Origin of the sequence: Aeromicrobium sp. WCS2018Hpa-31 (assembly GCF_031843905.1) — a bacterium.
Taxonomy (GTDB): domain Bacteria; phylum Actinomycetota; class Actinomycetes; order Propionibacteriales; family Nocardioidaceae; genus Aeromicrobium.
Map to the genome: position 1 here is coordinate 56,636 of NZ_JAVTJF010000010.1, position 56,107 is coordinate 112,742.

Here is a 56,107-nt window from a genome sequence, read left to right on the forward strand (position 1 = left end):
CGTGCCAGGGCTGCACGAACGTCGTCGTCTGGGGGTGCGGCGGCACCAAGAGGCCGACCAGCCCCAGCGTGCCCACCGCCACGAACGACAGCGCGGTGCGCGGACTGGGTCGGTCCTCGGCGGTGGACGTCTGGGGTGTCGTCCGCGCCGCGATCGTCATGGCTCAGGGTAGGACCGCCCCGGGGTCATGGGGCAGGGTCGTAGACCGTCGACGCCCTCACTCATTGACCTAGGTAACTTACCCTGTGCATCATGGTCGGGTGACCTACGACCCGACGCAACCGGCCTATCGGCTGCACACTCTCGTGTCGGCCCTCGACGCCGCGGCCGATCGCATGCTCGGCGAGTCGTTCGACATCAGCTATGGCCGGTTCCTGACCTTGGTCACGATCCAGGCGCTCGGCGCGCCCACGCAGGTCGAGCTCGCCGGAGCCCGTGGCGTCTCCGCACCCGCGGCCAGTCGGATGGTGCAGTCGCTGGTCGAGGCGGGGCTCGTCACCGCGACCCGGACGGACGGGGCGGGCAATCGTCGAGTCGTGCAGCTCACCGACGCGGGATCCACGCTCGTCGCCGACGGGGGACGGCTGCTGGAGTCCTCGTTCGAGCAGCTCCTGGCCGCGACCACCGTCACCGCCGACCAGGTGCGCTCGGTCACCGACCCCCTGCTCGCCCTCCTGAAGCCGGAGCTGTCATGACCCCCCTGATCGCCACCCATGCCTTCGCCGCCGTCGTCGCGCTCCTGGTCGGGGCGTGGCAGCTCTTCTGGGGCCCGCGCGGCACCCAGGGTCATCGCGTGGCCGGGCGGGTGTGGGTCGTCGCGCTGATGTTCGTGGCCGCCTCGTCGTTCTGGATCCAGGAGATCCGGCCCGGGCACTTCAGTGCCCTGCACGCGCTCTCGGTGGTCACGCTGGTCACGGTTCCGCTCGGAATCCTCGGCGCACGGCAAGGTCGTATCCGCGACCACCGGTCGGCCATGACGGGCAACTGGATCGGGCTGGTGGGTGCCGGCATCGCCGCGGCGGCGGTGCCGGACCGCGCGATCCCGCAGCTCGTGGTGCACGACGCCGTCACCGCAGGTGTGGCGGGTCTGGCCGTCCTGGCGACCGCGGCCGCGGTCATCGGCGTCGGGCGCGTCGTCGACGCCGCCGTCGTGCCCCAGCCCTGACAACCAGCCCTGACAACCAGCCCTGAGGGCCACGCCGGAGGCGTGGGCCCGAAGGTCAGGACAGGACGGCGAGCTGGCGGCTCTGTGCCACGAGACGGCCCTGGTCGTCCCAGAGCTCGACGTCCTCGTCGTGGTAGCCGTGCACCACGTGGCGGGTCGTCACGTGCATCAGTGCCCACGCCGTCTCGGGGCGGCGGCGCAGGTGCACCGTCAGCTGGACGGTGGCGGAGGCCAGGAGTCCCAGCTCGGCCGTGACGGGCGGGTAGCCGTCGACGATGGCGGCGGCCGCGACGGCGTCGATCGGTCGACCGTCCTTCGGTCGGACCCACACGCTCGCCTCGGGATCGCCGCTCGGCTCGCCACGCAGCCAGCCGGGGACCTCGGGCAGACGGACCTCGTACCGGTCGACGATCGGGACCGCCCCGGACGGCACGTACCCGGAGACGTCGACGCCGTCGTCGGGCCCGCCGACGGGGGGTGCGCCGTGCGGCGTGTGCTCGGCCGAGCCGGCGGCGTCCCAGTCGTGCAGGGAGATGACCGCGTGCGCGACGGTGGCGCCGTTCTGCAGGAGCACTGCCTGGTGGACCGACACGCGTCGACCGACGCGCAACGTGGTCACCTCCACCGCGGCATCGCCCGGCGTCGGCGGCTTGAAGTAGCTCACCGAGACGGTGAGCAGGTCAGGGTGCGCAGGGGCGGTGGTGGCGGCCTCGTCGAGCGTGGCGCGGGCGAGCACGGCGAGCACGTAGCCGCCGTTGGCCGTCCCGTTGGGGGTGTTCCAGTCCGCGGTGAGGACGAGGTGGCGCAGGCCGTCGTCGCCGGGCGTCGAGGCGATGGCACGGTCGAGCTCGTACGTCGTCATGGGCTGACGGTAGCGACGCGCCCAGACTCGCCCGCACGCGCGGTGCCGTGCGTGGACGTCGCGCGACGAGGCACCTGGACCACCTGATCGACCCGGTCGCATCCTCCTGCGTGCTCAGCGGGCCGGACCGGACGCCGCAGCGTCGAGCGGTAACCTCGGTCCATGACCTCCCCGCTCGCCAGCGACGCCGCGCCGTTCGGGCGCGTCCTGACCGCCATGGTCACGCCGTTCACGCCCGACGGCGACCTCGACCTCGCTGCGGCGCAGAAGGTGGCGAAGCACCTGGTCGACCACGGCAACGACGGCCTCGTCGTCAGCGGCACCACCGGCGAGTCGCCCACCACCACGGTCGAGGAGGACGGACAGCTGCTGGCCGCCGTCGTCGAGGCCGTCGGTGACCGTGCCTCCGTGGTGGCCGGTGTCGGCACGAACGACACCCGTCACTCCGTGCAGCTGGCGCAGCAGGCCCGCAAGGCCGGCGCCCACGGCCTGCTGGTCGTCACGCCCTACTACTCCAAGCCGCCGCAGTCGGGCATCGTCGCGCACGTCAACACCGTGGCCGAGGCCGGCGAGGACGTCCCGGTGATGCTCTACGACATCCCCGGGCGCAGCGGAGTCATGCTGGCGACCGAGACCTACGTCGAGCTGCGCAAGAACCCGCTCGTGCTGTCGGTCAAGGACGCCGTCGGCGACTTCAACCGCGGTGCGTGGCTCATGCGCGAGACCGGCATCACGATCTACTCCGGCGACGACTCCCTGAACCTCGGCTGGCTCGCGTACGGAGCCTGCGGCATCGTCAGCGTCGTCTCGCACGCCGCGCCCCGTCGTCTCGCCGACCTCGTCGCCGCGGTCGACGCCGGCGACCTCGACGAGGCCCGCGCCATCCAGCGGCAGCTCCTCCCCATCGACCGGGCGATGATGACCGTCACCCAGGGCGTCATCACGGCCAAGGCCGTGCTGCAGATCCTGGGCGTGCTCGACAACCGCACGACCCGCGCGCCCCTGCCCCAGGCCACCGAGGACGAGGTCGCCATGCTGCGCGACGCCCTCGTCGCCTCCCACCTGATCGACCAGACCTGATCGACTGAACGGACGGACTCCTTGAGTCACATGCACACGGAGCTGGGCCCGCCCCCGGCACTGGGCTCGAACACCCTGCGCGTCACCCCGCTCGGCGGACTCGGCGAGATCGGTCGCAACATGACCGTCTTCGAGTTCGGCGGCAAGCTGCTGATCGTCGACTGCGGGGTGCTGTTCCCCGAGGAGCACCACCCGGGCGTCGACCTGATCCTGCCCGACTTCGGCCCCATCCGGGACCGGCTCGACGACGTGGTCGCCGTCGTGCTGACCCACGGCCACGAGGACCACATCGGCGGTGTGCCGTACCTGCTGCGCGAGCGCGGGAACATCCCCGTGGTCGGCTCGAAGCTGACGTTGGCCCTCGTCGAGCCGAAGCTGCGCGAGCACCGGCTGCGCGACGTGCCGCAGCACGTGGTGGCCGAGAACGAGACGCTGCACCTGGGGCCGTTCGAGCTCGAGTTCGTGGCCGTCAACCACTCGATCCCCGACGCCCTCGCCGTCGCGGTCAAGACGCCCGCGGGCGTGGCGCTGCACACGGGCGACTTCAAGATGGACCAGCTGCCGCTCGACGGCCGCATCACCGACCTGCGTGCCTTCGCGCGGCTCGGCGAGGCCGGCGTCGACCTCTTCCTCACCGACTCCACCAACGCCGACGTGCCCGGCTTCACGGTCGCGGAGCGCAACATCACCCCGGCGATCGACGCCGTGTTCGCCTCGAGCACGCAGCGGGTCATCGTGGCCTCGTTCGCCTCGCACATCCACCGCGTGCAGCAGGTGCTCGACGCCGCCGCCAAGCACGGGCGCAAGGTGGCGTACGTCGGTCGGTCGATGGTGCGCAACATGCAGATCGCCCGCGACCTCGGCTACCTGCACGTGCCCGACGGTGTCGTCGTCGACCGGATCGACGCCGCGCCGCCGGAGCAGATGGTGCTCATGTCGACCGGCTCGCAGGGCGAGCCGATGGCCGCGCTGTCGCGCATCGCCAACCGCAGCCACCCGCAGGTCAGCCTCGAGCCGGGGGACACGGTGCTGCTGGCGTCGTCGCTCATCCCGGGCAACGAGAACGCCGTGTACCGCGTCATCGACGGGCTCACCAGGCTCGGCGCGCGGGTCGTGCACAAGGGCAACGCGCTCGTGCACGTCTCGGGCCACGCGTCCGCCGGGGAGCTCCTCTACTGCTACAACATCGTCAAGCCCACGAACGTGCTGCCGGTGCACGGCGAGATCCGCCATCTGCACGCCAACGGCGCCCTGGCCACGCAGACCGGTGTGCCGAACGTGCTGCTGGCCGAGGACGGCTACGTCGTGGACCTCGTCGACGGGCACGCGTCGATCGTCGGCGCGGTCGAGTGCGGCTACGTGTACGTGGACGGCTCGTCGGTTGGCGCGATCACCGACAGCGAGCTGAAGGACCGCCGGATCCTGCGTGACGAGGGCTTCATCTCCGTCGTGGTCGTGGTCGACTCGACCAACGGCAAGATCGTGTCCGGCCCCGAGGTGCACGCCCGCGGCCTGGCGGAGGACGACACCGTCTTCGACGAGATCACGCCGAAGATCGTCGACGCCGTGGAGCAGGCGCTGCGCGAGGGCACCCACGACACGCAGCAGCTGCAGCAGGTCGTGCGCCGTGTCCTCGGCTCGTTCGCCGGCCGAAAGCTGCGGCGTCGGCCCATGATCATCCCCATCGTGCTCGAGGCCTGAGCCGTCCGACCCGGTCCGATCGAGGACCTTCGGACTGTTACGCAGGTGAAACCTGTGGGCGGTGGTGCCGAAACACGCGCTGACTAACGTCGTCATCAAGAGTTCGGCGCGGGGCCGAACCGTGGTGGGACACCGGTTGCGGCCGGCAACGTCGTTACGCACGACGGTGCCGGCCGTACGCCGATCTCCCCGCACGAGGGGGTTGGTCAGTGACGTCACGCAGGTCCGACGAGGTGTTGCTCGCCTGCTCCTCCGGACATGCCGATCCGGCCGAACGGGTGGCCCTGCAGGGCCTGGTCAACGCCGTGCGACGCGACGCTCCGTCGGTCGACGTGCGCGACACCCCGGTCGACCTGATGGCCCTCGACGACGCGTGGCCGCCCGTGCGGGTGGCGGTGCCGTTGACGCTGACCGGAGGGACCGCCGTGGCGGCCGCGCTGTCGGCCGCCTCTCGGCACGACCCGTCCCTCGTGGTCGCGCACCCGATCGGCCCGGACTGGACGTTGGCCGAGCTGTGCGTGCAGCGACTGATCGAGGCGGGTGCCCGCAAGGACGACACGATCGTCCTGGGTGTCTCGGGAGCCCATGACGACGCGGCGATCACGGGCTACTCCCGGATGGCGCGGTTGGTCAGCGCCGTGTGGGGAGGGCCGGTGCACATCGGCTCCATCGGTGGGAAGGACACGCCGCTCACCGACGCGGTCGACATCGCGCGGGCCTACGGTCAGCGAGTGGTCGTCTCGTCCTACGTGCTGACCCCGGGTTGCGACGCCGACATGCTGCGCCACTGCGGTGCCGACCTGGTGACGGCGCCCGTGCTCGACGGAGGCCTGCCCGACCGACGGGTCGTCGACCTCGTGCTCGCTCGGTTCCACCAGGCCCTCGGGCTGGGCGTCGCCGCGCTCTGAGGTCGTCCGGCGGCTGCGCTGCCTCCGGTCTTCGCGACGACCTGCGGCTGCACTGCCCGGGCCTCGAGCGGGGCCGCTCTCCGAACGGGCCTCGACCGGGCGGCCGGGAGGGGACCGGCCGGGCTCCCGGGCCGTCCTCGGGCCGTCAAAGGTAGGCGACGCACGTATCCGCGCCGTCAGAGGTAGGAGACGCACCGAAGGACGGTCTCGAAAGGTGCGACACCTACCTCCCACGTGGCGATGCGGTGCGACACCTACCTCTGACGCGCCGGGAATCCCCGCCGGGTCGACGGCGTGGGTGCACGCCGACCCTCGACTTCTGGTTTAGGCTCTCGCCATGGCGACCCGAACGTCTTCCCCGCCGCGCAAGCGGCCGTCCGGCAGCCAGGCCCGCAAGAAGCCTGCCTCCCGCAGCACCGCGAAGCGCAAGCCCGCGGCGCGCAAGCCTGCCCCGAGGCGCACCGGACCCGGTCCCGTGGCCGCGGTGTTCGGCGGGCTCGCCCGTGCCTGCGCAGCCGTCTGGCTGGGCATCGCCGGAGCCGTCGGCGCGGTCGCGCGCAGCATCGGGCACTCCGCGGCCGAGCTGGAGCCCGAGCAGCGCCGTGACGGCGTCGGGTTCGGCATCGTCGCGCTCGCCATCGTCGTGGCCGCCGCCGTCTGGTGGCAGGTCCCCGGTCCGGTGGCCGACGCGGTGCGTGCCGCCACCACGGGCACGGTGGGTCTGCTGGCCTGGGCCGTGCCGATCCTGTTCGCCGTCATCGCCTGGCGCACGCTGCGCCACCCCGACCGCAACGGCCCCGTGGGCCGTCAGGTCATCGGCTGGTCGGCCATCTGCGGTGGCGTGCTCGGCCTCGTGCACCTCGCCCACGGCGTGCCGCGCCCGGAGGACATGACCGAGGTCCGCGACGCCGGGGGAGCGGTCGGGTTCTTGTTCTCCGCCATCCCCATGGACCTGCTGCGCACCGAGTACGTCGTGGCCCCGATCCTCGTGCTCGTCGTCCTCTTCGGTCTGCTCGTCGTCACCGCCACGCCCCTGCACGCCGTGCCCACGCGACTGCAGGAGGCCCGCGATCGTGCCCTCGGACGTCACGTCGAGGACGCCGAGGCGGAGCCGGAGGCGAGCCCGCGCAAGCGTCACCCCCGCACCGTCGCCGACGAGCCGTACGAGAACCCGCTCGTCGACGGTCCCGACGAGGACCGCCAGGTCTCGGCCCGACGTCGCCGCAAGGCCGAGAAGGCCGAGGCCGACGCTGCCGCCGCGGCTGCGAACGCGGCGGAGGTCGACGACGCACCGGAGACCGAGGACACCACCGACGTCGTGCTGCCGCCGATGGAGCCGCTGCCGGCGCGTGCAGAGCAGCTCGCGCTCTCGGGCGACGTCGTCTACTCCCTGCCCGACTCCACGGTCCTGCGCGAGGGCAGCCCGCACAAGGCGCGCTCCGCGGCCTCCGACGAGGTCGTCGAGCGGCTCACCGAGGTCCTCGAGCAGTTCCAGATCGACGCCCAGGTCACCGGCTACACCCGCGGACCGACGGTCACCCGCTACGAGGTCGAGCTCGGACCGGCCGTCAAGGTCGAGAAGGTCACCGCGCTGAGCAAGAACATCTCGTACGCCGTGGCCTCGAACGAGGTCCGCATCCTCAGCCCGATCCCCGGCAAGTCCGCGATCGGCGTCGAGATCCCGAACGTCGACAAGGAGATGGTCTCCCTCGGCGACGTCCTCCGCTCGGCCAAGGCCCGCGGCGACCACCACCCGATGGTCATCGGCCTCGGTAAGGACGTCGAGGGCGGGTTCGTGGTCGCCAACCTCGCCAAGATGCCCCACCTGCTGGTGGCCGGCGCCACCGGCTCCGGCAAGTCGAGCTTCGTCAACTCCATGATCGCGTCGCTGCTGATGCGCTCGACGCCTGACGAGGTGCGGATGATCATGGTCGACCCCAAGCGGGTCGAGCTGACGGCCTACGAGGGCATCCCGCACCTCATCACGCCGATCATCACGAACCCCAAGAAGGCGGCCGAGGCGCTCCAGTGGGTCGTGCGCGAGATGGACCAGCGCTACGACGACCTCGCCAACTTCGGCTTCCGGCACGTCGACGACTTCAACAAGGCGGTGCGCGCCGGCTCCGTGAAGGTGCCCCCGGGCAGCGAGCGCGTGCTCACCCCCTACCCGTACCTCCTGGTCGTCGTCGACGAGCTCGCCGACCTCATGATGGTCGCCCCGCGCGACGTCGAGGACTCGGTCGTGCGCATCACGCAGCTCGCGCGCGCCGCCGGCATCCACCTGGTGCTCGCCACCCAGCGACCCAGCGTCGACGTGGTCACCGGCCTCATCAAGGCCAACGTGCCCAGCCGTCTGGCCTTCGCCACCAGCTCCCTCGCCGACAGCCGCGTGATCCTCGACCAGCCCGGCGCCGAGAAGCTCGTGGGGCAGGGCGACGGACTGTTCCTGCCCATGGGTGCCAACAAGTCGATGCGCATGCAGGGTGCCTGGATCACGGAGGCGGAGATCGCGGAGGTGGTCAAGCACTGCAAGGAGCAGCTGCAGCCGAACTACCGCGACGACGTCACGGCGCCCGCGCAGGCCAAGCGCGACCTCGACGACGACATCGGCGACGACATGGACCTGGTCATCCAGGCGGTCGAGCTCGTGGTCACCACGCAGTTCGGTTCCACGTCGATGCTGCAGCGAAAGCTGCGCGTCGGGTTCGCCAAGGCCGGCCGGCTCATGGACATCATGGAGAGCCGCGGCGTCGTGGGCCCGAGCGAGGGCTCCAAGGCCCGCGACGTGCTGATCAAGCCCGACGACCTCGAGGACGTCCTCGCCTCGATCAGCGTCGGCTGAGCGTGCCCATGGTCGACGAGCGTCCCGACGCGCCAGGATCCGGGGAGGCCGCCTCCGACGAGCCGTTCGAGATCCGTCGACGGATCGCCCTGTTCGCGCTCCTGGGGCTGGCCGCGCTCGGGGTCGCGGCCGGGTTCGCCTGGCTGGCCTGGGACCGGGACGACGTGCTGCTGTGGGTGCCTGCCGCGGTGCTCGCACTGCTGTCGCTCGCGGTGCTGCAAGGCGTCCGCGACGCCCGCACCCCGTTGTTCGTGGCGGACGCCCACGGCGTGAGGATGCGCGACGGTGACGGCTGGGTCGGGCTGCTGTGGAGCGAGATGGCCGACATCCGTGTCGAGCCGCGCGAGGGGCTGCTCGACGCGCGGGTCAAGGTCGTGAGCCCCGACGGCCAGAAGATCTACACCGCCCCGCTGGGCCTCGGCACGACCGTCTCGGCCGAGGAGGCCGAGGTCCAGGTGGCCAGGCGCCGGAGCCCTGCTCCATACTGAAACGTCCGCCCCGCCACCGAGAGGCATGCATGCAGCCGGCCGACGCCAGCCACGATCCGACGCCCGAGCACGCTCCCAGCAACCTGAACATCGCGAACGCCCTCACGGTCCTGCGGATCGTCGGCGTGCCGCTCTTCGGCTGGTTGCTGCTCACGCAGGACGGGTCCGACGTCTCGACGCGGGTCTGGGCGTTCGTGGCCTTCTCGCTGCTGATGATCACCGATCGCATCGACGGTGACCTCGCGCGCAGCCGCAACCTCGTCACCAACTTCGGGAAGCTCGCCGACCCCATCGCCGACAAGGCGCTCACCGGCATGGCGTTCGTCGGCCTGTCGATCATCGGCGTGCTCTGGTGGTGGGTCACGATCGTGCTGCTGGTGCGCGAGTGGGGCATCACGGTCATGCGGTTCGTGGTCAAGAAGTACGGCGTCATGCCGGCGAGCCAGGGCGGGCGCATCAAGACCACGCTCCAGGCGCTCGCGATCGGTGGCTACGTGCTCCCGTTCGAGCTGTGGGACAACACCGCCAGCGACGTGCTGCGGTGGGCGACGCACCTGATCATGGCGGCCGCCCTGGCCATCACGATCGTCACGGCGGTGCAGTACGTGCGCGACGCGATCGTGCTGCGGCGGGACGCGAAGGCGTCGGCCCCGAGCCCAGAGTCGTGAGCCCCGAGTCGTGAGTCCCGGCCCCGACGCCGTCGAGGTCGTGCGCCTGCTCCGTGAGCGCGGCGAGACGATCGCCACCGCCGAGTCGCTCACGGGAGGTCTCCTGTGCGCGGCCCTCGTGGACGTGCCGGGCGCGTCGGACGTGGTCGTCGGCGGTCTCGTCGCCTATGCCACGCAGGTCAAGACGGACGTGCTGGGGGTCGACCCCGACCTGGTGGACGCGCGTGGCACGGTCGATCCCGACGTCGCCGTCGCGATGGCCGCGTCGGTGCACCACCTGCTGGGCTCCGACTGGGGCGTCTCGACCACCGGCGTGGCCGGGCCGGGTCCGAGCGAGGGCAAGTCCGCCGGGACGGTCCACGTCGGCATCGACGGACCGGGGTCCCGGGAGGTGTCGGTGCCGCTCGCGCTGTCGGGCGACCGCGACGAGGTCCGCGCGGCGACGGTCGCTGCGGCGCTGTCGCACCTGGTCGCTAGGCTGGATCCAGAGAGTCGGGAATCACACCCGAGCCCATCGCGTTGACCCTCGCAGGAATGCGGTGATCTCTCACGGAGCACGGCGGACGGAGGTGGACCATGACGGCCATGAGGCAGCTGGTCGGTGAGGTGCTGCGCGCCCGCCGGATGGCCCAGGGGCTCACCCTTCGCGACGTCTCCGCCAAGGCACGGGTCTCCCTCGGGTACATCTCCGAGGTCGAGCGCGGCCAGAAGGAGCCCAGCTCGGAGCTGTTGGCCGCCCTCGCCGCCGCCCTGGAGGTGCCGCTGAGCAAGGTGCTCCTCGACGTCAGCACGTTGCTGGCCATCGAGGAAGCCACCGACCTCGCGAGCGTGTCGTCCATCGCCCCCGGCGAGGTCGAGGTCTCCGCGGCCTGACCCGCCAGCCCCACAGCATGGGACCGGCGAGCCCGGACGCCTGAAGGGCGCTCAGGCGTGCCGCTCGGCGTTCGTCTCGACGATCGCGCGGAGCCAGTCGGCCAGTCCCGGTGCCAGCTCCTCGAGCTGCGCGCGGAAGCGCTCGTCCCCGGTCGTGAAGCGGACGACACCGCGGTGGAGCTCGTGGTCCGCGTCGTAGAAGCGGTTCAGCTCCGAACGGTGCTGCTCCGCGAGCGCGTTCGCCCGGTCCGAACCGGGCTCCACGCCGGCGGTGAACGCCTCGGCGAGTCGGGCGTTGAGGGCGTCGCCCTCGGTCTTGACCCGCTCCCAGTCCTCCTTGGTCCACTGCGCCGTCCGCGCCTGGGACTGCGCCCAGGCCTCGGTGTCGCCCCAGCGCTGCTCTGCCTCCGCCTGGTACGCGGGGTCCCACGTCTCGCCGAAGATCTCGAGCTGCTCCTCCGGGGTCAGTCTGATGCCGGACATGTGTGCCTCCATCTCGCGTTCGATGGCCGTCACCAGCTCCTGGACCCGGGCCAGCCGCTCGGTGAGCAGCCGGTGCTGGGTCCGCAGGTGATCGACCGTGTCGGTGTCGCCGTCCAGGAGGGCGGCGACGTCGTCGAGCCCGAATCCGAGGTCGCGGTAGTACAGGATGCGGGTCAGTCGGTCGGCGTCCGCGGCGTCGTACAGGCGGTACCCTGCGGCGTTGCGGGCGCGCGGCAACAGCAGTCCGACGTCGCCGTAGTGGTGCAGCGTCCGCACCGTGACACCGGCCAGGCGCGCGAGCGTGCCGACCGTGTAGCTGGCTTCCTGCATCGTCCTCGTCCTCCTCTCGTCCGGGCTCGACCACGACTCTGGGGCCTCACGTTGCGTGAGGGTCAAGCCTGCCAGGCGATCGGCGTCACGGCCCTGGCATGCTGGCCGACGGCAGCGAAGGACCGGAGCACGGCCCGTCCGCGGTGTCACGGACGTACGACCAGCGAAGACGAGGCGGGGGTACCGGTGGATCCCAGTGACTGGGGCTTGCGGCCGCTCGTCCTCGACGACGTCGACGCGCTGCACGCCGTGTTCGCCGATGCCGGGACCTGGGAGCACCTGCCGTCGGGCGTCTTCACGCAGCGCGAGCAGACCCTCGAGGTCGTCGAGCGGGCCGTCGCCGACTGGAACGACGTGGGGCTCGGCCAGTACGCCGTGCTGCACGCGGGCGAGCTCGTCGGTGCCGGCGGCGCCATGCCCCGCGACGGGTGGTGGAACCTCGGCTTCCGACTCACTCCCAGCGTGTGGGGCCACGGGCTCGGCACCTGGGTGGCGAGCGTGGGCCTCGGCGCGGCCCACCGCACCCGTCCGACGTGGCCCGTCGTGGCGCGGTCGGTCTCGACCAACCCCGTTTCGGCGCGCGTGAGCGAGCTGGCCGGGCTGGAGCACGTCCACACCGAGCCGTGGACCCACGGCCCCGACCGGGTGATCCACGCCGACCGTGCCCTCGAGCCGGCACTCCTCGCGGCGATCGTCGCGCTCGGCTGAACCCGACCGACGGACCGAGCGGCTTCCGAGGTCCGTCCGAGGCCGTCGCCGTCGCCTGTGCGCCCCGTGGCATGCTGGCCGCGATGAGGCACAGCGAGTTCTGGGAGCGGATGCGGATCCACCTCGGCCCGGCGTACGCCCGCTCGTGGGCGGAGTCGCAGGTCATGTCCGACCTGGGTGGTCGCACGGCCAGCGAGGCCCTCGACGCCGGGGTCGACCCCAAGACCGTGTGGCGTGCCGTGCACGCCCGGCTGGAGCTTCCCGCCAGCGAGCGCTGACCGCCCAGCCCTTCCCCCCATCGGTGGATCCTCAACATCTGGGGCGTCATCGGTGGATCCTCAACCGCAGCGAGCGTCCTGCGGTTGAGGATCCACCGATGGTGGGGGAGTCGTACGCGTGCCGGCACCGGCGAGGCCGACACGGCGTGTCGCATCCGATCGAACAGGTGTTCGTACTAGCGTTGTCCACACGGTTGACGCGAAGGTGTGTCGCTGTCCACAGGCGGGGTCGACGAGGCCCCAGATGTCGGAGGCGGCCCCTAGCGTCGCAGATGACCGGCCCCCACCGAGCAGAACGGACCAGCCCATGGCTTCCAAGGCACCACTGACCCCCGTCACCGCCGTCACGAGCGACCAGCGCGAGAAGGCGATCGACAACGCGATCGCCCAGATCGACCGCAACTACGGCAAGGGCGCCGTCATGCGCCTCGGAGAGCGGGGCCGGGTCCCCATCAACGTCATCCCGACGGGTGCCACCGCGCTCGACATCGCGCTCGGCATCGGCGGTCTGCCGCGCGGGCGCATCGTCGAGATCTACGGCCCGGAGTCCTCGGGCAAGACCACGGTCGCGCTGCACGCGGTGGCCAACGCCCAGAAGGCCGGTGGGGTGGCGGCCTTCATCGATGCCGAGCACGCGCTCGACCCCGACTACGCCCGCAAGCTGGGTGTCGACACCGACGCGCTGCTCATCTCCCAGCCCGACTCCGGTGAGCAGGCCCTCGAGATCGCCGACATGCTGATCCGTTCGGGCGCCATCGACGTCATCGTCATCGACTCCGTGGCGGCCCTGGTGCCTCGCGCCGAGATCGACGGCGAGATGGGCGACAGCCACGTCGGTCTGCAGGCCCGCCTCATGAGCCAGGCCCTGCGCAAGATGACGGGCGCCATCCACGGCTCGGGCACCACGGCGATCTTCATCAACCAGCTGCGCGAGAAGATCGGCGTCATGTTCGGCTCGCCCGAGACCACCACGGGTGGCAAGGCGCTCAAGTTCTACGCCTCCGTCCGGCTCGACGTGCGCCGCATCGAGACGCTCAAGGACGGCACCGACATGGTCGGCAACCGCACGCGCGTCAAGGTCGTCAAGAACAAGCTCGCCCCGCCGTTTAAGCAGGCCGAGTTCGACATCATGTACGGCCAGGGCATCAGCCGTGAGGGCAGCCTGATCGACGTCGGCGTGGAGACGGGCATGGTCCGCAAGGCCGGCGCCTGGTACACGTACGAGGGCGACCAGCTGGGCCAGGGCAAGGAGAACGCCCGCCAGTTCCTCAAGGACAACCCCGACCTTGCCGAGGAGCTCGAGAAGCGCGTCAAGGAGCACCTGGGAGTCGGCGCCACGATCGACGACGAGGTCGCCGACGACGTCGACCTGCCCGCGACGGAGTTCTGAGCGTGCCCGGGGGACAGGCGCGAGGGCAGGAGCCGCCCGTGGTCTCGGACGAGCCGGTGCGCGACACGCCGCAGGATCCCGATGCCGACGTCGAGTCGGTGGCTCGCACCATCCTGCTCAACAAGCTCACGGACTCCCCGCGCAGCCGGGCTGAGCTCGCCGAGGCGCTGGCGCGCAAGCACGTGCCCGACGACGTCGCGACGCGGCTGCTCGACCGGTTCGAGGAGGTCGGTCTGATCGACGACGCCGCGTTCGCGCGGGCTTGGGTCGAGTCGCGCTCGCGCAGCAAGGGCCTGGCCACCAAGGTGCTGGCGCTCGAGCTGCGGCGCAAGGGCATCGCCGACGAGATCGCGCGGGAGGTCCTGGCCGACGTCGATCCCGACTCCGAGCGTGAGGCGGCCCACCGGCTGGTCCAGAAGAAGCTGCGCTCCATGCGCGGCCTCGACGACACCACCCGGATCCGTCGGCTCACCGGCATGCTGGCGCGCAAGGGCTACTCGCCCCAGGTCGCCTTCGACGTGGTCCGCGAGGAGCTCGAGGCCGACGTGGAGCCGCTCGTCTCCACCTGAGCTGGTGGCAGCAACGGGTGTGGTGTGGGGGAGTGCGGCTCAGCCGCGCTCCTCCACGTCGCGTCGGATCCGCTCGACGATGTCCTTCTCGCTGTCGTAGTACGACATGCCCCAGTCGGCCACGCGAGCCGCGTAGCGGAGCTCCTCGACGTCTCCGAGCATCTCGCGCACGGCCTCCAGCTCCTTGCGCTGCACGGCGAGCCGCTCGAGGTAGTCGTCGAGCATCTCCTGCACGTGCTCGGTCGAGGTGAGCCGACCCATCAGCAGACGCAGGGCCACCGGGTGCTTGAGCACTGGGAACGGGTCGTCCACCGGTGCGGAGAGCCACCGTTCCACCTGGGTGCGTCCCTCGTCGCTGATCTTGAAGCGGCGCGTGGTGCGTCGCCCCTCGGTGTGCTCCACGGCGTGCACCAGGTCGCCCTGGAGCAGCTTGTCGAGGTCGGTGTAGATCTGGCTCATCGCCGGCGACGTCCAGTAGAACCGCAGCGTGCGGTCGGCGCGCTGCTTCAGCTCGTAGCCCGTGAGGCCCTTGGTCTCGGACTCCCCGTCGAAGGCCAGCAGCCCCAGGATGGCGTACGAGGTCATCGACAGGTTCACGCCGCTCACCCTACTGAGCCGTTCGCCACATCGCCCGTGCCGACGCAGACAGCGTCGCTGTCAGGGTCCTAGACTCACGCGCATGCCCAGCACCCTCGATGTGTACCAGAAGATGTCGGCCCTCCCGCAGGGGAAGCGACTGTTCTCCATCTTCTACGGCCAGAAGGCGCCGTACTTCGCGTCGATCCACATGGCCGTGCGCGAGATGCGGCCGCACTTCGCCGAGATCACGATCCCGAAGCGGCGCAGCGTGCAGAACCACATCGGTACCGTGCACGCGATCGCGGCCTGCAACGGTCTGGAGGCGGCCATGGGCCTGCTCGCCGAGGCCACCTGTCCGAGCGACTCCCGCTGGCTGCCCAAGGGCATGGACGTGAAGTACCTGGCGAAGTCGGCCGGCGACCTCTACTGCACCGCTGAGTCCAGCCCCGAGGACTGGGCCAACGGCCCCGACGTCCCGATCCGTGTGAAGGCGGCGCTGAAGGACGGCACCGTCACGGTCGAGGGCACCATCCATCTCTGGGTCACCCCGAAGAAGCGCTGAGCCGGGTCAGGCCAGACCCGGCGCGCCGGTGCCACCGGCACCACCATCGGGCTGGCTCTGCACGACGCCGCCGACGAGCCCGGGCGACTTCCGCTGGCCGATGTAGCGCCGCTGCACCCACCCACCGAGCCAGGTGAGCAGCAGGTTCATCGTGATGTAGACGACCGCGAGCACGATGGCGGTGGCCAGCCTGTTGTCGAAGGTCCGGAACACCTCGCGCCCGGCCACCGTCAGGCCCGGGGCGAGGATCGCGTAGCCCAGGCTGGTGTCCTTCAGCACGACGATGCACTGGCTGATGATCGAGGGGAACATGATCTTCACGGCCTGCGGCAGCAGGATGATGCGTGTGACCGCGCTCTTGCGCAGACCGAGCGCGTAGGCCGCCTCGGCCTGTCCCTTCGGCACGGCGTTGATGCCGGCGCGGAAGACCTCGGCCAGCACCGATCCGTTGTAGAGGATCAGGCCGATCACGAGGGGGAACAGCACACCGTTCGGGTACGACGCGAGTCCCCAGATGAAGATGATGAGCAGCAGCAGCGGCACCGCGCGGAAGAACTCCACGACGGTCCACGACGGCCACCGCACGAGCCGGCTGTCGCTCAGCTTGCCGACACCGAGCAGGACGCCGAACACGACGGCGCCGACGATGGCGATCCCGGCCGCACGCAGGGTGTCGATGAGGCCCTGCACGAGGACGTCGACGATCCGCGGGGTGACGAACGGCTCCCACTGCTGGGCGGTGAGCTGGTTCTCGCTGTAGAGCTTCCAGACGACGAGGGCGACCAGGGCGACGACGCCGACGACGGTGGCGATGCCCAGCAGCCGGTAGCGGCGGGCGGCCTTCGGTCCGGGGACGTCGAAGAGGACGGATGCCTGGCTCATGCGACCCTCCAGGCCTTCTCGAAGCGGGACGCGCCGAAGGAGATCAGCTCGACGATGACGATGTAGCCGAGGGCGATCCCGAGGAAGATGACGATGCGCTCGCTGGCGTAGTCGTTGCTGAGCCCCTTCATGCGGAAGGTGGCCTCGGCGATGCCGAACACCGCGGCGAGCGAGGTGTTCTTGGTCAGGGCGATGAACACGCTCGCCAGCGGCGGGACCGTGAGCCGGAACGCCTGGGGGAGCACGACCTGCGTCATGGTCAGGGAGAAGGGCATCCCGATCGACCGCGCGGCCTCGGCCTGGCCCAGCCCGATGCCGTTGATGCCCGAGCGGATCGCCTCGGTGACGAAGGCCGCGGTGTAGAGGCCCATCGCGAGCGTGATCATGACGAAGAAGCCGAAGTCGATGCCGACCTCGGGCAGCCCGTAGTAGGTGAGCAGGATCAGCACCAGCAACGGCGTGTTGCGGAAGATCGTGACGTAGCCGATCCCGACGCCGCGCAGCACCGGCACGGGTGACACGCGTGCGACGGCCACGAGCGTGCCGACCACCAGCGCGAGCGCCCCGGAGGCGACGAGCAGCTTCAGGGTCTCACCGAAACCGGAGAGCACCAGGTCGAAGTTCTCGCTGAGGGCTTCCACGTCACCTCCGTCGTCGAGCGACAGTCGCAGGATGGTCGACCGGTCGCCGGGCGGTGAGGCCCGGCGACCGGTCGGTCGGTCGGATCAGGCGCAGGCGTCGAGCGTCGGCTTCTCGGGCACGTCGTTGCCCGACTTGCCGAGCGTCGCGTCGAAGGCCTTCTCGAAGTCGCCGTCGTCGTACGCCTTCTCGATCGTGTCGTTGAGGAACTGGCACAGCTCGGGGGCGTCCTTGCTGTAGCCGACGCCGTAGCGCTCCTCGGAGAAGGGCTCGCCGACGACCTTGAGCTCGTCGGGCGCCTGCGCGGCATAGCCGAGCAGGATCGCGCCGTCGGTGGTGACGGCGTCGACGGAGCCGTTCTTCAGCTGGTCGACGCACTCGGAGTAGGTGTCGAAGCCGGCCGGGGTCGCGCCGTACTCCTCCTCGACCGTCTTGATCGACGTGGAGCCGGTGACCGAGCAGACCTTCTTGCCCTCGAGGTCGTCCGGGCCGTTGATGGAGTCGTCGTCGGCGGCGACGAGCAGGCTCTGGCCGGTGACGTAGTACGGGCCGGCCTGGCCGACGACCTTGCGACGGTCGTCGGTGATCGAGTACGACGCGATGACGAAGTCGACCGTGCCGTTCTGCAGGAACGGTTCGCGGTTGTCGGAGATCGCCTCGACCCACTCGATCTTGTCGGGCTCGATGCCCAGCTGGCCGGCGATGATCTTGCCGAGCTCGGGGTCGATGCCGGTGGGCGTCTCGGAACCGGCGGCCTTGAAGCCGACGCCGGGCTGGTCGTACTTGACGCCGATCTTGACGCTGCCGGCCTCGGCCAGCTCGGCCATGCGCGAGCCTGCCTCGAAGTCGGGGCTGTCGACGACCTCGTACTCGTTGCCGGACGCCGCCGTGCCGTCGTCCTCGCCTGCGTTGCCGCAGGCCGAGGCGGCCAGGACGACCGCTGCGGCGACTGCCGCGAGCTTCATGCTGCGCACCTTCATGGGAGCTTCCCCTCGATCGGTTGGTTGGGTTCGAACAGGTGGATCAGTGGTTGAGGATCTTGCCCAGGAAGTCCTTCGCGCGGTCCGACGACGGAGCGCTGAAGAACTCGTGGGGGGTGTTCTGCTCGACGATGCGTCCGTCGGCCATGAACACGACGCGGTCGGCGGCGGTGCGCGCGAAGCCCATCTCGTGGGTGACGACGATCATCGTCATGCCGCCCTTGGCGAGGTCGATCATGGTGTCGAGGACCTCCTTGATCATCTCCGGGTCGAGCGCCGACGTCGGCTCGTCGAAGAGCATGACCTTGGGCTCCATCGCGAGCGAGCGGGCGATGGCCACCCGCTGCTGCTGGCCGCCGGAGAGCTGGGCGGGAAGCTTGCTGGCCTGCGACTCGACACCGACCCGCTCGAGCAGCTCCATGGCGCGCTTCTCGGCGTCGGCCTTGGCGTGGCCGCGGACCTTGATCGGGCCGAGCGTCACGTTCTCGAGCACGGTCTTGTGCGCGAAGAGGTTGAACGACTGGAAGACCATGCCGACGTCGGCGCGCAGCTGCGCGAGGGCCTTGCCCTCGGCGGGGAGCGGCTGGCCGTCCACATGGATCTGGCCCTCGTCGATCGTCTCGAGCCGGTTGATCGTGCGGCACAGCGTCGACTTGCCCGAGCCCGAGGGCCCGATCACGACGACGACCTCGCCCTGGGCGACGTCGAGCTCGATGTCCTGCAGCACATGCAAGGAGCCGAAGTGCTTCTGGACCCCCTGCATGGCCACCATGGGTGTGTCAGCCATGCGGGACAACCTATCGGCGTCCTTGGTCGTCCTTGCAAGTCCGCAACCGAATCGTCACCTGCGGCGGGGACGCGGCAACGCCGTGGACACGCGCGCCGGGACACGCACGGGGACGCACGTCGGCCGTCGACGCAGGGAGCTGCATCGACGGCCGACGTCTCGGGTCCGCGAGGGTGGGAGTGCCGGCTCGCGGTCGTGCGACCGAGCCCTACTCGCGGTAGCGCGGCTGGCTCTGCGGGTTCAGCTCGTCGAAGCGCACCCGCTCCGCACCCTTGATCCGACGGTCGTCGACCTTGAACACGTCGAAGCCGCGCTGGATCTCGTTGGAGTAGACGTAGCCGTTGTAGTAGTACGTCGACCAGGGGCCGCCGACCACGAGACGCTGTGCGTCGTTGGGGCCACGGTCGTGCCAGGCGATCTCCTTGGGGTTGGCCGAGTCGGTGAAGTCGAACATCGACCAACCGCCCTGGTACCAGGCCTGGACCATGATGTCCTTGCCCTTCACCGGGACGAGCGAGCCGTTGTGGGCCACGCAGTTCTCGGTGTTCGCCTGGGTGCGGGGGATCTTGTAGTAGCTCTTGAACTGCAGGTCGCCCTTGCGGGTGATGTCGTAGATCCCGTTCGCGCCCTTGGTGTCACCCACGGTGGGGTTGCAGGTGGGCGCGCCGCCGCCGCCGAGCTCGTCGGTGAAGACGACCTTGGTGCCGTCGTTGTTGAACGTGGCGGAGTGCCAGAACGCGAAGTTCTCGGTGTCGCGCACGTTCTCGGTGACCTTCGGCTTCTCACGGTCACGGATGTCGAGCAGGATGCCGTCGCCCATGCAGGCGCCGGCCATGATGTCCTTGCTCGGGTAGGCCGTGAGGTCGTGGCAGCCGCTGGTCTCGCGCGAGTAGCCGCCGGCCGGGTTGCCCCCGTCGGGGAACAGCACGGGCTGGGCGATCATCGTCGCTGCCGACGGCTTCTTCAGCGGCACCTTGACGATGCTGATGGAGTCCAGCGGAGGCTGGCAGTCGGGGAACGCGGCGTCGGGCGCGTACGACGAGACGTAGACGTAGAGGTCGTTCTTCGAGCCCTTGCCGGGCTTGCCGCCCTTCCCCTTGCCCGGCTTGCCGTTGCCGGGAGCCAGGGTGTGGGTGTGCGAGCCGCACGGTGTCTCGACGGCCGACACGTACTCCGGCTTGCGCGGGTTGGAGATGTCGAAGACCTTGACGCCCTCCCACGAGTCCTTGATGGTGGCCGACTGCGCCGTGCTCTGGCACGAGGCGTCGCTGCGCGAGGAGTCGGTGCTGAGGATCAGCACGTCGTCGTACACGGAGATGTCGTTCTGCGAGCCCGCGCACACGACCTGCGTGACGACCTTCGGCTTCGCGGGCTTCGAGATGTCGTAGACCATGAAGCCGTTGTAGTTGCCGGCGAAGGCGTACTTGCCCTGGAACGCGAGGTCGCTGTTGAGGGCGTCCTCGGTGGCGAACGCGCCCTGCTTGGCGATGGTGGCGATGCGCTCGACGTTCTTGCTGTTCGCCTCCTCGCCTGGTGCGAGGTCGGCGCCGCTGGCGTTCATCCGAGCGGTGTCGTTGCCCGGGAGGCAGTTGCCTGCCAGGCGGTCCGCCTCCGACAGCACGACTTCGCCGTCGCACTCGTCGGACGTGGTGTCGCGGGCCTGCACCTCGGCCGTGGCGGCCATGGGTGAGAGCAGTGCCGCGGTGAGCGCGCCGGTGGCGGCGGCTCCGAGCAGGGCCGTGGTGGCCCGTGTGCGCGAGATACGCATAGGTGTCCTTCCCCCGAAGTGTGGCTATCCTCGCTGAAAGCCGTCATGACGACAAGGGCGACGCGCGGACTCGTTCGTGACGTTCCCGTGACGGCGACACTTCGGGGGAAGGAACCACCTATGCGTCGTCCGAGTCCCACGTTCGGCCGCGGAGCCGCCGCCGCACTCGTCGCCGTGGCCGCGCTCGCCACCGGGTGCTCCGGGGACGATCCGTCGCGGAAGGTCGACGGCACGATCATCCAGCCCGGCATGCCGGGGGAGGACTCCGAGGAGCTCGACGAGGCCCCGGAGATCGAGCGTGCCCGGGCCAACGACGCCGACATCGAGTTCGTGCAGATGATGATCCCGCACCACGCCCAGGCGCTCGAGATGGCGCAGCTCGCCCCGAAGGCCGGGGGCAGCAAGGCGGTGCGCACGATGGCGGACCGCATCGACGGCGCCCAGCGTCCCGAGATCGTCTACATGGCGGGCTGGCTGACCGACCAGGGCCTCGACGCGCCGACGAAGGAGCAGATCGAGGGCGGCAACATCCCGATGGGTCGCCACGGAGGGCACGGGTCGCACGGCGGCGACGTGCACGACATGGCCGGCATGGCCAGCGAGGCGCAGATGGCCGCCCTCGCGAGGGCGAAGGGTGACGCGTTCGACCGGCAGTTCCTCGAGCTGATGGTCATGCACCACCAGGGCGCGATCGAGATGGTCGGCGACGTCGTCCGGCAGGGTGCGGACCTGCAGGTCAACGAGCTGGCCACGAGCATCGCGGCCGACCAGACGGCCGAGATCGACCGGATGCGTCAGCTGCTCGCCGACCTCTGAGCGGGTCGACTCGGCCTGCGGGGGAGCCGGGGTCGTGTGAGCGTGGAAGCACACCCCACCGCACCCGAGGAGACCCCGTGCCGATCGCCGCCACCGACTACGCCCACGTTCGCCTGACCGTCCGCGACATCGACGCCTCGCGTCGCTTCTACGATTCCGTCTTCGGCTTCGACGTGGCGTTCGAGCTCCCGGAGAACCCGGACGCGGAGACCCGTGAGCAGCTGGCGTTCCTCTTCGGCGGCGTGATCTACCAGTTCCCCGGCGGCCTCCTCGGCCTGCGTCCCGTGGCTCCGGGTCACGACTCCTTCGACGAGGACCGGACGGGGCTGGACCACCTGTGCTTCGCCGTGGCCGACCGCGCAGCCCTGGACGACGCCGTCGCGGTGCTCGACGACCTCGGCATCCGCCACGAGGACGTCAAGGACCTCGGCGGCCAGCTGATCCTGGAGTTCCGCGACCCCGACGGCATCGCCCTGGAGATCACCGCCCCTGCAGCGTGACGACCGCGGCGGCGTCCGGCCGTGGCTGGTCGTGGCAGGTTCGCCGCGTAGGATCGACCGGTCATGACTGCAGCGACGTCGCCAGGAGCGAAGACCTACGAGGTGCGCACCTACGGGTGCCAGATGAACGTGCACGACAGCGAGCGGCTGTCGGGCCTGCTGGAGACCGCGGGCTACGAGAAGCACGGTGGTGACGGCGCCGACGCGCCCATCCCCGACCTCGTCGTGTTCAACACCTGCGCGGTCCGTGAGAACGCCGACAACAAGCTCTACGGCAACCTCGGCCACGTCGCGAGCCTCAAGGCCAAGAACCCCGGCATGCAGGTCGCCGTCGGCGGGTGCCTCGCGCAGAAGGACCGTGACACCATCACCGACCGGGCGCCGTGGGTCGACGTCGTGTTCGGCACCCACAACATCGGGTCGCTGCCGGTGCTGCTCGAGCGCGCACGCGTGCAGGAGGAGTCGCAGGTCGAGATCCTCGAGTCGCTCGAGGTCTTCCCGTCCACGCTGCCGACCAAGCGCGACTCCGTGTTCGCCGCCTGGGTCTCGATCAGCGTCGGGTGCAACAACACGTGCACGTTCTGCATCGTCCCCGCGCTGCGCGGCAAGGAGAAGGACCGTCGGCCCGGCGACATCCTCGCCGAGGTGCAGGCGCTGGTCGACGACGGTGTCGTCGAGGTGACGCTGCTGGGCCAGAACGTGAATGCCTACGGCGTCGAGTTCGGCGATCGCCAGGCCTTCGCCAAGCTGCTGCGTGCGTGCGGCGAGATCGAGGGCCTCGAGCGCGTGCGGTTCACCAGCCCGCACCCGAAGGACTTCACCGACGACGTCATCGCCGCCATGGCTGAGACGCCCAACGTGATGCCGCAGCTGCACATGCCGCTGCAGTCCGGCTCGGACCGCGTCCTCAAGGCGATGCGTCGCTCCTACCGCCAGGAGAAGTACCTCGGCATCCTCGACCGGGTCCGTGAGGCGATGCCCGAGGCCGCGATCACGACCGACATCATCGTCGGCTTCCCCGGCGAGACGGAGGAGGACTTCCAGCACACGCTCGACGTCGTCCGTCAGGCCCGGTTCTCCAGCGCCTTCACGTTCCAGTACTCCCAGCGCCCCGGCACGCCCGCGGCGACGCTGCCCGACCAGCTGCCGAAGGAGGTCGTGCAGGAGCGGTACATGCGCCTGGCGGCCCTCGTCGAGGAGACGTCGTGGGCGGAGAACCAGCGGCTCGAAGGTCGCACCGTCGAGCTGCTCGTCTCCGACCACAGCGCCGCCGGCGGCCGCAAGGACCACGAGACCAAGCGCCTCACCGGCCGCGCGCGCGACAACCGCCTCGTGCACTTCGTCCCCGGCGACCACGCCGTGCGCCCCGGCGACCTGGTGGAGGTCACGGTCACGCACGCCGCACCGCACCACCTCGTCAGCGACGCCGAGCCGGTGTCGTACCGGCGTACGCGTGCGGGCGACGCGTGGGAGGCCCGCCAGGGTCGCACCGAGGTGCGCCCCGCCGTCTCCCTCGGCATGCCCGCGGTGGGCGTCCCGGCCCCGCTCCCGGTCGCTGACGCGCCCGCCTGCGCCCGCTGACCCCTCCCGGCGCTCCCGCACCGAGATTCCCAGGTCGACCTGGGAATCTTCCACGGTGCACGAAGATCTCAGCCGCGCACGGGTAGCAACCCGTGCGCGGCTGAGATCGCCGTGCCTCGCAGACCGATCAGACCTGCAGGGTCGGGTGCAGTCTCGTGATCGAGACCCGCTGCCGCCGCCTCGCCGCCAGCGCCGTGGCGCCCAGGGCCAGCAGTGCGAAGACCACGAGGACGAACGCGTCGAACGCGACGCCCTGCGTCCCACCGGCGGTGGCCGCCCGGAACCCGTGGACCGCATAGGTCATCGGGAGCAACGAGTGCAGGAACCCGAAGAACGACGGTGAGGTCTCGATCGGGTACGTGCCGCCCGCGGCCGTGAGCTGCAGGCAGACGAAGACGATCGCGAGGAATCGTCCAGCCCCGCCGAACCAGGCGATGAACGTCTGGTTGATGGCCGTGAAGACCAGGCCGGTGAGCACGGCGAGACCGAGCAGCAGCCACGGCTGCGAGGCACCGACGCCGACCACCCCGAGCAGCACGCCCACCAGCAGCACGGCCTGCACGAGGGACAGCGCGGCACCGGGGACGAACCCGGCCAGGGCCGTGCGCATGCTGCCGGCGGCCGACGCGACGGCGCGCGCCGAGAGCGGCCGTAGGAGCAGGTAGATCGACATCGCACCGACCCACAGCGCCAGGGCCATGAAGTAGGGCGCGAGTCCCTCGCCGTAGGACGAGACCTTGTTCAGCCGGTCGGCGGCGTCGGTCACCGGCGTGGCCGCGGTCTTGGCCAGCTGGTCGCGCTCGTCCTCGGTGTAGTCCGGGACCTGCTCGCTGCCGTCGCTGAGCCCCGACTGCAGCTCCAGAGCACCGTCGCGCAGCGCGCCCGCGCCGTCGGCCAGCTGGTTCGCCCCGTCGGTGAGCTGACCGGCTCCGTCGGCCAGGCGATCGGCACCGGTGGCGGCATCCTCGGCGCCGTCGGCCAGCTGGGAGGTGCCGGAGCGAAGGCGGTCGGCGCCGTCGGCGGCGTCACCGATCGCCCCGACGAGGGCGGGAACGTTGTCGGCGAGCTCGCGGTTGCCGTCGGCGACCTGGCGAGCGCCCCGGCTCAGTGCCGCCGACTGCTCACCGATCGTCCCTGCCTGCCCGACGAGTCCGTCGAGCTGGGTGCGAGCCGTGGCGGCGGAGTCGGCCGCGGCGTCGAGGTCCGAGCACTGCGCGGCGGGTGCACCGCTCTCGCGGCACGTGGTGGCCGCGTCGCGCAGGCTCTGCTCCAGCGTCCCGAGCCGCTGGTCGATCTCGTCGGTGCTGCCGGAGATGGCACCCGTGACCTGCTGCACGATCCGGTCGAACCCGGCGACGCCGGTGGCCACCTGCTCGGCACCGTCGGCGAGCCGTTCGGTCTGGCCGGGCAGGGGAGCCGTGCGGTCCTCGAGCTGGCCGAGCCCACCGGCGAGCTGTCCGACGCCGTCGTCCAGCTGGTTCGCTCCCGTGGCGAGCCGACGCGTGCCTTCCGCGAGCGTCGTGGCCCCGTCGGCCAGCTGCGCCGTCCCGTCGCTCAGCTGGTTCGCGCCGTCGGTCAGCTCTCCGGCACCGTCGGCCAGCTGCCCGGCGCCGTCGGCGGCCTCCTCCAGGGACGCCTTGATGTCGGTGAACCCGAGGTAGAGGTTGCCCAGGTACGTCTCGGTCACCTGGGCGTTGAGCGAGGACTTGGCGGCGTCGAGGATGCGGTCGGCGATCTGGCCGTTGACGAAGTTCACGGCGTCGTTGGTCTTGAGGTCGAGCCGACCCTGCACCGCCGCGGACGGGTCGCCGCTCGTGGAGGTGGCCGCCTTCGACAGGTCCTTCGGGATGGTCAGCACGGCCTTGTACGTGCCGTCCGCCAGCCCGGCGCGGGCGTCGGCCGCGTCGGTGAGCAGCCAGTCGTAGTTGTTCCGCGAGTCGTCGCCGATCAGGTTCGCGGCCAGCTCGCGGCCGACGGCGACGGGCTGCTTCTCACCGTCCTGACCGGCCACCTCGATCATCTCGTCCTCGTTGACGACGGCGGCCTGGACGTTGTCGAGCCGCCCGGTGGGGTCGAGGTTGGCCCAGATGTAGAGGGCGCCGTAGAACAGCGGCACGATCGCCACCGCGAGCACGGCGGCGCGGGTGATCCGGCTGCGGCGGAACCGCGCGAGCTCGAACCAGGGCAGGGACGGGGAGGGGAACATCAGATCATCAGCTCATCGAGGGTGCGACGGGTGTCGAGCTCCAGCAGGTGGAGCCGAGGGGACGGTGTCGAGGAGTTCTGGGCAGGGGCGGACGACGCGGCCTGGACGCCCGCGACGAGCGCGGTCGACCGGTGCTCCAGGAGCTGGGCGAGCGTCGACCACAGCAGGTCGATGTGCTCGGTGGCGCGCAGGTCGTCGGCGTCGTCGACGACCACGACCTGTGGGTCGGCCAGCAGCGCCAGCACGACCCCGAGCGTCTTGCGCTCCAGGCGGGTCAGCTCGGACACCAGCCTGGTGCCGGCGACCTCCTGGAAGGGCAGGCCCGCCTCGTCGTGGGCCGCCTCCAGCGCGCGGTTCATCGAGTTCCGCACGGGTGTCACCTTCGACCGCGAGACCCACAGCCCGAACGTGCGGATGGAGAGCCGCTCGGCGATGTGCTGGTCCACGGTCAGGTTGGGGTCGAGGTCGTTCACGTCGCGGAACTCGGCGAGGGCCACGGTCTCGCGGACGGCCGGAGACTCCTGCGGGAGCAGGTGCCCGGCCACGCGCAACCGGCCCTCGTCGAAGGCCATGCGGCCTGCGATCGTGAGCAGCAGGGCGGTCTTGCCGCTGCCGCTGGGGCCGTGCACGACCAGCCAGTCGCCGGCCGGCACCTCGAGGGTGACGTCGTTGTAGACGAAGCCCTCCGGCGTCTGCAGCGTCAGTCCGGCAGCGGAGACGGCCGCGGTGGGGTCGCGGCGCGCCCACGACTCCAGCTCGACCCTGCGGTGCAGGGCCTCGCCCTCGACGTCGACGTGGGGGAGGACCTTCGCGAGCCGCGCGGGCATCCACCACGCCCGGTCGCCGGCGTAGCGCATGACCGCCGGGGCGAAGAGCATGCGCACGAGGAAGGCGTCGGCGAACACGCCGATGGCCAGTGCGAACGCGATCGGCTTGATGTTCACGTCGCCCTCGGGGACGAAGGCGGCGAACACGGCCAGCATGATCACCGCCGCGGCCGTGACCACACGTGAGCTGCCGACGAAGCCGTCGATGATCGCGCGGTCGGCGTCGCCGGTGCGCACGTACTCCTCCTTCATGCGCGACATGAGGAAGACCTCGTAGTCCATGGACAGGCCGAACAGCACCGCCATCAGCAGGATCGGCAGGAAGGAGATGAGCGGGCCGGTCTGGTCGAGGTGGACGAGGTCGGCGAACCAGCCCCACTGGAACACCGCGACCACGGCCCCGAACGCCGCACCCGTGGAGAGGATGAAGCCCAACGTCGCCTTGACCGGCACGAGGACCGAGCGGAACACCACCATGAGGAGCAGCACCGACAGACCCACCACGAGCACGCCGAAGGGCAGCAGCGCCCCCTGCAGCCGCTCGGAGACGTCGATGCCGACGGCGGTGAGACCGGTGACCGACACGGCGACGCCGTGCTCCTTCTCCCAGCGCGGCGCCTCTGCCCGGATGCGGTCCACGAGGTCCGCCGTGGCGGCGTCGGCCGGGCCGGTCGACGGGATCACCTGCACGACGGCGGTGTCGGCAGTCCGGTTCGGCGTGGCCAGGCCGATCTGCTCGACGCCCGGGGTCGCGCGCAGGTCCTTCTCGACGTCGTCGACCACCCCGAGCGGATCGCGCGAGGTGATCACGTCGAGGGTGACCAGCAGCGGACCGTTGTAGCCGGGGCCGAAGTACTCGTCGACCAGGTCGTAGGAGTCGCGCTGCGGCGTGCCGACCGGCTCGGTGCCGTTGTCGGGCAGGGCCAGCTGCAGGTCTTTCACGGGCAGGGTGGCGATGGCCAGGATGCCGACCACGAGCACCATGGCCACGGCGGGGAACTTGGTGGTCAGCAGGACCCAACGTCGGGAGAACCCGCCCGGGGGACGTTCACCCTCCTTCGCCTTGAGCCGGTCGCCGGCGCGGCCGAGCAGCGCCGGCAGCAGGGTGAGCGCCACGGCGACCGCGACGGCCACGGCGAGCGCACCCCCGATGCCCATGACGGTGAGGAAGGGGATGCGGGCCACGGCGAGGCCCACGAGCGCGATCATGACGGTCACGCCGGCGAAGACCACGGCGGAGCCGGCGGTGGCGACGGACCGGGCGGCCGCCTCCTCCGCGGGCACGCCCTCGCTCATCAGCTCGCGGTGCCGCGACAGGATGAACAAGGCGTAGTCGATGCCGACGGCGAGCCCGATCATGAGGGCCAGGAGGGGAGCGGTCGACGAGACCGACAGGAAGCCCGTGGCCGTCCAGATCAGCTCCATCGACACGATCACGCCCACGAGGGCGGTGATGATGGGCAGGAACGCCGCACGCCACGACCGGAACATCCGGTAGAGCACGAAAAGCGCGACGACGACGCCGATGATCTCGATGATCGAGAGCTTGGGCCCGGTGTTGGAGAAGGCGTCACCGCCGAAGGCCACCGTGTAGCCGGCGTCCTCCAGGCTCGAGCCGGTGTCCTGCAGGTCGGTCTTCAGCTTCTCGGTCACGTTCTCGAAGCCGCCCGACAGCTGGACCTGCACCTGGGCCGCGCTGTCGTCCTTCGAGATCGAGGCGTCGCGGGCCATCTCGTCGTACGGCGAGGTCACGTCGGTGACGCCCTCCACGCGCTCGAGGTCGGCGACGGTTCGCTCCACGAGGGCGCGTGACTTCTCGGAGTCGATGGAGGTGCCGTCCGGCGCCACCACCACGACGTAGGCGGACAGGCCGGCCAGCTCGGGGAAGGTGCGGCCGAGGTCGGCGAACGCGTCGTTGGCCTCCGAGCCGGGGATGTCGAACTCGTCGCGCGTGCCGTCGCCGAGGGTGAGCGCGGCGCCGGCGCCGATCATCACCACCAGGATCCACGCGAGCAGGACGCGCGTGTGGTGGACGAACGAGCGGCGCCCCAGCTCGTAGAGGTACGTGGACATGAGAGCAACGATACGTTTCTGTATCCGATACAGCAATGTATCGTGAGTGTCGTGTCCACCACGTCTGCCGCGAGCCCGGATCCCGTGTCCCGACGACGCGCCGCCACGCGCGAGCGCCTGCTCGATGCTGCGCGCACCCTGCTGGTGCGCGAGGGACTCCAGGGCGTCTCGGTGGAGCGGCTGTGCGAGGAGGCCGGCTACACCCGCGGCGCCTTCTACTCCAACTTCGAGTCCAAGGACGATCTCGTCGTCGCCCTGGTCATGCGGGAGAAGGAGGCCATCCTGAAGACCCTGCGCGAGGCGGCCGAGCCCTCCACGCTCGCTGGGCTGCAGCCGGAGGAGGCCGCCGGGGCCATCCTCGAGCGCTTCGTGCTGCTGCAGCCGCCGGACCTCGACATGTTCCTGCTCCACCTCGAGCTGCAGACGCGCGGACTGCGCGGTGACGTCGGCGGCGACGTGTTCGTCGGCTGGTGGCACGAGGTCATCGACGGCATCTCCGACGTCCTCACGGTCGCCCTCGACGCGGTGGGACTGCGCCTCACCCTCGACGTCAAGGACGTCAGCGTGATCCTCATGGGCATGTGGGACGCCATGGTGCTGAGCTCGCTCGTCGACGACCGTCCGGTCGACATCGACACGCTGCGCACGACCCTGCCCCGGATGCTCCTCGCCCTCACCGAGCCGGTCTGACCCGCCACGCCCCGTCGCGGTCCGCTCGACCTGGGATGATGGGTCCATGGTGACGATCGCGCAGGACCCCGCAGCCGACCGCGTGCTCAGCGACGACCCGTTCGCGCTCCTCGTGGGCATGCTGCTCGACCAGCAGTACCCGATGGAGCACGCGTTCCGCGGGCCGGCCAAGATCCTCGAGCGCTTCGGCACGCTCGACCCGGCGGCCATCGCCGACGCCGAGCCCGACGCCTTCGCCGACCTCTGCGCCACCCCGCCGGCCATCCACCGCTACGGCCGGTCCATGGCCGGGCGCGTGCAGGCGCTCGCCAAGGTCGTGGTCGACGAGTACGACGGCGACGCCGCGCGCATCTGGTCCGACGTCGGCAGCGCACCGGTGCTCATGAAGCGGCTCACCGCCCTGCCGGGCTACGGCGAGCAGAAGGCGAAGATCTTCACGGCCCTGCTGGCCAAGCAGCTCGACGTGAAGCCGCGCGGCTGGACGAAGGCCTCGGGCGACTACGCCAAGAAGGGCTACCGCTCGGTCGCCGACGTCGTGGACGCCGACTCGCTGCAGAAGGTCCGGCAGTTCAAGAAGGCCAAGAAGGCCGAGGCGAAGGCCGCCCAGGCGTAGGTGCCGGCGCGCTCGAGCGCTGCGGCGTCAGACGTCCTGGTCGCCGGCGGAGAACGGATCGACGAGCACGTCGGGCACGCGGCAGGTGCCGTCGGCGGCGCGGTCCATCCGCTCGACGACCGGACGGTCGTCGGGTCCGGTGGGCACGCGGAAGGTCGCGTCGAAGCCGGTGCTCACCTGACGGGCGTAGCGGTCACGTGCACGCAGGAGGTTGTCCCAGTCCTCGAGCCACGCGTCCAGGGGGCGGTCGGACCGTCGGTCTGCAGCGTCGATGCGGCGCACCGTGTCGATCATTCGCTCGACCGCGAGGTTCTGGTCGGCCAGCACGGCGGCCTGCCGTCGCGGCGGCCCGCCGACCCGGAGTCCTTCCACGGTCGACCTCATGATCGCGCAGGCGATGGTGACGACGCCGGTGACCTCGGGGTCGTCGAGGTAGCCGCGCTCGTCCTCCTCGAGGGAGTGCAGCAGGGAGAACGTGGCGGCCGCAGCCACGGCGAGCGCGACCAGCGGGGCCAGGAGGGCCATCCACCGCCACCCGGGAGACACCGGCGGCAGGTCGTACCGCCACGCGTCCTCGTCGGGCAGGTAGGCGGGCACCAGGTCATGGTGCCACGGGGGCGCTCGTCCGGCGGGTCGAGCGCGCACCGCCTACGCTCGCCCCGTGCCCAGCGTCGTGTTCTGCCCCTGCTCGCCCCTGCTCGCCGCAGGGGCTCTCGTCGGTGACGTCGTCGAGATGGAGGCGGTGCGGGTCGAGGCGCTCGCCGCCGTCCGCAGGCTCGTCGACGACGCCCCGGCCCGCGTCCTCGTGGTCGGGCCCGACGCACCGCCGGCTCCGGCGGACGAGCGTGCCGGCGGCTCGCTGGCGCCGCACGGGATCGACGTGACCGCGGGCGGCCCCGACGCCGGGCTCGGGCTGGCCCACACCGTCGGTGCGTGGCTGCTCGACCAAGCAGGCTGGACGGGCTCGCGCGCGTACGTGCACGAGGTGCACGCGTCCGACCTCGACGACGCCGCCGTGCTGGTCCTGGCCGACGGCTCGGCCCGGCGCTCCGAGCGCGCGCCCGGACACCTCGACGATCGGGCCGAGCCGTTCGACGCCACGATCGCCGCGGCTCTGGCCGACGGCGACGCCGATGCGCTGGGCGGCATCGACCTCGAGCTCGCGGACTCCCTGCTGTGCGCAGGGGCACGGGCCTGGCGAACGGTGGGCGATGCCGTGTCCGCTCGACTGCACGCCTCCGAGGGTGCGCCGGTCGACGGCGTCACGGTCGACCGCGCAGGGGTCGAGGCGCGACTGCACCTCGACGACGCCCCGCTCGGCGTCGGCTGGTTCGTCGCCGAGTGGAACGTCTCCTAGCTCAGGCTCAGGCGCGGCCGCGGGGTCCGGCTGATCCGCCGCCCCTGTCCTCCTCGGCGAGCTTGTCGGCGGCATCCTTCGCCTTGCCGGCCGCGCCGTCGATCTTGCCGGTGTACTTGCCCTTGGTCGCCTTGTCGGCGAGACCGGCGGCCTTGTCGATGCCCTGGTCGATCTTGTCGTTCTGGGTCTTCGCCAGCTCGGCGGCCTTCGCCTTGAGCTCGGGGGCGTTCTTCTTCAGCTTGTCCAGGAAGCCCATCAGATCTCTCCTCGGTCCAGGGGCGCACTGCCCCGCTTGCCCCGAGGCTACTGAAAGACTCCACGGGTGAGCAGCCTCGATCGCATCGTGGTCGTCGTCGGTCCGACGGCGTCGGGCAAGTCGGCGCTGGCGGTCGACCTGGCGCTCGCCCTCGGTGGAGAGGTGGTCAACGCCGACGCCGTGCAGCTGTTCCGTGGCCTGGACATCGGCAGCGCGAAGGTCACCGAGGCCGAGCGGCGCGGCGTCCCGCACCACCTGCTCGACGTGCTCGACGTGCACGAGGCGACGTCGGTGGCGACCTTCCAGCGCGACGCCCGCGCCACGATCGAGGACTGTCTGCGTCGTGGCGTGACGCCGGTGCTCGTCGGCGGGTCGTCGCTGTACGTGAGGGCCGTGATCGACGACTTCGAGTTCCCCGGCACGGACCCCGAGGTGCGCGAGCGCTACCAGCGTCGGCTCGAGACCGAGGGGGCCGAGGCGTTGCACGCCGAGCTGCGGCGGGTGGCTCCCGAGGCTGCCGACCAGGTGCTCCCCTCGAACGGCCGCCGGCTCGTACGCGCACTGGAGGTCACCGAGATGACCGGCCGACCGTTCGTCGCGAGCCTTCCGGCTCACCGCTCGATCTACCGACGCGTGACCCTGCTCGGGCTCGACGTCCCGCGTCCGGTGCTCGACGAGCGCATCGTGCGTCGGGTCGATGCCATGTGGGAGCAGGGACTCGTCGAGGAGGTGCGCGGCCTGCTCGATGCCGGGATCGACGGCTCGCCCACGGCGTCGCGCTCCATCGGCTACCAGCAGGTGCTCGCGCTGCTCCGTGGTGAGCTGAGCGACGAGGAGGCCCGCGCCGAGACCGTGCGGGGCACCCGCGCGTTCGCCCGGCGACAGGACCGGATGTTCCACCAGGACCCACGGGTGCGTTGGCTGCCCCACGACGAGCCCGACCTGCTGGCCCGTGCGCTGGACCACGTGGCACGGGGCGGGGAGCCCGGCGACGCCGCGGATCCGTCGGGCCCGCGGCCGTAGACTGGTGTCATGACTTTCCCCTGGCTCAAGGGGCACGGCACCGAGAACGACTTCGTCCTGCTCCCCGACCACGACGGCACGGTGCACGGCGACCTCGATCCCGCGTTCGTGGCCGCGCTGTGCGCGCGACGCAGCGGCATCGGCGCCGACGGCGTGCTCCGCGTGGTGCGGTCGGCCGCGCTCGACGAGCCTCAGGCCGCCGCCAGCGCGGGGGAGTGGTTCATGGACTACCGCAACGCCGACGGCACCGTCAGCGAGATGTGCGGCAACGGCGTCCGCGTCTTCGCCCGGCATCTGCTCGACGAAGGACTCGTGCCCGAGGGCGAGCCGGTCGTGGTCGGGACCCGCGACGGCGACAAGATCGTCACGCTCGACGGCGACGACTACGTCGTCGACATGGGCGGCGCGACGTTCGTCGAGGGCAGCAAGGTCGTCGTCGACGGGCGCGCCTGGGAGGCCGTCGGCGTCCGCACCGGCAACCCGCACGCCGTCGCCTTCGTCGACCGGCTCGACGACGCGGGCTCCCTGCTCACCGAGCCCGAGTACGACACGCGGGTGTACCCCGACGGCGTGAACATCGAGTTCGTCGACGTCCGCGGTGACCACCACATCGCGATGCGGGTGCACGAGCGCGGCTCCGGCGAGACGCGGTCCTGCGGCACCGGCGCTTGTGCCGCTGCTGTCGCGACCGCCTCGGTGCAGGCCGACACCCTGCCCACGACCTATCGCGTGGACGTGCCCGGCGGCACGGTCCGCGTCACCTGGACCGCGGACGGCCGCGTGCTGCTGGCCGGTCCCGCCGAGATCGTCGCCCGTGGCGACATGGAATGGATGGCATGAGTCGATCTACCCCCACCCCCGGACCCGACGTCGACGCGGAGTCGCAGCGGGCCACCGAGGGCGCCCACGAGGGGCTCGAGCTGGCGGAGCGCCAGTCGCTGCGCCGCGTCGCCGGTCTGCGCACCGAGCTCGAGGACATCACCGAGGTCGAGTACCGCCAGCTGCGGCTCGAGCGCGTCGTCCTCGTGGGTGTGTGGACGGACGGATCGGCCGAGGACGCCGAGAACTCCCTGGCCGAGCTCAAGCTGCTCGCCGAGACCGCGGGCTCGGAGGTGCTCGACGCGCTGCTCCAGCGCCGTCAGCGACCCGACGCGGCCACCTTCATCGGCAGCGGCAAGGTCGAGGAGCTCACGGCCGCCGTGCAGGCCACCGGTGCCGACACGATCATCTGCGACGGCGAGCTCGCCCCCAGCCAGCTGCGCAACCTCGAGGACCGCACCAAGGTCAAGGTCGTCGACCGCACCGCCCTGATCCTCGACATCTTCGCCCAGCACGCGAAGTCGGCGGAGGGCAAGGCGCAGGTCGAGCTGGCCCAGCTGCAGTACCAGACCCAGCGTCTGCGCGGCTGGGGTGGCAACCTGTCGCGCCAGGCCGGTGGCCGTGCCGCCGGCGGTGAGGGCATCGGTGGCCGTGGCCCCGGTGAGACCAAGCTCGAGACCGACCGCCGTCGCATCCAGGCCAAGATGGCCAAGCTGCGCCGTGAGCTCAAGGCGCTGCGCACCACGCGCGACATCAAGAAGGCCCAGCGTCGGCGCAACGCCGTGCCCGCCGTCGTCATCGCCGGCTACACCAACGCCGGCAAGTCGAGCCTGCTCAACCGGTTGACCGGTGCCGGCGTGCTCGTCGAGGACGCCCTGTTCGCGACCCTCGACCCCACCACCCGCAAGACCCAGGCCAGCGACGGACGTGTGTACACGATGTCCGACACCGTCGGCTTCGTGCGTCACCTGCCGCACCAGCTCGTCGAGGCGTTCCGCTCCACGCTGGAGGAGGTGGCCGAGTCCGACCTGGTGCTGCACGTCGTCGATGCGTCCCATCCCGACCCGGAGGGGCAGATCGCCGCGGTCCGCGAGGTGTTCGCCGAGATCGACGCGACCGGCGTCCCGGAGATCATCGTGCTCAACAAGGCCGACGCCGCCGACCCGATGATGGTCAAGCAGCTGCTCGCCCGCGAGCCGCACGCGGTCCTGGTGAGTGCCCGGACGGGCCAGGGCATCGACGAGCTGCTCGCTGCGGTCGAGGCGGACCTGCCTCGCCCGGAGGCGCGGGTGGACGTCGTGGTGCCCTACGACCGGGGCGACCTGCTCAGCCTCGTGCACCAGACCGGTGAGATCGAGACACTCGACCACGCGTCCGACGGCACGCACCTCGTCGCCCGCGTCTCCGACGAGCTCGCGCACCAGCTCAACGAGCTCTGAGGCTGGGCGACGCCGGCACCTGCGCACTCGGCTGTGGACGGGGGCCGGACCGGCGCAGGGCGTCCGTCTAGGCTCGCCACCATGCCCGACAGCCCCTCCGCCGAGCCCAGCGTCCGCGAGGTCCTGCACGCCGCGGTCGGCGCCCTCGGCGGCACGGAACGCCCAGGTCAGGTGGCCATGGCAGAGGCCGTCGCGGAGTCGCTCGGCTCCGGTCGACACCTGCTGGTCCAGGCCGGGACGGGCACCGGCAAGTCGCTCGGCTACCTCGTGCCCAGCCTGCTCCACCAGGACCGCGTGGTGGTCTCCACCGCCACGCTCGGGCTGCAGCACCAGCTCGTCCAGCGCGACCTCCCGGCCCTGGTCGCGGGTGCACGCGAGGCCATGGGCACCACGCCGTCGTACGCCGTCGTGAAGGGGCGCGCCAACTACGCCTGCCTGCACCGCGTGCGCGAGGGCGTGCCCGACGAGCAGGGTGCTCTCGTCGACCTGCCCGAGGGAAGCCTCGGCGCCGAGGTGCTGGCGCTGCGCGAGTGGGCCGAGGACCTGGCGGGCAAGCCGGGAAGCGGCGACGGTGCGCACGGCGACCGTGAGTCCGCACCGTCGCACACCGATCGCGCCTGGCGGCAGGTCAGCGTCAACCACCGCGAGTGCGTGGGTGCCACACGCTGCCCGCACGCCGCGGAGTGCTTCGCGGAGCTGGCCCGCGAGTCCGCCCAGCACGCCGACGTCGTCGTCACCAACCACGCGCTCCTGGCCATCGACGCGATCGACGGCGTGCCGATGCTCCCCGAGTACGACGCCGTGGTGGTCGACGAGGCGCACGAGCTCGCCGCCCGCGTCACGCAGGCCGCCACCTCCGACCTCGACCCGGCGGGCATCGAGCGCGCCGCCCGGCGCGCCCGTCCCCACACCGACGGGGAGACCGACGACCTCAACGAGGCCGCCGACGCCCTGGCGGCCGCCCTGGCCCGTGTCGACGTCGGCCGCATCGACGTGCTCGACGACGAGCTGGCCGAGGCGCTCGCGCGGGTCCGCGACATGGCCCGCGCCTGCCTGTCCGCCTTCCCGCGCGAGAAGTCCGACGGCGAGGCCGACGCCTCCCGCCAGCAGGCGAAGGCCGGACTCGAGGAGGTGCGTCTCGTCGCCGATCGCATGGCGAGCCTGCGCGAGACGGAGGTGCTGTGGCTCTCCGACACCCGCGGGCCGGTGCTGCACGTCGCTCCGGTCGACGTCTCTGCCAGCCTGCGCGACAAGCTCTTCGAGGAGAAGACGGTCGTGCTCACCAGCGCCACGCTCACCGTCGGCGGTGGCTTCGACCCCGTCGCCGCGGCCGTCGGGCTCCGCCCGGGTGACACCGAGGTGTGGACCGGCCTCGACGTCGGCTCACCGTTCGACTACGGCCGCCAGGGCATCCTCTACGTCGCCAAGCACCTGCCGCCGCCGGGTCGCGACGGCATCACCGACGCCCAGCTCGACGAGATCGCGGCCCTGCTGGAGTCCGCAGGCGGACGGACGCTGGGGCTGTTCTCGTCGCGACGTGCGGCCGAGGCCGCAGCCGAGGGAGTGCGCACGCGCCTTCCCGACCACGAGATCCTCTGCCAGGGCGACGCACAGCTGTCCGAGCTGACGCGGCGCTTCGCCGAGGAGGAGCGCACCAGCCTGTTCGGCACGCTCAGCCTGTGGCAGGGCATCGACCTGCCGGGCGACACCTGCCGACTCGTGATCATCGACCGCGTCCCGTTCCCGCGACCCGACGACCCGCTCATGAGCGCACGGCAGCGCCTCGTCGAGAAGCGCGGCGGCAACGGGTTCATGACCGTGGCGGCCAGCCATGCCGCACTGCTTCTGGCGCAGGGGTCCGGCCGGCTGATCCGGCGCACCACCGACCGGGGCGTCGTGGCGGTGCTCGACCCCCGACTCGTCACGGCACGCTACGGATCGTTCCTGGCTGCCTCGCTCCCACCGCTGTGGCGCACCACCGACCGCGACGCCGTCCTCGGTGCGCTGCGACGACTCGACTCGAATGGCCACTGAAACCTCCACGGGTTGATAGCCTGAGCCGTCATCCCACGCAATGAAGGGCTCGGGGGCCAATGCGTCGTCTCGTTCTCGCAGCAGTGTCCGGCCTCGTCGGATCGCTGCTCGTCGCTGTACCCCTGCCGGCCTCGGCCGCCACAGGAGTCTCCATCTCGGCAGGCACCGCGGCGGTGCAGGCGTCGGGTTCCCAGCGCTTCGTGGAGGTGTTCGCGCGCTGCCTCGGCTCCAAGACGTGCTCCGGCAAGGCCACGTTCGAGGGCTCCGGAGCGGGCACGGCCCGCTACTCGATCAAGGGCGGCAAGTCGGCCTACGTCACCGTGCCGTGGAGCAACGCGGCACAGGACCAGCCCACCGGCATCGGGCCCGGCGAGGTACGCCCGGCCACGCTCGCCGTCGACCCCAGCAACAAGGCCGTCTTCCGGCGCACGATGACGCTCGAGAAGCGCATCGCGAGCCGCAAGATCGTCGGCACCGTCACCGGTTCCACCGACGGCGTCACCCACCGCGAGGTCACGCTCTGGACCGTCTCGGGCCTGCGCACCACCCGTACGAAGGCCGTCGAGGTCGCGTCCGACGGCTCCTTCGACCTCGGCTCGTTCGGCCTCGGTCGCAACAACGCCCCCGGCCAGGCGTACCGCCTGAGCCTCAGCGCCACGGTGGACGGCAGCGCTCGCGAGTGGTTCTGGCGAGGCGGCACCTCCGGCAGCGGTGCGTTCACGGGCGGCGGGCGCACGATCCGCGAGTCCGGCATCGTGCGCGTCCAGAAGGGCGGCAACTTCACGGCGAACTTCGCGTACGGCACGGTCACGGGGTCGCTCACCGGCACCGGCGCCAACAACGCCGAGGTCCGCATCGTGTCCCCGAGCGCCGTCAAGTACACGCGCGCCTCGGACCTCCGCAGCCTCGACGTCCCCTATTGCGGCAACGAGTTCGGCGACGACCAGGTCTCCGGAGGCCAGTACCAGGTGCGGTTCGTCCCACGCCCCGATGGCGGCCCCCAGAGCTTCATGGTGGCCTTCGAGCCCACCGGATCCCAGCGCGGTGCCGTGATCGTCGACGGCGGCGACGTCGTTGACAGCTGTCACAAGGCCACCGGGTACGTCGGCGGCTCCTCCCGGCTCCTGGGCTTCGGCGGCGCCTCCACGAAGACCGTCCCCGCCGTGACCACCGACCAGGACGAGACCGAGCTCGACGTCTCGCTCACGTCGTCCTTCGGCCTCAACGGCAGCGACCGGTGGGTGACGCTGCGCGAGTACGCGCCCGGCCGCAAGGCCCTCGACTCCCCGATCGTCGCGGCCAAGCGGGCCGGCACCGACAAGAAGGCCACGTTCACCGGGCTGCGACCGGGCAAGTACGTCTTCGAGTCCGGCCGTCGCACCAGCTGCTCGGGCTGGTTCCGCAGCATCTATACCGACAACTACCTGTACCACAAGGGTCTGGAGCGCCAGTCCGAGCGCTGGAAGACCATCAAGGGCAAGTACGGCTCGCGCCCCTACAACGTGATCTCGCGGCAGAACGGCTACGTGCCGCAGAGCCCCGGCAAGGGCTACAAGGGCTGGATGTACCGCCCGGTGTGCACCACCGTCACCTCGGGTGCGCAGAAGATCGTCGATGTCGGCGACTCGCCCGCGCGGACCTCCATGAGCCTGTCCAAGGGCGCCACGATCTCCGGCCGCATCACCCGCGTGGGCGGCAAGTCGAACAAGGAGATTCTCGTGACGGCCTACGCCTCCGACGGCACGCGCGTCCTCCGCTCGGCCTTCTCCGACCGGTCCGGCCGCTTCACGATCCGCGGTCTGGCGTCGGGCAAGTACAAGATCGTCGTCAACGGCGACTCCTGGCGCGGCATCGGACGCACCCACAAGGGCACTCACTCCAAGACGGTGAAGGCGGGACGCAGCTACTCGGTGGGCACGCTGAACTTCCGCTCCTGAGCTGCACGGTCGGGGCCGGTACGCGCGCTTCGCTTCGATCGCCTCATCCTTGTTAGGGTGAGGCGATCGTGTCGTCATCTCTCGGGGGAACTCTCGTGCATCGAGTCGTGCTTGCCGTCCTGACCAGCCTGGTCCTGTCGTGTCTGGTGGCGGTGACCTTCGGCGCACCGGCCCAGGCGTCGTCCGGGCTCACGGTGACGGGAACGTATGCCGCAGTGGAATCGAGCACGGACTCCACCGGTCACTACCCCGTCTACGTGTCGGCCAAGTGCAACGGTTCGCGCACCTGCAAGGGCTCAGCGGTGATCCTGGGGCAGAAGCCGAGCTTCCGCACCTGGTCGTACTCCATCCCGGCCGGCTCCACCGGCTACATCAAGGTCCGCTGGCTGAAGGACGCCGCGAACCCTGCGCCCACGGGCCTGGGTGCCGTTCCCGGCACCGACGGCACCACGTTCAACCGGACCCTGAAGGTCTACCGCAGCGGGGCGTCGGCCATCGAGCGCACCGTCCGGCTCGAGCGTCGGCAGAAGACCCGGGTCCTGCGCGGCACGGTCACAGGTCCCACGGCAGGCGTCTCGGACGTCAAGATCACCCGCTGGGTCGCCAGTGGCCTGACGTGGCGGCGGGCCCAGAACGTGCGTCTCGACGGCAGCCGCAGCTTCTCGATCCCGATCGGCCTCGGGACCAACAACCGCTCGTCGGCGCCCTACCGCCTCAGCATCAGCGCGCTGGTCGACGGCCAGACGCGTGAGTGGTTCTGGCGCGGCGACTCTGCCGGCACCGGCAAGACCTACGGAGGCGGCGGCCGCGTGCGCGAGGGCTCCACCGCCGTCGTCGGGAAGTACGGCGACTTCACCGCCAACTTCCGTTACGGCACGGTCTCCGGCGCCCTCAGCGGACCGGGTGCCAGCGGCGCCCAGGTCCGCGTCATCGCGCCGCCGGCCTCCCGGCCCACTCGCGCGTCGGACCTGCGTTCCCTCGACGTCCCGTACTGCGCCAACGAGTTCGGCTCGGCGAAGGCGTCGTCGGCCGGCACCTACAGCGCGAGCTTCGTCCCGCGCACCTCCGGGGGGTCCACCGGCTACCTGGTCGAGTACCTCCCCACGGGTGGGCAGACCAAGGGGGTCGTCGGCGGCTCCGGCCAGTACGCCAACTGCCACGCCGCCACCAAGTACACCTCGAGCGCGAAGGACGACGACCTGATCGCCGACCGCGACGCCGACGCGATGGCCTCGGTCTCCGCGAACCTCGACCAGTCGAAGAACACGCTGACCTTCGACACCGACCCCACGTTCTCCGGCTTCAGCGGCTGGGACAAGTACTCCACCGTGCGCGAGTACGTGCCCGGCACCAAGCTCCTCGACCAGCCGATCGTCGCCTCGGGCTTCGTCGACTCCAAGGGCACCCGCGACTTCGCCGGGCTGCGCCCGGGCCGGTACGTCGTGGAGGTGGGACGGACGACCCAGTGCTCGTCCTGGTACCCGAGCATCTACAAGGACAACTACCTGTACCACAAGGGCCTCGAGCGGGGTCACGAGAAGTGGAAGACGGTCAACGGAGCGAAGGCCGAGTACGCGAAGTCCATCGAGAAGGGCTTCCCGCGCGCCGGGAAGAAGCCTCCCGCGGGCTACAAGGGCTGGATGTACCGCGACGCGTGCCGCCACACCGGCACGGGCAGCGCCGTGACGGTGAACCTGCCCGACCGATCGGTGACGTCGAACATCTCCAAGACGTCCAAGGGCGCCACGATCTCGGGCAAGGTCACCCGCGCCGGGGGCAAGAGCAACAAGGAGCTCCTCGTCTCGGTCTACTCGACCCAGGGCACGCTCGTCATGCGGTCCGCCTACACGGGTTCCTCCGGCAAGTTCGTCATCCGCGGCCTCGCGTCGGGCAACTACCGCATCGGCGTCAACCTCGACTCCTGGCGCGGCATCGGGCGCACCTTCGACGGGTCCAAGACCAAGAGGGTCACCGCCGGCAAGAGCTACAGCGTCGGCACGCTGAAGTTCAAGGGCTGATTCGGCCACGACGAAGGGCCCCCTCCCGGGTGGGCCTGTTCGGCTTTTAGTGTGGGTTCACGGCGCGCCTATGGCGCATCGAAGCGCCCCCCCGGTCCGATCGGACCGGGGGGCGCTTTCACGTCTGCGCCTCCGAGCCGATGGCTCCAGCCTGCACGCGATGGGCGGAGCTCGGGGGCAGGTAGCGGTCGGGCGGCGTGTCGGCGAGCGCTACTCGAGCGTGACCGGCGCGCGGTGGAGCGTTCTCTTGTCGAGGGTGACGGCGACTAGGCCCGCGCTACCTGCACGTGCTCGACCGCTGGCCAGGCGAAGCATCAGAGCCCGAAGGCTCCGCCGCTGTAAAGGATGACCAGGCCCAGGCCGATGAGGACGACCGGGAACAGGATGTGCTCCCACCGTTCGAGGACTTCGTCGATCCCGGGTCGGGTGGCAACGAACCTGGCTGCGACCACCAAGGCGGCGACGAGGACGAGGAAGACGACGCAGTAGGCGGCTGTCGCGGCGGGCCCCACGTTCAAGAAGACGGGGACGTAGACGCCGATGTTGTCGCCGCCGTTGGCGAAGGTGACGGCGGCGACGGTCCACACTGCGACGGCCTTGCCGGCGACTTTGGCGTCGTCGTCATCATCATCGCGCCATGCCTGCCATGCAGCCCAGAGGCCGAGGGCCAGCGGGATGAGGCCGAAGTAGGGGATCGCGGCCTCGGGCAGGAAGGCTCCGGCGCCGAGCGACACGAGCACTGCCGCGGCGAGGATGCCGGCGAACCCCAGGTACTGCCCAGCCAGGATGCGCGACGTGGTTCCGGGCCGTCCAGCTCCTCGGGCGAAGAACAGCGACAGCACGATGATGTCGTCGATGTTGGTGGCGATGAACAGGCCGATGGCCTGCGCTGCGGAGGTCAGCATCAGGCGCCGGCCCCTTGGGTGCCACACCCGGGCAGGACACATTGCTGGTCGATGCAGGGTGCGCTCTCGTCGACGGCCAGGGTGACGTCGATGAGCGCAGTGAGAGCCCGGGTGAGGTGCGGGTCAGCGACGGCGTAGCGCGTGTGTCGGCCTTCGGGTTCGGCTACGACGATGCCGCAGTCGCGCAGGCACGCGAGGTGGTTCGACACGTTGGACCGGGTCAGGTCTAGGTCGCGGGCGAGGTCGCCGGGGTAGGCGGGGCCCTCCAGAAGGGCCATGAGTAGGCGGGAGCGCGTGGGGTCGGCCATCGCCCGACCCAACCTGTTCATCACGTCAAGACGGCTAGCAGTGGTCAGCATGTGCTGAATAGTACAGCGTGCGCTGAACATTGCTTTCATCGCGGTGGGAGAACGGGCGCGCGCTACAACGCCGGCTGGGATGTCCGACTGGTTCGTCCATCAGCGCGGCAGGTAGGGGTTCGGGTTCACGCGCCCTTCGGGGCGGGCGAGGCGCCGGTGGGTGATGGTGCGCGGCTGCTGGGCCCGGGCGGTGGCGACCGCGGCCTGCTCGTGCCAGGTCATCCACAGTTCGAGCTCATCGTAGGCCGGGTCGGTCGTGCGGCCGGCGAGCACCGTCCCCGCGACCTCCTTCGCTGCGGTCAGCCCGCGGGTCTCCGCGATCGACTGGCACGCGACTCGGGCCAGGCGCGGCTCGAGCAGGTGGAGCCCCTTGCTCATCGCGACGGCGAGGTAGTCGTTCGCGGCGAGGACCCGGTCCTCCTCGACGGTGAAGGTGAACACCATCCAAGCCATGTACGCGGTCTCGCGCGGGTGGGTCGGTGACCAGCGGTTGATGCGACGGTCCTCGCGCTTGCCGAAGAGGCGGTCTCGGATGCCGGTCTTGGTGAGCCTGCCCTGCTCGCCGAGCACCGCGATCCGGGTCACCGGCTGGTACAGCGTGTCGCGGGGGCAACCGTGACCTTCCCAGCAGTCGGGGCAGGAGCGAGACCCGGACGGCTCGCACGGGGTGGAGGCTTCGACCTGGGGCCGCTGCTTGGCCCACCAGCGCAGCGCCCGGGTGTGCGCGAGCGCGGGCGCGGCCGCGGGCGGGTCGGCACCAGGGCTGGAGGCGGTGATGAGTGCGGCGACGGCGCCGAGCAGGGTGCCTGCCTGGCCGGGCTCGGTGACGGTGGCCAGCAGCGCGACGAGTGGGTCGAACAGCGCGGCGCCGTTCTCCTGGGCGGCGAGGGTGGCTTCGGGGCGCAGGTGCGGGCAGCGCAGCCGCACGCACTCCACGGCCAGCTCCAACCACGCCTGCTGCTCGGCCGGAGTGCCCGCGTGGGTGAGCGGGGAGTCGTGGCGGACCAGGTGCTCGGTCGGGACGACGGACGCTTCGCGGCGGCTGCGGATGTAGCCAGGAAGCTTCGGGTCGTGGGTAGTGCCCCGGGCGTGATCTTCGAGCAGCGCCTCGAGGCTGTCGTAGGCGAACGCCCCGGCGGCCTGAAGGAGCAGCTTGACCAGGGCGTCGGCGGTGGCGCGGGCGTCCGCGCGGGCGTGGTGCGCCTCGGCGTTGGCGACCCCGACGAGCTGGCACAAGGTGGCGAGGCTGACGACGCCGCGCTGACCGACGCCGGGCAGCCGGAGCAGTCGCGGCAGGGTGCTGGTGTCGATGATGGGCAGCTCGGGCAGCTGCTCGAGGCCGACGGGCACCGTCGCGTCCCCGGTTGCCCTCGCCTCGTCGAGCCGCTCCAACTCGCGGCGCAGCACCCGGATGTCGCTGCCGGTGTGGCAGACCAGCACCGCGTCGGGGACGGTGAGGGCGTCGAGCACCGCGGGCGCGTAGTAGCCGAAGCGGCGCTTGCGGGCCACGGCCTCGGTGGTGAAGCCGTGCACCGCGGTGGAGCGGGGGTCAACGGGCACGCCGGGGTTCATCTCGACGTACAGCTCGCCGTCGCGAACCCGTTTCCCGCCGACAACCGGGGTGATGGCCAGGGAGATGATGCGGTCGCCATCCCCGTCGGGGTCGCGGGTGTACTCGGTGTCGAGCACGAGGAAGGTGCGGGCGGTGAGGTGCTGGAACAGCTCGAAGCCGGCGTCGGTGAGCGTCACGGTCGCCCTCCGCTCTGCTGCCCGCCCTGCTGCCCGTCCTGCTGCCGAACGGGTGGTTGGGTGAGCCGCTGCTCGGCGAGCGCGGCGACCAGCAGCGGGTTCAACAGCGAGGAGTACACCGGTGGCGGCTCACCCTCGGCGCGCGGTGGCGGTTGAGCGTCGGCGAGGGTGCGCGGGGCGGGTGCCCACCCGCCGGCGGCCTCGTTGTCTTCGCGCAGCAGCCGGGTGACCTCGTCGAGGTCGGTGAACGCGCCCTGGGCCCGGGCGACCGCGAGATCGAGCAGGAAGTTCGTCCGGGCGAGGTTGCGGTACAGCTGCTTGCGGTTGTCCAGGAACGGCTCAAGCGCGTGCCGGATCCGGTTCTCGACCGCGGCGTTGGACGCCGGCAGCTGCGGCTGTCGGGCCAGGATGGGCAGCGCGGCCGCGACCCGGGGTTCGTAGATGCGGCGCTGCTCCAGCACTCCGGTCACGGGCGCCGGCAGCGTGGCGACGGCTCCGATGAGGTCGTCCCACCACCGTGTCCAGTCGGCGGGGCCGAGGTTGAGCAGCTCGTCGCGAGCGAGCACGTCGAGGTGCTTGGCCATTTCGGGGACCAGCACGGTGCGCCCCTCGAGCTTGGTGGTCGCCCCTGGCAGCTTCCTCAGTGCGTCGCGGAGGTTGCGCTGGATGTGGAACAGGCTCGGGACCAGTCCGACGACCCCTGCGCCGTACTGCTTCGTCACCGCGTTGCTGATGGCTTCGGCGTTGTCGGCGACGATGAAGTCCGGGCGTTCGCCGAGCTCGTCCAGCACCAGCCGCCACGCCTGTTCGTTCGCGCGCGGGTAGGCGCGCGCCAGCCGGAGCCGGTACTCCCGACGCGGGTAGCTCATCGGGTCCTCGGCCGGGTGCCAGCGGACCTCGACGACCACCAGCAAGCTCCACTGGTTCCGCTCAAGGCGCCGCTGCTGGCCGCGCCGGCGACGGCCGGACAAAATGACCGGCTGCTCGTCGAGCAGCCAGGTGATGGGGGTGGCGAGCGCGGCGTTCGGTGCAGCGGCGAGCTGCTGGTCGTTCGCGGCGCGCTGCTGCCGGTCGCGGTCGCGCATCTGCTGCTCGACGGGGCGCCACAGCAGCGGTGCGTACTGCTCCACCAGGTCGGCGGCGAGGTGCCAGGCGGACTTGCCCTGCGCGGCGGTGTACGACTGCGCGGCCCCGGTCGCCTGCCCGTCGAGCAGCGCGCCGCCGCCATGGTGCTCGAGCAGGTGGCGGCTGGCTCGGTCGCGGTACTCGCGCATCATCAGCGACACCGCCGCGTAGCTGGCGCCCATCGAGAGCTCGTTCAGCGCCCGGGCGTACAACGCGAGCGTCCACGGGGTGTGCCGGGCGCCGGTGAGCGCGCCGCGGTGCGGGGAGAGCAGTTCGTCGCAAGTCGTGCAGCTCTCGACACCGACCTCGACGGCCTCCCGTGCCAGTGGCGGGGTGAAGGTGTGTGGCGCCGTGCCGTCGGCGGGGACACAGCGGTAGCGCTGCCGCTTCGTGGCGCCGCGGCCGTACACGCCCTGCCGGGTCACCTTCGAGACCGCGTGCTCGGGGCACCCCGGCGGGCGGTCGAGCGAGGTGAGCTGGGTGCCGGCCGCCGAGGCGAGCACCTGGAAGAAGTGCGAGCTGCCGTCGGGCCGGGTGCACCGGAACCGCCGCCAGGTGCCCGCCTTCGTCGTGCGCGTGCCTCGTCCCTGGACCCGGGCGTCGGCGTGCCACGGGTCAGGGCACCGCTGCCTCGGTGAGCGTCCAGCCTCGACCGCTCCGGCGGCCGGGGTGGTGAAGAAGTGCCGCTTTCCGGTCTCGGGCAGGCACTCGAACCGCTGCCGCGTGCCGGCCGCGGAGGCCCTGAGCCCACGGCGGCGCACCCGGCTCCCCGCGTGTGACGGGTCCGGGCACTGCGGTGCTGCTGCGTCGGTCAGTTGTCCTCCTGGCGGGACGTCTCCGCCAGACAGCGTGCCGGCGCCGGTCCTACCGGCAGTGCCGTCCTCGAGGTCGCGGGCGGCAACCACCAGCGACCCCCTCCGAACGCGAACCGGCCCTCCCGGGCCCTGACCGAAGGGTCAAGGCTACCGGGAGGGCCGGACAAGGCGCGCCCAAAACCACACTAAAAGCCGAACAGGCCCGGGTGGGAGGGGGCCCTTCGCGTCGTGCGAGTGAGCGGTCGACGGGAGTCAGAGTCGGCGCAGCACCGTGGTGACCTTGCCCAGGATCGTGGCGTGGTTGCCGTCGATGGGGGAGTAGTCGTCGTTGTGCGGCAGCAGCCAGATCTGGCCGTCCTTGCGCTGGAACGTCTTGACCGTGGCCTCGCCGTCGAGCATGGCGGCGACGATCTCGCCGTTCTCGGCGACCGGCTGCTGGCGGACGACCACGTAGTCGCCGTCGCAGATCGCCGCGTCGACCATGGAGTCGCCGCGCACCTCGAGCAGGAACAGCGTGCCGTCGCCGACCAGGGAGCGGGGGAGCGGGAAGATCTCCTCGACCTGCTCCTCGGCCAGGATCGGACCGCCCGCGGCGATGCGACCGAGCATGGGCACGTACGTGGCCTCGGGGCGCTGGTCGCCGAAGCCGGTCTCGTCGACCTCGGAGTCGTCGGCCGAGCTGAGCGTGCGCCGCGCCTTGACCACCTCGGGCAGGAAGATCTCGATCGCGCGCGGGCGATTCGGGTCGCGCTTGACGTAGCCGAGACGCTCGAGGACCCGCAACTGGTGGGCGACCGAGGAGGTGCTGGCCAGGCCGACGGCGCCACCGATCTCGCGCATGCTGGGCGGGTAGCCGCGCTGCTCGATCTGGTCGCGCATGAAGTGCAGGATCTTCTGCTGCCGGCCGGTGAGGCCGGTCATCTCGTCGACGGGACCGTCGGGCAGCTCACGCACGGAGTTGCGTGAACCCTTCGGGCGGCCCCGACGCGGCGCGTCGGCGGAGGGGTCGAGGGTGCTGTCGTCGCTCATGGTCCCCACGCTAGACCTCTGCGGGGACGTTTACAAACACATGTTCGACAGCGTGTCGCGCGTTCGAATGCCGTGCTCGACGGCCCCGCAACCGTCCTGAGACGGCGGCCACGCGCGTGCGACGCGTCACAGTCGAACACCGTGTCGAAGATTCTTTCACTGGAATTGCAGGCGAGTGGCGGTCCTGTTCGGATTCCTGTTCGAAAGGGGGCTGCTTTTGTCGGCGCCTTCCCCTACTGTCGTACACGTGTTCGATCGAACATCTGTTCGTCGGATCCGCGGAGCACCACCGCCCCCGGAGCATCGACGTTCGAATGACATCGACAGGTGCTCGATCGACACACCAAGACTCCTTCCTCTCCCTTCCCCGGAGGTCACCATGAGCACCATCACCGTCTACGAGACCAGCCGCTTCGCCCCGTCGTTCTCCCGTGGGATCGCCTCGGCTCCGCGCAGCACCACCGAGCCGGCCGCGGTCCGGCTGACCCGTCGGGGCCGCCTCGTGCTCCTGCTCGCCGTCATCGCGGCGCTGGCGGTCACGGTCGTCGCTCTCGGCTCGTCCACCGTCGCCACCTCCGACGCCGGTGCGGTCCCGGCCACCACGGTCGTCACCGTGCAGGAGGGGCAGACGCTCTGGCAGATCGCCGCCGACGCCAACCCCGAGGGCGACGTGCGCGACACGGTCGACGACATCATGCGCATGAACTCGCTGCCCAGCGCCGGTGCGCTGCAGCTCGGCTCCGACCTCGCGGTGCCCGTCTACGAGTGACGGGCCCGTCCGGCACCATGGGGGCATGAACGACGCCCCTACCCCGGCGGACCCGACCTCGTCGGGCCGCCCTCTGCAGGTGCACGTGCTGGCCGACGACACCGACCGCTCCGGCGGCTACGTCACGGAGCGGCTGCGGGAGCACGGCGCCGAGCTGACCTGGATCGACCGCGACACGATCGACTCCCCGTGGTCGGCGACCGGCGTAGACCTGGTCCTGAGCCTCGGCTCGGAGCGCTCGGCGCACGAGCCCCGCTGGGCCCACGTCGTGGAAGCGGAGTCCGACGTCGTGCGGGTGGCGCTCGGCTCCGGCGTCCCCGTGATGGCCATCTGCTACGGCGCCCAGCTCGTGGCCCGTGCCCTCGGCGGCACGTCGTACCGCGGCGACGGTGCCGAGATCGGGTGGCGCCGCGTCGACACGCTCGACGACGTCCTCTGCCCGGAGGGGCCGTGGGGCCAGTTCCACCAGGACGTGCTGAGCCCGCCGCCCACGGCGCGGGTGATCGGCAGCTCCTGGTTCGGCCCGCAGTGCTTCGTCGACGAAGCCTTCGGTGCCCGCGTGATCGCCTGGCAGTTCCATCCCGAGGTGACGCCGGAGACGTTCAGCCGCTGGGTCGACGAGAGCGCCGACCTGGTGCGGGTGAGCGGCTCCGAACCCGGTGAGCTGAAGCGTCAGGCGCTCGCGAACGCGACGCGCAGCCGTCTCGCCGCGTTCGCGCTCGTCGACGCCGCCCTCGAGCACCTGGGCGTGGCGGTGCCGCGCCCGATCTGAGGGGCGCAGCGTGGTGGGCTTGGCGCAGGCCTACTGGCTCGCGGCGAGGTTGACCAGCCAGGCCACGCCGAAGCGGTCGTTCAGCAGGCCGAACTCGTCGCCCCACGGTGCACGCTCGAGCGGTGCCACGATCTCGGCGCCCTCGCTGAGTCCGGCCCAGTAGTTGCGGATGCGGGGATCGTCGCCGTTGAGGGTGACGTTGATGGCCGTGCCCATTGACGGCTGGTCACCGCCCGGGGGAGTGTCGGAGGCCATCAGGTCGAAGCCGGCGTCGGTGACGAGGTGGCCGTGCATCATCCGGTCGGCCACGGCGGGGTCGTCGCTCATGCCGGCCTCGCCGAAGGTCATCGCCTCGATCGTCCCGCCGAAGACGGACTGGTAGAACTCGAGCGCCTCGCGGGACTCGTCGCGGAAGTTCAGGTAGGGGTTCAGTCGCATGGTCATGCGGTCATCGTCCTCCCTATTGTTCCTGAGAGGAAGAGGCTTCGGTGAGAGCCCCTCGGGACCGGGTACGTCGTGGTCGAGGAGGGGGTGGTTCCACCTCGGTGGCGCCGGGACACGCCGTGACACCTGAGGCTCGTGTGACTCGAGAGGCCGCTGACCTGCGCAAACATCGAGCTCTCAGATTTGTCTGCGCAACTCGTCAGACTTGCTTGCATGACCTGGTGTGCAGGCGTACGGTAGCCACTACATCTAGTGATTACACCGATGTAGTTCTCCACATCTAGTCCCACAGGGACGGGGGACTTACCCACAGGAATCCCGGGCCATCCACCTCTTCATCCCCAGGTTGTCCCCAGATCCCGCGAAGAAATCAGCCCGAGAGGAGAGCACCGTGCACTGTCCGTTCTGCAAGAACCCCGACACCCGCGTGCTCGACTCCCGGGTGGCTGAGGAGGGCGGCGCCATCCGGCGTCGTCGGGTCTGCGGAGCGTGCGAGAAGCGCTTCACGACCATCGAGCAGATGCAGCTGACGGTCCTCAAGCGGTCGGGGGCCACCGAGCCCTTCAACCGCGACAAGGCCATCTCCGGCGTCCGCAAGGCCTGCAAGGGCCGTCCGGTCTCCGACGACGACCTCGCACGCCTCGGCCAGCAGGTCGAGGACGCACTGCGCGAGAGCGGTGCGGCCGAGATCGCGGCCCACGAGGTCGGCCTGGCCATCCTCGACCCGCTCAAGAGCCTCGACGAGGTGGCGTACCTGCGCTTCGCGAGTGTCTACAAGGCGTTCGACTCGGTGGACGACTTCGCCGCCGAGATCGCCGTCCTCATGGCCCGCGCCGCAGACGGCGAGCTGGCCGAGCACACCGCACGACAGCTTCCCTGACCACCCGCCGCCCACGGGCGGCACCGGCACCCTGAACGACCTCGTCCCGTGCCACGGGGCGGGACGCACGACCTTTCACACACCAGCAGCGACACAGGAGCACGACATGACGGAGACGGTCGACGGATCGACGGGCCGGGCACAGTCCGGCAAGACGCGCGGGAGCAAGGCCGGCAAGGGCCTGAGCATCCAGCGCGTGTACACGACCGAGGGCGTGCACCCGTACGACGCCGTGACGTGGGAGCGTCGCGACGTCGTGCAGACCAACTGGAAGACCGGCGAGACGGTCTTCGAGCAGCGCGGTGTGGAGTTCCCCGACTTCTGGAGCGTCAACGCCTCCACGATCGTCACCACCAAGTACTTCCGCGGCGCTGTGGGCTCGCCCGAGCGTGAGCAGAGCCTGCGCCAGCTGCTCGACCGCGTCGTGCTCACGTACACCGCCGCCGGCAAGGAGCACGGCTACTTCGCCACCGACGCGGACGCCGAGGTCTTCGAGCACGAGCTGACGCACATGCTGCTGCACCAGGTCTTCAGCTTCAACAGCCCCGTCTGGTTCAACGTCGGCACGTCGAGCCCGCAGCAGGTCAGCGCCTGCTTCATCCTCGCCGTCGACGACTCGATGGACTCGATCCTCAACTGGTACCGCGAGGAGGGCCTGATCTTCAAGGGCGGCTCCGGTGCCGGCCTCAACCTGTCGCGCATCCGTTCGTCCAAGGAGCTGCTGCGCTCCTCCGGCGGCACCGCGTCGGGCCCCGTCTCCTTCATGCGCGGCGCCGACGCGTCCGCCGGCACCATCAAGTCCGGTGGCGCCACGCGTCGTGCGGCCAAGATGGTCGTGCTCGACATCGACCACCCCGACATCGTCGAGTTCGTCGAGACCAAGGAGCGCGAGGAGGAGAAGATCCGCGTCCTGCGTGACGCCGGCTTCGACATGGACCTCGGTGGCGACGACATCACCAGCGTCCAGTACCAGAACGCCAACAACTCCATCCGCGTCGACGACGCCTTCATGCGCGCCGTCGAGGAGCACACCTCCTACGGTCTGCGTGCCCGCACCAACGGCGAGGTGATCGAGGAGATCGACGCCAACGAGCTGTGGGGCAAGGTCGCCAAGGCCGCCTGGGCCTGCGCCGACCCGGGCATCCAGTACGACTCGACGATCAACGACTGGCACACCACGCCGGAGACCGGCCGCATCACCGCGTCCAACCCGTGCTCGGAGTACATGCACCTGGACAACTCCAGCTGCAACCTGGCCAGCCTCAACCTGATGAAGTTCCTGTCCGAGGACGGCACCACGTTCGACGTCGAGAAGTTCGTCAAGAGCGTCGAGCTGATCATCACGGCGATGGACATCAGCATCTGCTTCGCCGACTTCCCGACCGAGGCGATCGGCGACACCACGCGCGCCTACCGCCAGCTGGGCATCGGCTACGCCAACCTCGGCGCGATGCTCATGGCCTCGGGCCTGGCGTACGACTCCGAGGGTGGCCGCGCGCTGGCCGCCTCGATCACGTCGCTCATGACGGGCACGTCCTACCGTCGCTCGGCCGAGCTGGCCGGCGTCGTCGGTGCGTACGACGGCTTCAAGCAGAACGCCACGCCGCACACGCGGGTCATGCGCAAGCACCTCGCCGCCAACGACGACATCCGCACGCTGCACTCGATGGACATCGCCGTGCAGCGCGAGGCCACCAAGCAGTGGGCCGACAACCTGAAGATCGGCGAGAAGAACGGCTGGCGCAACGCCCAGGCGTCCGTGCTCGCGCCCACCGGCACCATCGGCTTCATGATGGACTGCGACACGACCGGCATCGAGCCGGACTTCTCGCTGGTCAAGTTCAAGAAGCTGGTCGGCGGCGGCTCCATGCAGGTCGTCAACCAGACGGTCCCGATCGCGCTCAAGAAGCTCGGCTACACCGGCGAGACCATCGAGGCGATCATGGAGTTCATCGCCGAGAAGGGTCACGTCGTCGACGCGCCCGGCCTGAAGCCCGAGCACTACGAGGTCTTCGACTGCGCCGTGGGCGACCGGGCCATCAAGCCCATGGGTCACGTGCGGATGATGGCTGCGGCTCAGCCGTTCCTGTCCGGCGCCATCTCCAAGACGGTCAACATGCCCGAGACCTCCACGGTCGAGGAGATCGCCGACGTCTACTTCCAGGGCTGGAAGCTCGGTCTGAAGGCGCTCGCCGTCTACCGCGACAACTGCAAGGTCGGCCAGCCGCTGTCCTCGCAGAAGAGCCAGGACGACAAGACGTCGGCCAAGGCTGCCGAGGGTGCGGCCGAGGTCAAGACGGTCGTCGTCGAGAAGCCGATCCGTCGTCGTCTGCCGAAGTCGCGCCAGTCGATCACCACGTCGTTCAGCGTCGGCGGTGCCGAGGGCTACATGACCTCCGGTGCGCACGAGAACGGCGAGCTGGGCGAGCTGTTCCTCAAGCTGGGCAAGCAGGGCTCGACCTTGGCCGGCGTGATGGACGCCTTCTCGATCGCCGTGTCGATCGGTCTGCAGTACGGCGTGCCGCTCGAGACGTTCGTGCAGAAGTTCACGAACCTCAAGTTCGAGCCGGCCGGTCTGACCGACGACTCCGACGTCCGCATGGCGCAGTCGATCATGGACTACGTCTTCCGCCGTCTGGCGCTGGACTACATCGACTTCGACACGCGCTCGGCGATGGGGATCCACTCGGCCGAGGAGCGTCAGCGCTACCTCGACACGGGCAGTCACCAGCCGATCAGCAAGGGCACGACGGCCGCCGAGCTCGTCGAGACCGAGCCGGAGACGCTCAAGGAGGCCGCGACCGCCGAGGCTTCCTCGAACACCGGAACCCCGGTCGCCGAGCCTGTCGAGGTGCTGACCGCCGAGCAGGCCCAGGCCGACACGGCCAAGCCCGCCCCCAAGCAGGCCCACACGTCGGCCGAGCTCCTCGAGGCCATCACCGGCTCCGCGGTCGACTCGCCCCTGTGCATGACCTGCGGCACCAAGATGCGCCCCGCCGGCTCCTGCCACGTCTGCGAGGGCTGCGGCAGCACCAGCGGCTGCAGCTGATGTTCTGACGGCCCGGGTGGTCCAGCACGTTCCACGTGTTGGACCACCCGGTCTCGTCCACAACGATGGGATGTGCTGATGGCAACGCGAGCCCTGCGCAACACCAAGCAGATCTCGTCGACGTTCTCGTCCATGGCGCCCAACAAGATGCGCATCTCGCAGCACGACGGTCCCGAGGTGCGGTTCGTCCCGTGTGACTGGGAGCAGGCCATCGAGCACGCCGACGACGTCGTCGAGCAGCTGCTCGAGGAGGGCTGGCAGCCCTCGGATCTCGCGCTCGTCGCCACCGGCCCGCGCCACCCCGAGCAGAAGGCACGGCAGGAGGACGGCTGGCAGGCCTACTGGGACTCCTTCTGGGACAAGGACCAGGTGTTCTACGGGCACGTCATGGGCTTCAAGGGACTCGAGCGCCCCGCCGTCGTGCTCGCCCTCAACGAGCAGCCAGACCGCGAGCGCGCCATGGAGCGGCTCTACGTCGGCCTGTCCCGCGCCCGCGACCTGCTCGTCGTGTGCGGGGACCCGGAGCACATCGAGGCGGTCGGGGGACCTGCGGTTCTGAGGAAGATCAGGGGAGCGTGACCGTGCCCGGATTTCGTGACGAACTCGCAGCGCTGAACGCTGCGATACTGAAGGACTTCCCCACCAGGGAGGACCCGGGCTGGCCTGGGGGCTACCCGGAGGAGATCGAGTCAGCGCTCATCGATGCCGTGTTCTCGATCCGCGCGAAGTACGGCGCCACTCCCGACGTCGGAGTTCGACGTGTCGTCGCACGTTGGCGCGAGGCGCGAGGGGTGGACCGGCCCGACGACCTGACGTTCCTGGCGGGCCAGGCCGGCCCAAGCCTCGGCGCAGTCGCCTCGAACCGGTCCACCACGGGTGGCCGACCCAAGGTGGACGTGGTCGACGAAGCTGCTGGTCGGTTGGTGGAGGAAGGTGTCGTGCACGCCATCGACCTCGCTGATCCCGAGCGTCGAATCGCGGCGAAGTGGGCCTACATCGGGACGAAGGGATTGGGCCCGGTGACCTGGTCCTACTTCTCGATGCTGCTCGGTCATCCGGACGTGAAGGCCGACGTGCACGTCATCAGGTACGTGGGTCGAGCCGCCAGGAGCGATGGATCGGGCGATCGGTTCAGCAGCGAGTACGTTCGCGACCTGTTGATCGCGTCGACGCACCCCTTCGACGACGTCACCGAGCTCGACCACGCGATCTGGAAGCTTCAGCGATCCTTGTGAGTACCGCACCGTCGGGTCTTCCGCCCTTTCGCCTCGCTGACGCCATGGGGGCGCGGGACTTCTACGAAAGTCGTTCCGTGAAGCTCGACGGGGTGATCGGCGAGCTGGCCGGCGAGCTCGGGCTCGGTTGCGTGTGGGTCGTCTGCGGCCCTTTGATCGAACGAGGCGTCGTGATGACGGACATCGCCGCCCGAGCGTCCGCTGCCGGCCGCTCCACGCTCGTGGCGTCACGGCACGTCGATGGGAACACGTTGGGGATCGCGGTGTGCGATGCCGGTGGCGTGGAGGGCACGTTCCGAGTCATGGGGGCGGGAGACGGCCTCGGGGCGCTGCTGACGGAGCCGAGAGAATCGGATCTCGAGGTCCTGGACCTCCTGGTGATCGACGGAGCGGACGGTCTGGTGGACCACCGGGATGACTGGCTCACGGCCGTCCGTCACCGTGCCCGTGCTCGCCGGACGGCCGTCGTCGTGGGCGTCCCGCACCTCGACCTCGTCGCCGCAGAACCGGAGATGCTCCTTGGCGATCGCCTGATGACCGTGGGCCCAGTCGATCTCGCGACGGGCCTGAGCTCGTTGAACGTACCCCGCCGGCACTCCGCGCCCGCCAGACTGAGCGCATTCCTGGGGACGGGACCTGGGCGGATCGTCGCTGGACAGCCGCGCTGACATTCCCTGGAGCGTCTGTGCAGGGTGCGACTTCGTGGTTACGGGTCCGACGTCCAGGCGGTCACGGACGAGCACAGGGGAAGCCATGCTCCCGAGTCAGGTCGAGTGGTCACATCGAGCCACGGGAATCGCTGAGAGCACAGGCCGATCCGCCCTACGGTGACGACTCCACATCACCGAAGACGGGGGATCGACCATGTCCGAGACTCAGCACGAGCAGCAGAACCCGAAGGCCGCAGCCAAGGCGGCGAAGGCCTATGCGAAGGCCTCGCGGCCCTGGTACAAGAAGAAGCGCTGGATCGCCGCGATCGTCGTCGGCGTGATCATCGTGGCCGCGGCGCTCGGCAGCGGCGGTGAGGAAGGAGCCACCCGCGGTGGCGGGTCCGGCGGGTCGGACGACAGCGCGAAGGTGACGCAGGCCGACCCCGTGGCCATCGGCGAGTCGGTCGAGCTCGAGGGCACGACCTACACGGTCAACAGCGCGAAGACGCAGGGCAGCGTCGGTAGCGAGTTCTTCTCCGAGGAGGCCGGCGGCACCTACGTCATCGTCGAGATCACGATCGAGAACACGAAGGACGAGACGAAGACCTTCCTCGACTCCGCGGCGGTCTTCGTGGGATCCAACGGCAAGAAGTACTCGACGGACAGCGACGGCACCATCGCGGCGAGCGGTGACGACGGCGAGACCTTGATCTTCGAGGACATGCAGCCTGACGTCCCGAAGACCGGCATCCTCGTGTTCGACGTCCCGGAGGCCGCAGTGAAGGGTGGACAGCTCGAAGTGAGCGACCTGTTCGGTCGCGGCAAGGCGTACGTCGACCTCGGACTCTGACCGAGTCAACCGTTCCGGCCACCCTTGTCACCTCTCGGTGGCAGGGTGGCCGGAACGACCGAGGGGAGCAGCCGTGGGTGCGGTGACGTTCGTCAAGACGCGTGAGGCTGCGCAGCACCTCGCTTCCCACCTGCTCGATGCGCGTCGCACCCATCCTGTGGTGGTCGTGTCCCACGGGGTCGGACGTGGCGACCAGCCGTGGATCGATGCCGAACAGGTCGCTGCCGGCGTCGGTGACTACGCCGAGGTCCACGTCGTGCCCACGGGGGAGGTCACCTGGGCGCTGAGCTCGTCGTTGCCGCCCGAGACGCAGGTCTACGGTGACGCAGCACGGGTCTACTCCACCGATCTCACGTGGGTGTCGCAACCTCGCTCGTCACGGCTCTACCTGTGCTTCGGCCCGGACCAGGGCGCACGGATCGAGGCTCTGCTCGAGGCCGACGCCATGCAGGCTGCGCTCGAGGCCGGTCTGCTCGAACGGCGGGCCGTGCAGCGCAGAACCGTCACGGGACGTGTCGTCGGGGTGCTGGCTGGTCGAGGCATCGTCGAGGGCGACTTCGGCCGAGCAGCGCTTCGCGAGGAGCTTGCAGTCCCTGGGGTTCCGATCGAACGGGTCGTGCGACCTGGTCAGGAGGTCACGGGCGAGTGGGTCACGGCCGACGGTCTGCTCGACGTGCGCAACCAGGTACGCCCCGCCACCGAAGCGCTCGAGCACTACGCGCCTGGAGACGCAGTGCTGGTCCGT

55 protein-coding genes (2 of these 55 cut by a window edge) are annotated in these 56,107 nt (G+C 70.5%); 35 read left to right on the plus strand and 20 right to left on the minus strand.

The window, feature by feature from the left end; all coding sequences use genetic code 11:
- Window positions 1–160, minus strand: partial view of an EAL domain-containing protein gene (locus RQG84_RS13880; protein ID WP_311210471.1) — the 5' end (the start) only. The gene continues 2,816 nt to the left of window position 1, outside the view; the window shows 160 of its 2,976 coding nt (coding positions 1–160); it begins with the start codon at window positions 158–160; the stop codon falls past the left edge of the window.
- 100 nt (window positions 161–260) lie between these two features.
- Here RQG84_RS13880 and RQG84_RS13885 point away from each other — a divergent pair, with 100 nt between their 5' ends.
- Window positions 261–695, plus strand: a complete 435-nt coding sequence (locus RQG84_RS13885; RefSeq protein WP_311210472.1) for a MarR family winged helix-turn-helix transcriptional regulator — start codon at window positions 261–263, stop codon at window positions 693–695.
- Entirely contained in the window at window positions 692–1,165 is a 474-nt protein-coding gene (locus tag RQG84_RS13890; protein WP_311210473.1) for a DUF2306 domain-containing protein, read from the plus strand. The genes RQG84_RS13885 and RQG84_RS13890 overlap by 4 nt, the downstream gene beginning before the upstream one ends.
- Before the next feature lie 55 nt (window positions 1,166–1,220).
- On the opposite strand, the gene RQG84_RS13895 is transcribed toward RQG84_RS13890, so the two are convergent.
- The gene (locus RQG84_RS13895; RefSeq protein WP_056554222.1) at window positions 1,221–2,027 is read right to left on the minus strand and encodes a thioesterase family protein; all 807 of its coding nucleotides are present in this window, start codon (window positions 2,025–2,027) and stop codon (window positions 1,221–1,223) included.
- 162 nt (window positions 2,028–2,189) lie between these two features.
- Here RQG84_RS13895 and dapA point away from each other — a divergent pair, with 162 nt between their 5' ends.
- The 8 genes from dapA (at window position 2,190) to RQG84_RS13935 (ending at window position 10,587) form a co-directional block, all read left to right on the plus strand.
- The gene (dapA, locus tag RQG84_RS13900; protein WP_311210474.1) at window positions 2,190–3,107 is read left to right on the plus strand and encodes a 4-hydroxy-tetrahydrodipicolinate synthase; all 918 of its coding nucleotides are present in this window, start codon (window positions 2,190–2,192) and stop codon (window positions 3,105–3,107) included.
- A 21-nt stretch (window positions 3,108–3,128) separates the two neighbouring features.
- Window positions 3,129–4,808, plus strand: a complete 1,680-nt coding sequence (locus tag RQG84_RS13905) for a ribonuclease J (RefSeq protein WP_396135320.1) — start codon at window positions 3,129–3,131, stop codon at window positions 4,806–4,808.
- Between the two features lie 209 nt (window positions 4,809–5,017).
- Window positions 5,018–5,716, plus strand: a complete 699-nt coding sequence (locus tag RQG84_RS13910; protein ID WP_311210476.1) for a hypothetical protein — start codon at window positions 5,018–5,020, stop codon at window positions 5,714–5,716.
- 337 nt (window positions 5,717–6,053) lie between these two features.
- Window positions 6,054–8,558 carry a DNA translocase FtsK gene (locus RQG84_RS13915; RefSeq protein ID WP_311210477.1) on the plus strand — a complete coding sequence of 835 codons (2,505 nt, stop codon included), beginning with the start codon at window positions 6,054–6,056 and terminating at the stop codon, window positions 8,556–8,558.
- A gap of 8 nt (window positions 8,559–8,566) precedes the next feature.
- On the plus strand, window positions 8,567–9,046 hold the full coding sequence (locus tag RQG84_RS13920; RefSeq protein WP_311210478.1) for a hypothetical protein: 480 nt from the start codon (window positions 8,567–8,569) through the stop codon (window positions 9,044–9,046).
- A gap of 29 nt (window positions 9,047–9,075) precedes the next feature.
- Entirely contained in the window at window positions 9,076–9,714 is a 639-nt protein-coding gene (gene pgsA / locus RQG84_RS13925) for a CDP-diacylglycerol--glycerol-3-phosphate 3-phosphatidyltransferase (protein ID WP_311210479.1), read from the plus strand.
- A 10-nt stretch (window positions 9,715–9,724) separates the two neighbouring features.
- On the plus strand, window positions 9,725–10,237 hold the full coding sequence (locus RQG84_RS13930; RefSeq protein ID WP_311210480.1) for a nicotinamide-nucleotide amidohydrolase family protein: 513 nt from the start codon (window positions 9,725–9,727) through the stop codon (window positions 10,235–10,237).
- Between the two features lie 62 nt (window positions 10,238–10,299).
- Window positions 10,300–10,587 carry a helix-turn-helix domain-containing protein gene (locus RQG84_RS13935; RefSeq protein WP_396135321.1) on the plus strand — a complete coding sequence of 96 codons (288 nt, stop codon included), beginning with the start codon at window positions 10,300–10,302 and terminating at the stop codon, window positions 10,585–10,587.
- Window positions 10,588–10,638: 51 nt separating this feature from the next.
- Here the strand turns inward: RQG84_RS13935 and RQG84_RS13940 are convergent, their stop codons facing one another.
- Window positions 10,639–11,400, minus strand: coding sequence for a MerR family transcriptional regulator (locus RQG84_RS13940; RefSeq protein WP_311210481.1), 762 nt, complete (start codon window positions 11,398–11,400; stop codon window positions 10,639–10,641).
- A 186-nt stretch (window positions 11,401–11,586) separates the two neighbouring features.
- Here RQG84_RS13940 and RQG84_RS13945 point away from each other — a divergent pair, with 186 nt between their 5' ends.
- The 4 genes from RQG84_RS13945 (at window position 11,587) to RQG84_RS13960 (ending at window position 14,345) form a co-directional block, all read left to right on the plus strand.
- On the plus strand, window positions 11,587–12,108 hold the full coding sequence (locus tag RQG84_RS13945) for a GNAT family N-acetyltransferase (RefSeq protein ID WP_311210482.1): 522 nt from the start codon (window positions 11,587–11,589) through the stop codon (window positions 12,106–12,108).
- Between the two features lie 83 nt (window positions 12,109–12,191).
- Entirely contained in the window at window positions 12,192–12,386 is a 195-nt protein-coding gene (locus RQG84_RS13950) for a DUF3046 domain-containing protein (protein ID WP_055968556.1), read from the plus strand.
- Window positions 12,387–12,693: 307 nt separating this feature from the next.
- Complete coding sequence (gene recA, locus RQG84_RS13955; protein WP_311210483.1) at window positions 12,694–13,776, plus strand: recombinase RecA; 1,083 nt, start codon at window positions 12,694–12,696, stop codon at window positions 13,774–13,776.
- 38 nt (window positions 13,777–13,814) lie between these two features.
- Complete coding sequence (locus tag RQG84_RS13960; RefSeq protein ID WP_311210484.1) at window positions 13,815–14,345, plus strand: regulatory protein RecX; 531 nt, start codon at window positions 13,815–13,817, stop codon at window positions 14,343–14,345.
- A gap of 39 nt (window positions 14,346–14,384) precedes the next feature.
- Here RQG84_RS13960 and RQG84_RS13965 read toward each other — a convergent pair whose 3' ends face one another.
- Window positions 14,385–14,942: a PadR family transcriptional regulator gene (locus RQG84_RS13965; protein ID WP_311210485.1), complete on the minus strand. Its 558-nt coding sequence runs from the start codon at window positions 14,940–14,942 to the stop codon at window positions 14,385–14,387.
- Between the two features lie 82 nt (window positions 14,943–15,024).
- On the opposite strand from RQG84_RS13965, the gene RQG84_RS13970 reads away from it, so the two are divergent.
- The gene (locus RQG84_RS13970) at window positions 15,025–15,486 is read left to right on the plus strand and encodes a hotdog fold domain-containing protein (RefSeq protein ID WP_311210486.1); all 462 of its coding nucleotides are present in this window, start codon (window positions 15,025–15,027) and stop codon (window positions 15,484–15,486) included.
- Window positions 15,487–15,492: 6 nt separating this feature from the next.
- Here the strand turns inward: RQG84_RS13970 and RQG84_RS13975 are convergent, their stop codons facing one another.
- From RQG84_RS13975 to RQG84_RS13995, 5 genes are all read right to left on the minus strand, one after another.
- Window positions 15,493–16,368 carry an amino acid ABC transporter permease gene (locus tag RQG84_RS13975; protein ID WP_311210487.1) on the minus strand — a complete coding sequence of 292 codons (876 nt, stop codon included), beginning with the start codon at window positions 16,366–16,368 and terminating at the stop codon, window positions 15,493–15,495.
- Window positions 16,365–17,009 carry an amino acid ABC transporter permease gene (locus RQG84_RS13980; protein ID WP_311210488.1) on the minus strand — a complete coding sequence of 215 codons (645 nt, stop codon included), beginning with the start codon at window positions 17,007–17,009 and terminating at the stop codon, window positions 16,365–16,367. Before RQG84_RS13980 ends, RQG84_RS13975 begins: the two co-directional genes overlap by 4 nt.
- An 84-nt stretch (window positions 17,010–17,093) precedes the next feature.
- The gene (locus tag RQG84_RS13985; protein ID WP_311210489.1) at window positions 17,094–17,972 is read right to left on the minus strand and encodes a glutamate ABC transporter substrate-binding protein; all 879 of its coding nucleotides are present in this window, start codon (window positions 17,970–17,972) and stop codon (window positions 17,094–17,096) included.
- 58 nt (window positions 17,973–18,030) lie between these two features.
- Window positions 18,031–18,759: an amino acid ABC transporter ATP-binding protein gene (locus RQG84_RS13990; RefSeq protein WP_311210578.1), complete on the minus strand. Its 729-nt coding sequence runs from the start codon at window positions 18,757–18,759 to the stop codon at window positions 18,031–18,033.
- A gap of 223 nt (window positions 18,760–18,982) precedes the next feature.
- Window positions 18,983–20,542, minus strand: coding sequence for a hypothetical protein (locus tag RQG84_RS13995; protein ID WP_311210490.1), 1,560 nt, complete (start codon window positions 20,540–20,542; stop codon window positions 18,983–18,985).
- 120 nt (window positions 20,543–20,662) lie between these two features.
- Between RQG84_RS13995 and RQG84_RS14000 the strand changes: the two genes are divergently transcribed.
- From RQG84_RS14000 to miaB, 3 genes are all read left to right on the plus strand, one after another.
- Window positions 20,663–21,358: a DUF305 domain-containing protein gene (locus RQG84_RS14000; protein WP_311210491.1), complete on the plus strand. Its 696-nt coding sequence runs from the start codon at window positions 20,663–20,665 to the stop codon at window positions 21,356–21,358.
- Window positions 21,359–21,435: 77 nt separating this feature from the next.
- Complete coding sequence (locus RQG84_RS14005; protein WP_311210492.1) at window positions 21,436–21,858, plus strand: VOC family protein; 423 nt, start codon at window positions 21,436–21,438, stop codon at window positions 21,856–21,858.
- A 63-nt stretch (window positions 21,859–21,921) separates the two neighbouring features.
- Entirely contained in the window at window positions 21,922–23,439 is a 1,518-nt protein-coding gene (miaB, locus tag RQG84_RS14010) for a tRNA (N6-isopentenyl adenosine(37)-C2)-methylthiotransferase MiaB (RefSeq protein WP_311210493.1), read from the plus strand.
- A 127-nt stretch (window positions 23,440–23,566) separates the two neighbouring features.
- Here the strand turns inward: miaB and RQG84_RS14015 are convergent, their stop codons facing one another.
- A complete protein-coding gene (locus tag RQG84_RS14015) occupies window positions 23,567–25,645 on the minus strand; it encodes a YhgE/Pip domain-containing protein (protein ID WP_311210494.1) in 2,079 nt (692 codons plus the stop codon).
- Window positions 25,645–28,545: an MMPL family transporter gene (locus tag RQG84_RS14020; protein WP_311210495.1), complete on the minus strand. Its 2,901-nt coding sequence runs from the start codon at window positions 28,543–28,545 to the stop codon at window positions 25,645–25,647. The genes RQG84_RS14015 and RQG84_RS14020 overlap by 1 nt, the downstream gene beginning before the upstream one ends.
- Window positions 28,546–28,596: 51 nt before the next feature.
- Here RQG84_RS14020 and RQG84_RS14025 point away from each other — a divergent pair, with 51 nt between their 5' ends.
- Window positions 28,597–29,235 (plus strand): TetR/AcrR family transcriptional regulator, encoded by a 639-nt coding sequence (locus RQG84_RS14025; RefSeq protein WP_311210496.1) that lies wholly within the window; start codon window positions 28,597–28,599, stop codon window positions 29,233–29,235.
- A 46-nt stretch (window positions 29,236–29,281) separates the two neighbouring features.
- Window positions 29,282–29,848: an HhH-GPD-type base excision DNA repair protein gene (locus RQG84_RS14030; protein ID WP_311210497.1), complete on the plus strand. Its 567-nt coding sequence runs from the start codon at window positions 29,282–29,284 to the stop codon at window positions 29,846–29,848.
- A 27-nt stretch (window positions 29,849–29,875) separates the two neighbouring features.
- On the opposite strand, the gene RQG84_RS14035 is transcribed toward RQG84_RS14030, so the two are convergent.
- Window positions 29,876–30,445 carry a hypothetical protein gene (locus RQG84_RS14035; RefSeq protein WP_311210498.1) on the minus strand — a complete coding sequence of 190 codons (570 nt, stop codon included), beginning with the start codon at window positions 30,443–30,445 and terminating at the stop codon, window positions 29,876–29,878.
- 64 nt (window positions 30,446–30,509) lie between these two features.
- Between RQG84_RS14035 and RQG84_RS14040 the strand changes: the two genes are divergently transcribed.
- Window positions 30,510–31,205 carry a hypothetical protein gene (locus RQG84_RS14040; RefSeq protein ID WP_311210499.1) on the plus strand — a complete coding sequence of 232 codons (696 nt, stop codon included), beginning with the start codon at window positions 30,510–30,512 and terminating at the stop codon, window positions 31,203–31,205.
- Between the two features lie 7 nt (window positions 31,206–31,212).
- On the opposite strand, the gene RQG84_RS14045 is transcribed toward RQG84_RS14040, so the two are convergent.
- Window positions 31,213–31,461, minus strand: coding sequence for an antitoxin (locus tag RQG84_RS14045; RefSeq protein WP_311210500.1), 249 nt, complete (start codon window positions 31,459–31,461; stop codon window positions 31,213–31,215).
- A gap of 66 nt (window positions 31,462–31,527) precedes the next feature.
- On the opposite strand from RQG84_RS14045, the gene miaA reads away from it, so the two are divergent.
- The 6 genes from miaA to RQG84_RS14075 all read left to right on the plus strand — a co-directional run bounded on the left by miaA (window position 31,528) and on the right by RQG84_RS14075 (window position 40,731).
- Window positions 31,528–32,484 carry a tRNA (adenosine(37)-N6)-dimethylallyltransferase MiaA gene (gene miaA / locus RQG84_RS14050; protein WP_311210501.1) on the plus strand — a complete coding sequence of 319 codons (957 nt, stop codon included), beginning with the start codon at window positions 31,528–31,530 and terminating at the stop codon, window positions 32,482–32,484.
- A gap of 9 nt (window positions 32,485–32,493) precedes the next feature.
- Window positions 32,494–33,324, plus strand: a complete 831-nt coding sequence (gene dapF, locus RQG84_RS14055) for a diaminopimelate epimerase (protein ID WP_311210502.1) — start codon at window positions 32,494–32,496, stop codon at window positions 33,322–33,324.
- Window positions 33,321–34,742 carry a GTPase HflX gene (gene hflX / locus RQG84_RS14060; protein WP_056554285.1) on the plus strand — a complete coding sequence of 474 codons (1,422 nt, stop codon included), beginning with the start codon at window positions 33,321–33,323 and terminating at the stop codon, window positions 34,740–34,742. The genes dapF and hflX overlap by 4 nt, the downstream gene beginning before the upstream one ends.
- Window positions 34,743–34,823: 81 nt before the next feature.
- Window positions 34,824–36,776: an ATP-dependent DNA helicase gene (locus tag RQG84_RS14065; RefSeq protein WP_311210503.1), complete on the plus strand. Its 1,953-nt coding sequence runs from the start codon at window positions 34,824–34,826 to the stop codon at window positions 36,774–36,776.
- Between the two features lie 59 nt (window positions 36,777–36,835).
- Complete coding sequence (locus tag RQG84_RS14070; RefSeq protein WP_311210504.1) at window positions 36,836–38,713, plus strand: carboxypeptidase-like regulatory domain-containing protein; 1,878 nt, start codon at window positions 36,836–36,838, stop codon at window positions 38,711–38,713.
- Between the two features lie 107 nt (window positions 38,714–38,820).
- Window positions 38,821–40,731, plus strand: coding sequence for a carboxypeptidase-like regulatory domain-containing protein (locus RQG84_RS14075; RefSeq protein ID WP_311210505.1), 1,911 nt, complete (start codon window positions 38,821–38,823; stop codon window positions 40,729–40,731).
- Between the two features lie 314 nt (window positions 40,732–41,045).
- On the opposite strand, the gene RQG84_RS14080 is transcribed toward RQG84_RS14075, so the two are convergent.
- The 5 genes from RQG84_RS14080 to lexA form a co-directional block, all read right to left on the minus strand.
- Window positions 41,046–41,639, minus strand: coding sequence for a cadmium resistance transporter (locus RQG84_RS14080; RefSeq protein ID WP_311210579.1), 594 nt, complete (start codon window positions 41,637–41,639; stop codon window positions 41,046–41,048).
- Window positions 41,636–41,995 (minus strand): helix-turn-helix transcriptional regulator, encoded by a 360-nt coding sequence (locus tag RQG84_RS14085; RefSeq protein ID WP_068123217.1) that lies wholly within the window; start codon window positions 41,993–41,995, stop codon window positions 41,636–41,638. Before RQG84_RS14085 ends, RQG84_RS14080 begins: the two co-directional genes overlap by 4 nt.
- A 99-nt stretch (window positions 41,996–42,094) precedes the next feature.
- Window positions 42,095–43,744, minus strand: a complete 1,650-nt coding sequence (locus RQG84_RS14090; protein WP_311210506.1) for a 3'-5' exonuclease — start codon at window positions 43,742–43,744, stop codon at window positions 42,095–42,097.
- Window positions 43,741–45,630, minus strand: coding sequence for a hypothetical protein (locus tag RQG84_RS14095; protein WP_311210507.1), 1,890 nt, complete (start codon window positions 45,628–45,630; stop codon window positions 43,741–43,743). The genes RQG84_RS14090 and RQG84_RS14095 overlap by 4 nt, the downstream gene beginning before the upstream one ends.
- Before the next feature lie 306 nt (window positions 45,631–45,936).
- Complete coding sequence (gene lexA, locus RQG84_RS14100; RefSeq protein WP_055968558.1) at window positions 45,937–46,713, minus strand: transcriptional repressor LexA; 777 nt, start codon at window positions 46,711–46,713, stop codon at window positions 45,937–45,939.
- Window positions 46,714–47,092: 379 nt separating this feature from the next.
- Between lexA and RQG84_RS14105 the strand changes: the two genes are divergently transcribed.
- Entirely contained in the window at window positions 47,093–47,482 is a 390-nt protein-coding gene (locus RQG84_RS14105) for a LysM domain-containing protein (protein WP_082480785.1), read from the plus strand.
- 25 nt (window positions 47,483–47,507) lie between these two features.
- Window positions 47,508–48,254, plus strand: coding sequence for a glutamine amidotransferase-related protein (locus RQG84_RS14110; RefSeq protein WP_311210508.1), 747 nt, complete (start codon window positions 47,508–47,510; stop codon window positions 48,252–48,254).
- A gap of 30 nt (window positions 48,255–48,284) precedes the next feature.
- On the opposite strand, the gene RQG84_RS14115 is transcribed toward RQG84_RS14110, so the two are convergent.
- Complete coding sequence (locus RQG84_RS14115; RefSeq protein ID WP_056578826.1) at window positions 48,285–48,698, minus strand: VOC family protein; 414 nt, start codon at window positions 48,696–48,698, stop codon at window positions 48,285–48,287.
- Window positions 48,699–49,089: 391 nt separating this feature from the next.
- Between RQG84_RS14115 and nrdR the strand changes: the two genes are divergently transcribed.
- From nrdR to RQG84_RS14145, 6 genes are all read left to right on the plus strand, one after another.
- On the plus strand, window positions 49,090–49,578 hold the full coding sequence (nrdR, locus tag RQG84_RS14120; RefSeq protein WP_055967602.1) for a transcriptional regulator NrdR: 489 nt from the start codon (window positions 49,090–49,092) through the stop codon (window positions 49,576–49,578).
- A gap of 106 nt (window positions 49,579–49,684) precedes the next feature.
- Window positions 49,685–52,627: a vitamin B12-dependent ribonucleotide reductase gene (locus tag RQG84_RS14125; protein WP_311210509.1), complete on the plus strand. Its 2,943-nt coding sequence runs from the start codon at window positions 49,685–49,687 to the stop codon at window positions 52,625–52,627.
- Window positions 52,628–52,705: 78 nt separating this feature from the next.
- Complete coding sequence (locus RQG84_RS14130; RefSeq protein WP_311210510.1) at window positions 52,706–53,206, plus strand: ATP-binding domain-containing protein; 501 nt, start codon at window positions 52,706–52,708, stop codon at window positions 53,204–53,206.
- On the plus strand, window positions 53,203–53,862 hold the full coding sequence (locus tag RQG84_RS14135) for a hypothetical protein (protein WP_311210511.1): 660 nt from the start codon (window positions 53,203–53,205) through the stop codon (window positions 53,860–53,862). Before RQG84_RS14130 ends, RQG84_RS14135 begins: the two co-directional genes overlap by 4 nt.
- Window positions 53,863–53,939: 77 nt before the next feature.
- Window positions 53,940–54,530 (plus strand): hypothetical protein, encoded by a 591-nt coding sequence (locus RQG84_RS14140; RefSeq protein ID WP_311210512.1) that lies wholly within the window; start codon window positions 53,940–53,942, stop codon window positions 54,528–54,530.
- Window positions 54,531–54,726: 196 nt separating this feature from the next.
- Window positions 54,727–55,362 carry a DUF4352 domain-containing protein gene (locus tag RQG84_RS14145; protein WP_056578717.1) on the plus strand — a complete coding sequence of 212 codons (636 nt, stop codon included), beginning with the start codon at window positions 54,727–54,729 and terminating at the stop codon, window positions 55,360–55,362.
- Window positions 55,363–55,738: 376 nt separating this feature from the next.
- Here the strand turns inward: RQG84_RS14145 and RQG84_RS14150 are convergent, their stop codons facing one another.
- Window positions 55,739–56,107, minus strand: partial view of a hypothetical protein gene (locus tag RQG84_RS14150; RefSeq protein ID WP_311210513.1) — the final stretch only. 450 nt of this gene lie beyond the right edge of the window; 369 of the gene's 819 nt are visible here — the last part of the coding sequence; its start codon lies off the right edge, out of view — the gene reads right to left on this strand; its stop codon occupies window positions 55,739–55,741.

What these genes read in the sequence shown, in the direction of transcription:
- RQG84_RS13890 (WP_311210473.1), top strand. Translation starts at nt 692, where the DNA reads ATGACCCCCCTGATCGCCACCCATGCCTTCGCCGCCGTCGTCGCGCTC.
- RQG84_RS13895 (WP_056554222.1), bottom strand. Translation starts at nt 2,027, where the DNA reads ATGACGACGTACGAGCTCGACCGTGCCATCGCCTCGACGCCCGGCGAC.
- dapA (WP_311210474.1), top strand. Translation starts at nt 2,190, where the DNA reads ATGACCTCCCCGCTCGCCAGCGACGCCGCGCCGTTCGGGCGCGTCCTG.
- RQG84_RS13915 (WP_311210477.1), top strand. Translation starts at nt 6,054, where the DNA reads ATGGCGACCCGAACGTCTTCCCCGCCGCGCAAGCGGCCGTCCGGCAGC.
- RQG84_RS13920 (WP_311210478.1), top strand. Translation starts at nt 8,567, where the DNA reads ATGGTCGACGAGCGTCCCGACGCGCCAGGATCCGGGGAGGCCGCCTCC.
- pgsA (WP_311210479.1), top strand. Translation starts at nt 9,076, where the DNA reads ATGCAGCCGGCCGACGCCAGCCACGATCCGACGCCCGAGCACGCTCCC.
- RQG84_RS13935 (WP_396135321.1), top strand. Translation starts at nt 10,300, where the DNA reads ATGAGGCAGCTGGTCGGTGAGGTGCTGCGCGCCCGCCGGATGGCCCAG.
- RQG84_RS13940 (WP_311210481.1), bottom strand. Translation starts at nt 11,400, where the DNA reads ATGCAGGAAGCCAGCTACACGGTCGGCACGCTCGCGCGCCTGGCCGGT.
- RQG84_RS13950 (WP_055968556.1), top strand. Translation starts at nt 12,192, where the DNA reads ATGAGGCACAGCGAGTTCTGGGAGCGGATGCGGATCCACCTCGGCCCG.
- recA (WP_311210483.1), top strand. Translation starts at nt 12,694, where the DNA reads ATGGCTTCCAAGGCACCACTGACCCCCGTCACCGCCGTCACGAGCGAC.
- RQG84_RS13970 (WP_311210486.1), top strand. Translation starts at nt 15,025, where the DNA reads ATGCCCAGCACCCTCGATGTGTACCAGAAGATGTCGGCCCTCCCGCAG.
- RQG84_RS13975 (WP_311210487.1), bottom strand. Translation starts at nt 16,368, where the DNA reads ATGAGCCAGGCATCCGTCCTCTTCGACGTCCCCGGACCGAAGGCCGCC.
- RQG84_RS13985 (WP_311210489.1), bottom strand. Translation starts at nt 17,972, where the DNA reads ATGAAGCTCGCGGCAGTCGCCGCAGCGGTCGTCCTGGCCGCCTCGGCC.
- RQG84_RS13990 (WP_311210578.1), bottom strand. Translation starts at nt 18,759, where the DNA reads ATGGTGGCCATGCAGGGGGTCCAGAAGCACTTCGGCTCCTTGCATGTG.
- RQG84_RS13995 (WP_311210490.1), bottom strand. Translation starts at nt 20,542, where the DNA reads ATGCGTATCTCGCGCACACGGGCCACCACGGCCCTGCTCGGAGCCGCC.
- RQG84_RS14000 (WP_311210491.1), top strand. Translation starts at nt 20,663, where the DNA reads ATGCGTCGTCCGAGTCCCACGTTCGGCCGCGGAGCCGCCGCCGCACTC.
- miaB (WP_311210493.1), top strand. Translation starts at nt 21,922, where the DNA reads ATGACTGCAGCGACGTCGCCAGGAGCGAAGACCTACGAGGTGCGCACC.
- RQG84_RS14015 (WP_311210494.1), bottom strand. Translation starts at nt 25,645, where the DNA reads ATGTTCCCCTCCCCGTCCCTGCCCTGGTTCGAGCTCGCGCGGTTCCGC.
- RQG84_RS14020 (WP_311210495.1), bottom strand. Translation starts at nt 28,545, where the DNA reads ATGTCCACGTACCTCTACGAGCTGGGGCGCCGCTCGTTCGTCCACCAC.
- RQG84_RS14030 (WP_311210497.1), top strand. Translation starts at nt 29,282, where the DNA reads ATGGTGACGATCGCGCAGGACCCCGCAGCCGACCGCGTGCTCAGCGAC.
- RQG84_RS14045 (WP_311210500.1), bottom strand. Translation starts at nt 31,461, where the DNA reads ATGGGCTTCCTGGACAAGCTGAAGAAGAACGCCCCCGAGCTCAAGGCG.
- dapF (WP_311210502.1), top strand. Translation starts at nt 32,494, where the DNA reads ATGACTTTCCCCTGGCTCAAGGGGCACGGCACCGAGAACGACTTCGTC.
- hflX (WP_056554285.1), top strand. Translation starts at nt 33,321, where the DNA reads ATGAGTCGATCTACCCCCACCCCCGGACCCGACGTCGACGCGGAGTCG.
- RQG84_RS14065 (WP_311210503.1), top strand. Translation starts at nt 34,824, where the DNA reads ATGCCCGACAGCCCCTCCGCCGAGCCCAGCGTCCGCGAGGTCCTGCAC.
- RQG84_RS14070 (WP_311210504.1), top strand. Translation starts at nt 36,836, where the DNA reads ATGCGTCGTCTCGTTCTCGCAGCAGTGTCCGGCCTCGTCGGATCGCTG.
- RQG84_RS14085 (WP_068123217.1), bottom strand. Translation starts at nt 41,995, where the DNA reads ATGCTGACCACTGCTAGCCGTCTTGACGTGATGAACAGGTTGGGTCGG.
- lexA (WP_055968558.1), bottom strand. Translation starts at nt 46,713, where the DNA reads ATGAGCGACGACAGCACCCTCGACCCCTCCGCCGACGCGCCGCGTCGG.
- RQG84_RS14105 (WP_082480785.1), top strand. Translation starts at nt 47,093, where the DNA reads ATGAGCACCATCACCGTCTACGAGACCAGCCGCTTCGCCCCGTCGTTC.
- RQG84_RS14110 (WP_311210508.1), top strand. Translation starts at nt 47,508, where the DNA reads ATGAACGACGCCCCTACCCCGGCGGACCCGACCTCGTCGGGCCGCCCT.
- RQG84_RS14115 (WP_056578826.1), bottom strand. Translation starts at nt 48,698, where the DNA reads ATGACCATGCGACTGAACCCCTACCTGAACTTCCGCGACGAGTCCCGC.
- RQG84_RS14125 (WP_311210509.1), top strand. Translation starts at nt 49,685, where the DNA reads ATGACGGAGACGGTCGACGGATCGACGGGCCGGGCACAGTCCGGCAAG.
- RQG84_RS14130 (WP_311210510.1), top strand. Translation starts at nt 52,706, where the DNA reads ATGGCAACGCGAGCCCTGCGCAACACCAAGCAGATCTCGTCGACGTTC.
- RQG84_RS14145 (WP_056578717.1), top strand. Translation starts at nt 54,727, where the DNA reads ATGTCCGAGACTCAGCACGAGCAGCAGAACCCGAAGGCCGCAGCCAAG.